The following is a 57,671-nucleotide window of genomic DNA, read 5'->3' on the forward strand; positions in this document are numbered from 1 at the left end:
AGCTTTCTTCTAATTCATTAAGATCTATTCCATCTTCAGTCATAGGAACTCCTATAACATCTAATCCATGAACTTTCATAATTTTAATAGCTGTATTATGTGTTGGATTTTCGCAAATAATTTTATCACCTTTATTTGTATAAGCAGTTAGAAGCATTTCAAGCCCTTCTGTAAATCCATTAGTAATTATAATATCTTTGCTTGTTGTATCTACTCCCTTTGCCTCCATGTACTTTAAAAAATATTCAATAAGTGGCTTATACCCCTTTGCATATCCATAATTTAATATTTTATGCCCTTCTATTGAAATTCTATTTAGAAATGCTTTTTTAAACTCTTCCATATCAAATAATTCACCATCAGGTGAGATGCTTTTGAAAGATATTAAGTTTTTCTCCCAAGGTATTTCACTTTTTACAATATCTAATTTTTCTGCAAGTTTCCCATAATCATTAGCTCTCTGACTCCAAGCGACTTTCCATCCATCTTCATTTACTGATTTAACCTGCGAAACAAAGGTCCCCCTTCCTTTTACTGTATATAAAATACCTTCCTCTTCAAGATTTTCATATGCAGTTATTACAGAGTTTCTACTAACACCAAGTAATTTAGAAAGCTCCCTGGTAGCAGGGAGCTTTCCATTTGAAACAAGAAGATTACTAGCAATCATGTTCTTTATATAATTTTCTATTTGTACATATAACGGTTCTTCATCATTAAAATCAATTTTAGAAAATATCATTAACTTTCAACTCCTAAAATAGTGAATACTCTATTATCTTATCTAATAGGTCACTAAATTCTAATCCTCGCACCTTTGCACTTTTAGGAATAAGACTTTGAGTTGTCATTCCTGGAAGAGTATTTACTTCTAATAAATAAGGTACTTCATCTCTTATTATCATATCAATTCGTGCATAACTATTGCAACCCAAAATATCCCAAGCTTTCTTTGATATATTATTAATTTTCTCTTGTAGCTTTTCTTCTAGTAAAACTACTTCTTCTTTTGCTCCATTTTCCTCATATTTAGATTTATAATCAAAGAATTCACCATTTTGTGATTTTATCATAACCGTAGGAAAAACTTCTCCATTTAATACAAATGAAGTTATCTCTTCGCCATTTATATACTCTTCTATCATTACTTCATTATCATACTTTAATCCTTCTCTTACTGCTTCTTCTACTTCATTTTCATTTCTAATAAAGAAAGTAGCAACACTTGAACCACCTTTATTAGGTTTAATAAATACAGGATACTGTAATTCTTTTATTTTTTTATAATCTATTTCTTCAACAGATTTAACTATAATCCATTTTGCAGTATCAACATCAACAGTTTTTACTAGACTTTTAGTTAATCCTTTATTCATACATATAGCACTTGGCAACACCTTACATCCACTATATGGTATTCCCATAGTTTCAAGAGCACCTTGGATAGTTCCATCTTCTCCAAATTTTCCATGTAGAGCAATAAAAGCAAAATCAATTCCCTTTATTTTTTCTATAACCTCTTGCTTTGAATTTATTGTTATAGGAATTATTTTTTCATATTTATCTTTATTTAAATGTTTTATTACTTGTTCCCCTGATTTCAAACTTATTTCTCTTTCTGATGATACTCCACCCATTATTACCCCAATTTTCATCAATATCACTCCTAATTTTTAATCTTTACTTTATTTTATTAATTATATATAAAATAAAAAAGCACCACATTAACACTAAATTCATTAACCTGTGGTACTTTTTTATGATTATATTCAACTTTCAACTATGATAATTATGCTATTTTCATTTTCTGAATTTTCAAATCTGCTTTCTTCATATAATTAACAGCTATAAATACTGTTACCAATTCACTTGCTGGAACAGTTAACCATATTCCAATATCCCCCAAAATTATAGGTAGAATTATTATAAATATTAATATTAAAATTACTCCTCTTAATACGGATATAATAGCTGATGTCTTTGCATCCTCAAGTGCTGTAAAGTAAGCTGATGTCAAAATATTTAACCCATTAAAAACAAAAGCAACAGAATATAATTTAGTAGCTTCTGCAGTAATTCTAATTAATTCCGCATCACCTTTACTAAACATTTTAATAAGAGTTTCTCCTCCAAATATCATAAGTATAGTACTTGAAATTCCAATTATGATTATTGTTGATATTGCTATTTTTAAAATTTTATTTATTCGATCTTTATTATTTGCACCATAATTAAAACTAATTATAGGGCTAATCCCATTACATATTCCTGAAAATATAGCTATGACTAAAGAAGCTATATAGAGAATTATTGAAAAAGCAGATACACCCATTTCTCCAATTCTAATCATTAATACAATATTAAATATAAAAGTTGAAAAAGCAACTGCAAACTGTGTTATACCTTCTGATGATCCATTATAAAATATTCTTACTATTTTCTTAAAATCAAATTCAACTTTGCAAAATTTTAATATAGAGTCCTTTTTTAAATAGTGACTTAAAGCAAATAAAAATCCAATTGTAAATGCAATTCCTGATGCTATGCCTGCACCAACTAATCCTAAACCAAACTTCACTATAAATATATAATCTAATAGTATATTTAGTAGTGAACTAATAATATCTGCTATCATAGCATGATTTGGTTTTCCCATAACTCTAAGTCCACTACTTAAATAAGAACTCCCTACAAATGTAGTCAAAAATAAACATAATGCTCGTAAATATTGTACAACTAATGGCACCAAATCATCACTAGCCCCCAAAATTTTTGCTATAGTCGGTGCAAAAATAATGGTAAACACCGATAAAAATAATGTTATCACTGTTAGTGTGTAAAATGCTAAGCTAAAAGTCTTTCTTGCTTCTTTTTTATTTTCTTTACCAAGCTCAATACTAGTAATAGTCCCTCCCCCAATAGCAACCATTATCCCAATTGCCATTGCTACTCCGAAGAACGGCATTGCTATATTAACTGCTGACAATCCTTTAGAACCTACTACATTTCCAACAAATATGCCATCTACAACTATATATACTGAAAATACTATCATAGCAATAACCGATGGTATTGAATATTTTATAAATAGCTTCCCTATATTTTCTTTTCCTAATGATAAATCCATAGTACTCACTTCCTTTCCTAAAAAATAATAAACCTTAGAGTAACTCCAAGGTCAATATATTTTTATTTAATAGGAATCCATATTTCAATGTAATCAGTAGTTTTATCATTCTTATTTTCAAAAGTTATAAATCTTGCTACACTATCGCCTATAATTTCTATATTATTACCATCTATATATTTTTTAAGATACATTATACTTTCCTCTGTAATATCAATATTAATTTTAAATATACTATGAATACATTTATCATATTTGAAACATTTATAATCTATCAAGTTTCCTATATAGTCACTCTTATAAACTATTCCGCTAATAGCATAAACTATATTATTTTCAACTTTATTTATCTTAAAAAACTCCTTTTTTATTACAGATGAAAATGTAACTTCATTTAAGTATTCATAACTATTAAACTTATCCATTATCTTATAAGTCTTTAAATCCATTCCATCTGCTAGTTCTTCATAGAATATAATAGGTGAATTAACAATTTCTATTTTATTTAATAATTTTATAGTCTTCTCTATATCATATTTAAAGTTACTAACAGTTTTCTTTAACTTTTTTAGCTCTAAAATTTTATTATCTATATCAGACTCTTTATCTTGAAGAACTTTTTTTAATTGTTCAAGAGTACAGTTATTAATAATATCTTTAATTTCTTTTATAGATATATTAATTTCTCTAAAAGCAATAACATAGCTTAATTTAATAATATCTTCTATTGTATAATAACGATAACCATTTTTCCCTATGATTGAAGGCTTTAAAATATTATCTTTATCATAATATCTTAATGTATCTCTTGAAACTCCTAAATATTCTGATACTTCCCCTATTAAAAATCTATTTTTCACTTCTTTATTTCTCCATCTTGTTTATTTATTATAACTCTTAAAATTTATACTAATATATTAATTTATTATTGTCTATTTTTAAAACATCTCTTCTCATATATAATTTAAATTCACCTTAACACATTCAAAAATCAAAATAAATTATAAATAGCAATTACCATCATAAAATTATTCTCTACTTTATTTATAATAAAAGTGTTTTTGGAAAAATATACTTAATATATATTGACTTACTTTTCTTTTTATTAGATAATAATAATTATTAGTTAATAATAAAATTATAGGAGGATATTTATGAGTAATATAATTAATGGGTCTTGGAATGATTTTAGAGAGTTGATTTTAGTTGATAAAGTTGAAGTTTGTCCTACAATAATTTCTTTTTATTTTAAAGCAAAAGATGGTGGTAAACTTGTTAAACCAAAAGCAGGACAATTTTTACCCTTTAAAATAAAAACAGATAATCCTAAATATAAAGATATAATGAGAACTTATAGTCTTTCAATGTTTCCTAATGATGATACCTATAGAATAAGTGTAAAGAAAATTGATGGTGGTTTAATCAGTACTTATTTACATGAGAATCTTAATATAGGTGATTCTATTGAAGCTATGATCCCAATGGGTGTATTTACTGTAAAAGATAAAAAGAATGATATTGTTTTAATTTCTGGTGGAATAGGTGTTACCCCTCTTTTAGCAATGCTATATGAAGAATCTTCAACTAGGAATAATATTCATTTTATTCAAGCCGTTCAAAACTCTAGTTTGCATCCATTTAAGAATGATATAGAATCTATTGCTAAAATTAAAGGTATTAAAAATACTGTATTTTATTCAAACCCTTTAGATAGTGACAAAGAAGGAATAGATTATAACTTTACTGGATATGTTAATAAGAATTATTTAAAAGATAATGTTAACTTAGATTCAGATTTCTATCTTTGCGGTCCTCCTGTATTCATGAAGGCTGTAGAAAGTACTTTGCTTGAACTGGGAGTAGATAGTTCTAAAATTAACTATGAGCTTTTTAGCAAATAATTATTAGAGTTATAGCCTCTAAAGGAGACTATAACTCTTTATTCATAATGTAGCTTTACTGCATTAATATTCTTTTCATAACATTTTTTACATAAGACAATTAACTCATCATTACTACTATTAACATTATTTTCATATACACCGAGGTTGGCTATGTTGCCACATTCTTCACATTTATACTTGGCTTTTTCTAATGCATCTTGACGTTTTAAACTCCATTCTTCTTCATGTATATTATTAACTTCTTTATTATTATTTTTACTATTTCTATAAATAAATATATTGTTTCCTTCACTAAAGGCTTCTTTTATTTTACCTACAATAGATTTTCTAAAACTAAATAATTCACCCTTCTCTTTACCTCTTATTTTTTTATAATCCCTTACTATTCTTATACTTATAATTTTTATTAAGTAAATTCCTAATAATATATAAATTAAATTAAACATAAACATCACCATTTTTTATCTTTGACCATTTATAAAAATTTATTCATTTATCCTTTCACTTTATATTCAGTAAAATGAAGGATTAATTTAATTTTATTCATCATTTATTAAACTTTTTCACTATTTTTCTAAAAAAAATTCCCATTTTCCTTATAAAATCATATTGTATGATTTTATTTTATATGGTAAAATTTATTTAAAATGCAAGTTTTTTAAAAAAAATAATTCATTTTTTCCAAAAAATAAGGGGGCTAATATGAAAAAAAAATTAGGTTTAACAACAAAAATTTTTATTGGACTGATACTTGGAGCAATTTGCGGTATAATTCTTTATGGTATAGTTCCACCTGGAATAATAAGAGATGATATACTAATTAATGGTGTTTTTAAAGTCATAGGAAAAGGATTCTTAAGAGCAATGCAGATGTTAGTTGTGCCACTGGTATTTTGCTCTTTAGTTTGTGGAAGTATGGCAATAGGAGATACTAAAAAATTAGGACGTGTCGGTGTAAAAACTATAGTTTTTTATCTTGTTACAACTGCTATTGCTATTAGTTTAGCTATAGGTGTAGGTAAATTAATTAATCCTGGAATAGGCCTTGATATGAGCAATATTGAAATTGCTGAAACTACAGTAAGTGAAGCAACTTCTGTATCAGATGTTCTTTTAGATATAATTCCAACAAATCCGATTTCGGCATTAGCAAATGGAAATATGTTGCAAATTATATTCTTTTCAATTCTAGTTGGAATCATACTTGCTATGCTTAATGAAAAGGCTAAAACTGTTGCAAATTTCTTTAGTGAATTTAACGAAATAATGATGAAAATGACTATGATAGTGATGAAAGCTGCTCCAGTTGGAGTATTTTGTTTAATAGCTACAACATTCTCTAACATTGGTTGGAGTGCCTTTGCTCCAATGCTAAAATATATATTTGCAGTAATGTTAGCATTAGTATTACAATGCTTAATAACTTATATGTCAATGTTAAAGGTGTTTACAAAATTAAATCCTTTAACATTCTTAAAAAAGTTTTTCCCTGTAATGAGTTTTGCTTTTTCTACATCATCTTCTAATGCAACTATACCTCTTAGCATCGAAACTCTTGATAATGAAATGGGGGTTTCTGAAAAGATATCATCTTTTACAGTTCCATTAGGTGCTACAATAAATATGGATGGTACTGCAATAATGCAAGGGGTCGCAGTTGTATTTATATCTCAAGCTTTTGGAATTGAACTTGGTTTAAATGCTTATCTTACAGTTATATTAACAGCAACACTAGCTTCTATAGGAACTGCAGGAGTACCAGGAGTTGGACTTATTACATTATCAATGGTTCTTAATTCAGTAGGACTTCCTGTAGAAGGTATAGGAATAATCATGGGAATTGATAGAATTCTTGATATGACAAGAACTGCTGTTAATGTTACAGGAGATGCTATTTGTACTACTATTGTTGCAAAACAAGAAGGTGAATTTAATGAAGAGACCTTCTATTCAGATGTAATTGAACTTAATAAAGCAATTTAATATAAAAATAATTACCCACTTGATATAAATTAAAGTGGGTAATTATTTTATAACTATTAATTTAAGTTTGGAAAGTTAAATATATTTTCAATTCCTCTTTTTTCTTTAGGGTTATCTCCATGAATTAACTTTTTCTCCTCTTCTTCACAAATTATAACTCCATCAATTAAACCTTCACTATTTTTATTGTTAATATCATTTTTATTATTCATAAAAATACACCTCTTATAATCTTATTATGTTATTATTATTCCTATATGCTTCTTATTTATAAATTAACAATAAAAAAACTTCTATATTTACTCTATATTAAATTAGAGTAATATATAGAAGCTTAAATTATCTACTAAAACTGTCTTACTATTTTCAATGCAAAAACTGTAGAAATTCTTCTTTTTAGCTTTTCATTCAAAGCTAACTCTATTATTCTATTATCATTCATTTCAAATGTAAAAATGTTTAACCCACTAACTTTAGAATTATAATAAGAAACTTTATTTTTATTATTGGTATTATTAGTACTTTCATAAACTTTTCTTACATCTTCCATTGAAATATTAGCAACTATTTTTCTTTTACTTTCATTATAAATTTTAGTTACAGTAATAGTTTTATTATACAACTCATACTCATATTCAACATAACTTAAATAACTTAAAATAAAAGCTCCTATAGCTAATAATAACATAACAATTGCAATAACTAATGATGATAATAAAAAGAATGCTGATAATACTACTAATATCATAGCTAATCCTTGTAATATCTTAACTCTTCCTTTTCCCTTATCACATTCAATTAATTGCTCAAAAATTTCATCCATATTTCTCCTCCCATTATCCCTAAGTAATATACCATAATTTAATTATATCAAATTTATCACTACATTAATACTTAATATAGATATAATATTAATAACTATTATAGTCCTTTATAATAATTAATTAATTCCTCTTTAGTATTAATTCCCATATTTTGTGGTATTGTTAATTCATTAATATCTTTTCCTTTAAGCTTACCATCTACTATATACTCTTTTTCCAAAAACTTTTGTCCCCATGTTGCTATCTTATCTATTTCAGGTGTATCAACATTTAATATCTCTGCAAATGATTTTAAAATACATAAACCAAATTTTATATCTTCAATAAAATATCTTGAAGATTTATCTGGAATATATCCCCCATCTATTTTAACCATAGGAGAATCAATTCCTATAAATCCAGGAGCTGTATTTATCTTTTCACTTAATTCTTCTGCAGTATTTATATTATATCTTGACTTTATTTTTTCAATATCCCTAGGATCAAAATCACCATTTTCGTTAAATGCATTAAAAATTGCTTCTAACTCCTCATCTAATTTTAATAACTCTGTAGATGCTAAAGTTCCCCACTCCTCATAAAAATATGGATTTCTTTCATAAATATGTTCTCCCTCAACATAATCATGGAATAATTCATATAATCTTGAAGGATGCATAGTAGGATTAGAAGGTGATAATGTTATTGCTAAATATGAATTTAACGGAATACATGGAATATCTATAAAATTACTCATATCTTTAGCAACCTTTTCAGAATATTCTCCTGGTATAACTCTAATTTTCATAAATGGATTTTTTTGCTTTAACAAAACACTTTCGCCATACTTTTCAAGTCTAATAATGGACGGTACTCTTTGAGTTCCAAAGAATATACATCCTTTATCTAAAAGCTTATCTATTAAATACTCTTTTCCACCAAAGCCTGGAATTGCACCAACAACTGCGCCTTTCTTTAAATAAGGAAGTATTGATTCTATTGTCTTTTCCATCATAAATGAAGGATATGTAATTAATATGTAGTCAGCATTACTAACAGCCTCCTCATAACTACTTGTTATACAATGTAAAGTTATATGATGTGTTATATTTTTTTCCTCTTCAATTAAAGCAATAGTATCATTAAATGCTTCTGGTTTAGAAGTATGCAACCAAACCTTATTTTCATGTTTCATTGAAATATATGCAGCTAAATATGTTCCTATATTTCCTGCACCTATAATACAAATATTCATTTTTATCCTCCTACTTTTATTTATCTTAAGTCTTTTATAATTATATATTATCATCTTTTACATTAATAACTTGTATATTTTCTGTAAACTTTTACTTGTTAATTATAATAAAATATAATAATATCCAATATTGGCGTTATATAATTTCACATACAATCATTTTATACTATCACATAATAATATTTTAATTAATTATAATTTATATTTATTATTTAAAATCACACAAGGTAGAAAAAACTCATATCTTGTAATATAACAATAAATATAGGTATATTATATGACTTTATCAACTATACATTTCATTTATATATTTTTTACAATTTTAATACTAATATCGATTTTCAGAAAAAAGGACATAACTATAGTTTGTGTCTTTGGTGTTTTATCAATAGCTCTATATAGCAGTAAATCTATACCACTATCTATAATTTCCGTGTTTAATGGATTCTTATATGCTATAACAGAATTATTGCCTATTATTTTAATAATATCTATCATTACTGCTTTTAGTAAATTATTATCTGTAACTGGCATAAACGAAGCCATAGTATCACCATTATCAAAACTAATAAAAAATAAATATATAGCTTATTGGGTTATTGGAATAACAATGATGATTATTTCTTGGTTTTTCTGGCCTTCTCCTGCTGTTGCATTAATCGGTGCAGTTTTAATTCCAGTTGCAAAAAAAGTTGGACTCCCAAAGCTATCTGCTGCAATGGCTATGAATCTATTTGGACATGGAATAGCATTATCAAGTGATATTATAATTCAAGGCGCCTCTAAATTAACTGCTAACGCTGCTAATATTAGTATTAGCTCTCTTAATTCAACTCTTATTCCCCTAGAAATAGTAATGGGAATTACCACCACTGTAATCGCTTTTTTTATAGTTTTGAGAGATATCAAAAAAAATACTGTTTCTCAAGGTTATTCTGAACAAACAACACAAGAATTTAGTAAATCGGCTTCAAATATAATCAAGCTATCCAAAAAGCAAAAAAACTTATACGCTTTATTAGTTTTTGCCGGATATCTTTTAGATATTATATTAATGATAGTATTTTCTTTAACTGGAGGCGATGCAACCGCTTTAGTCGGCGGTACTACCTTATTTTTGTTGATTATAATTTTTCTTGGAAACTATAAATTTAATAACATGAAAGAAATAACTCCATATATTGTAGATGGTTTTCAATTTGCTTTTAAGGTATTTGGTGCTGTTATCCCAGTAGCAACATTTTTCTATCTTGGTGGAAATGGCTTTGAATCAATTATAGGAGATATATTGCCTGCCAATTCTAATGGTATTATTAACGACCTTGGAATTGCACTTTCTAATGCAGTACCATTAAATAAAGCAATTGCAACAGCAACTGTTTCTAGTGTAGGTCTACTTACCGGTCTTGATGGATCTGGCTTTTCCGGTCTTTCATTAGTAGGTTCATCTGCAATGCTTTTCTCTCAATCAATGTCAATAAATATTTCTGCCTTAGCGTCAATAGGACAAATATGTACAATTTGGATTGGAGGAGGCACATTAATCCCATGGGCATTAATCCCAGTAGCTGCAATCTGTGATGTTTCCCCTTTTGATTTGGCTCGAAAAAATTTATTGCCTGTATCCATCGGACTAATTGTAACAATAATTTTTGCTATAATATTTTTTGTATAAAACTTAATACTTTATCACATGGTTGTATGATTTTTGTACAACCTTTTTCATTATATTAAACCATTTTTTTCTAATTATGTTTTATTATTAAATAACTTTTGTTAAAATTTACTTAACAATTATTGCAATTAATTATTTTATACTTTATAATAAGTTATAAATTACTGTTTTATATTTTTATTTCAAACTTTTTTAACAGTAGTTAATTCTATTTTATGTTTAGGGGGATATTATGAAACTAGAAGTGAAAAATATACGAAAAAGCTTTTCTGGAAATGAAGTACTTCACGGAATTTCTTTTTCTGTTGAAAGTGGTAAGGCATTAGGTCTATTAGGTAGAAATGGTGCTGGTAAAACAACAACTATCAGAATATTGATGGACGTATTTAAATGTGATTCTGGTGAAATATTAATTGATGGTAAACCTTTTATACCTAAAAATCATCAAATTGGATATTTACCAGAAGAAAGGGGGCTGTATCCTAAAAAGAAAGTTACAGAACAAATCATATACCTTGCTTCATTAAGAGGTATAAGTAAAAAAGAAGCTAAAGAAAATACTTTAAAATGGCTTAAAAGACTAGGTATTGAGGAATATGCAAATAGGAAGCTAGACACTTTATCAAAGGGTAATCAACAAAAAGTTCAATTAGCTCAAACTTTAGTTTGTAATCCTGAAATTATAGTTTTAGATGAACCTTTTAGTGGGCTTGATCCTGTAAATGCTCAAATTCTTAAAGATGTAGTAAATGAGTTAATTCAAAATAATAAAATTGTTATTTTTTCTAGCCATCAAATGAGCTATGTAGAAGAATTTTGTGAAGACATAGCTATAATTAATAAAGGTAATATTGCATTAAGCGGTAATTTAAAAGATATAAAAAAGGATTTTGGAAAAAATAGACTTATATTAAGTGCAAGTAACTATTCTCTAGAAGAACTAAAAAAAATATTTGAAGAACAACTTACTAATTTAGTTAGTATTTACGAAGTAAAAAAAGATTTTTTAGTATTAGAACTTTGTGAAAATACTACTAAAAATAACTTATTAAAACATATTTTAACTACTAATATTGATATTGAAAAATTTGCAATATATGAACCTACATTAACTGATATTTTTGTATTAAAGGCTGGTGATGAATAATGAAACAATTTTTAAATGTATTAAGCTTTGAATTAAGTAACTATTTTAAAAACAAGGGATATATGATTACTACAATTCTTTTTTCTATATTATTGATAATAGGATTATCTTTACCTTCATTTTTTAATATGTCTAAACTTATTCCTCAATTAGACCAAAACTCTACAGAAAGTATTGAGTCTGTAGAAGAAATCTCTGAAGAAGATAAAAAAAGCTTTGTAATAATAGATAATAATAATATTTTTGAAAATTTAGATATTCTTGAATCAGCTTTCTTAAACTCTAAATGGACAAAGGTTACTAGTTTAGATGAAGCCGAAGAATTAATTAAATTAGAAAATGTAGAAGCTGGTTTTTCAGTTGATAGCTTAACTAAATATTCATATTTAGTTAATAATTCAGGATTTACAGATACAAACCAAATGATTTTTGAAAATCTATTATCAAGCTTAGGCCAACAAGTTTATGCAAATGAACATAACTTAAATATAAATGATTTACAATCTGTCATACATCCCTCATTTGATTCTGATGTTACTATCCTTGGAAAAGACAGTGCTAATAACTTCTTTTATGTATACATCTTTATTTTTGCAATGTATATGATGATTTTATTATATGGACAACTTATTGCAGTTGCTGTAACATCTGAAAAAAGCAATAGAGCCATTGAAGTCTTAGTTACAAGTGCAAATAGCAATAGCCTTATTTTTGGTAAAGTAATAGCTGCAGCTTTAGCTAGTTTTATTCAAGTTGGAGTAATTCTTGCTTCTGGAATGATAACTTATTCCCTAAATAGTAAAGCATGGAACGGCCTTTTAGATGGCATATTTAAAATTCCATCAAATATATTATTAACTTTTATTATATTTGGTGGTTTAGGATACTTCTTCTATTCATTTATATTTGGAGCTTTAGGAGCATTAGTTTCTAAAACAGAAGATATAAGTTCTAGTATTGGACCTATAACAATGATTTTCGTTATTGTATTCTTTATAAGTATGTTTGGATTATCAAATAGTGATAGCTTACTTATCAAAATTGCATCATTTATTCCTTTTAGTTCTTCAATGACCATGCTAATAAGAGTTGCAATGGGAACTGTATCTAATTTTGAAATTGTAATTTCATTTATTATTTTACTAGCTTCAACTATCTTAACAGCTCTTGCATCTGCTAAGATTTATAGATTAGGTACTTTAATGTATGGTAATCCAATTAAGCTTAGAAATGCTTTAAAATGGTTTAAAAAAGAAAAAATTTCTTAAAATATAAGGAGCATGATTAATTTACATGCTCCTTAATAATAAAACTTACTAATTAAATAGACCCTTTATTTTATCAATTAATGACTTATCACTTTTATCTGATTTATTCTCTGTATTCTTAGTGCTTGAATCATCTGTTGTCTTATCAATATCTGAACTTTCAATAGCATCACTTCTCATTATAAATTTAACAGATCCTTTCATATCACTTGTTAATCCTGAATAAACACCATAATCCTTTGCCATTTGCACTAATTCATCCTTTGCTTGACTAAATCCATCGATACTATCTAAAGCTTCACTTCCTAAATCATTGATTTTGTCTAATCCCTCATTCTTTAGCTTATCAACACCTTCATATAATGATTGTGTTCCACTTTTTAATTGTTCTGTTCCATTTAAAATCTTTTCTGAGTTATTTTTTAATGTTCCTGTACCTTCTGCTAATGTCTTACCTCCAGTTGCTAAGGCACTTACCCCTTGACTTAATGTTTTTCCTCCACTAACTAACTCCTTTGTTCCATCATACAGTGCACCTAATGCTGAATCTATCTTCTTTGAATTTGTATTTAATTCATTAGCTCCATTTGATAATTGATTACTTCCTATTGCTAAATCACTTACTCCATCAGCTAACGTCTTACCTCCACTTGATAATTGATTTGTTCCATCATATATTGATCCTATTCCGGAATTTATCAACTTTGAATTGGTGCTTAATTCATTAGCTCCATCTAACAATGTATTACTTCCTTCACTTAAAGCTGTTGTACCATCTAATAAAACTCCTGTACCTGCCGCTAATTTTTGACTTCCATTAGATAAATCTCCCATGGCAGAATTTATAAGTTTAGAATTATCATTTAATGAATTAGCCCCATTTAACAATGTATTGCTTCCACTCTTTAAATTACCTACACCACTTTGCAAGCTTGATGTTCCTGCTAATAAAGACTTACTACCATCATATGCTGAGCTTATTCCATTACTTATAGCTTGTGCTGCTGCATTTAAAGAATCCCCATTTGATGATAATTGCGATAATCCAACTTTAACTTCTGCAGATCCACTAGCTAAATTTCTTAAACCATTTTCTAGCTCATTTGCTCCACTTGCTCCTGATTGAAGTGCAGAAGATAAATTTGTTAATCCTTCGGTTTGACCATCTGCAATTGCTTTAATTTTAGCGCTATATTCTCTAAGCTCTTTTGCTTGAGTAGGATCTATTTTTTCAATTGATGTAGCCATTGTATAAATCGACTCTGCAATTTGCTTTAAGCTACTTGTAGTATCTTGAAGCTTTCCAATTCCATCTCCAGCTCCTTGCAATCCATTATTTAATTCTGTCATACCACTTAATGCAGATGATATACCACTATCTATTGAATCATAATTTTCATTTAAACTACTTACGCCTCCTACATACTCATTAACTTTAGAAGTAAATTCTTCTTGTGAAGACTTTAAAGTTCCAAGTCCACTACTCAATTCTGTAGCACCTTCATTTAAACTTTTTGATCCCTCTTCTAAATTAGATACTCCTTCATCTAAATTTTTAGCTCCATCAGCTAAACTTGATACTCCCAAATCAAATTCTGTGTATTTTCCTTGTAATTCACTTACACCTGAATTTAATGCAACTGCTCCATTATTCAATGTTGGTACACTATCATTTAATGTATTAATCCCCTCATTTAAAGCACTTGCACCTGTTGCTAATGATGATATTCCAGCATCAAATTGTGTATATTTATCCTTTAACTCACCTGCTCCACTATTTAATGTATTAACTCCACTTAATAATGTTGGTACACTACCACTTAAAGTATTAATTCCACTATTTAAAGTGCTTGCACCACTTGCTAATGATGATACTCCTTCATCAAATTTATCATAATTCTCTTTAATTTGACCTGCTCCACTATTTAATGAATTTACTCCACTTAGTAATGTTGGAACACTTCCATTTAAAGTATTTAATCCATTTCTAAGTTCAATAGCTCCACTATTTAATGTTCCTACTCCTGCATTAAATATAGAATAATTACTTGCTAATTCTGTTTGTCCATCTAATAATTCCTTAGATCCACTTAATAAATCTTCTCCACCTTTTTGTAGATCATTTAATGATGTCCTTAAATCATCCAAACTATCAATACCTTCAATTTCATCTATATCTTCACTTGATGTAGTAGCTAAAACCATTATCGCTGGTATCTCAAAATTATTAGTTTCACCTGTAATTTCAAATGAATCAGATAAATCAATACTACTGCTACCTAATAAGTCATCTAATACATCTCCCAAATCTAAAGATTCTTTTAATCCTGGTATTGTTACAAATGTTACTAAGGAATTATTCCCATCATTAATAACCTTACCAGAACTAACTTCCACATTACTAAAGTTACTATTAGATAAAGTAAGTTCTGCTGCAGTTAACAATGGTAAATAAATATTTCTCTTTTCATTATTTATAAATACTGTCTTACTTTGATTATTAGTTATATTAACAGAAATCTTAAACTTACCACTTTCCCCCAAAACCTCATTTGGATCAACCTTCTTACCATTAAACTCATAATTAACTGATATTGTTATTGGTAATTGATTATTACTTTTACCCTGATAATAAAGTTCATTAGAATCAATATTCCAACTTAATTCATCTCCATTTTTAGTTGGTTCTTCATCACCTTTTACATTCTTAACATCACTTAATGTAGACTTATCTGTAAATTGCCCTAAATTTTCACTTCCTTTAATCCAATCACTAACAATTTGCTCTGTCGGATTTCCATTTTCATCTAATATAACATAAACAGTTTCATCCTTTTTTATATCTTGAGCGAAAACTACTGAATTTGATGTAACTGTTATTAATGCAACTAAACATGCTAATTTTTTTGATAACCCTTTTCTCATATCTCTTTTCCCCCTTCAACACACTCTACAAAAGACTTACTTGTCTTAACTATTAATTTTTCACAAAGCAATAATATTCCTGGCAATATAAATAGAATTACAACCATACTTATAATTGCGCCCCTAGCCATTAATGTACATAATGAGCTTATCATTTCCATATCTGATATAATTCCAACCCCTGCTGTTGCCCCAAAGAAAGTTAAAGCACTAGTTACAATTGATCTTGATGAACTTTGAAGTGCTATTGTCATTGCTTTTTTCTTATCCGAATTTAATGCTAACTCTTCTTTAAATCTAGAAGTTAATAATATCGCATAATCTACAGTTGCTCCTAATTGAATAGTTCCTATGACTATTGATGATATAAATGGAATGCTTGTACCCATATAGAACGGAATACCCAAATTTATAAAAATAGCTAATTCAATTGCTAAAACTAATAATATAGGTATTATTGCTGATTTAAACACAAATAGTATTATTACAAATATAGCTAAAATTGATGCTACACTAACCCGATTAAAATCACTATCTGCTATTGTAATCAAATCTTCTGTTAATGGCGCCTCACCACCAACTAATCCATCTTTATCATACTTTTTAACAATATTGTTTATTTCCTTTAATTGAACTTCTACCTCATCAGATGCTGCCTTATACTCTGAATTAAGCATTATTTCTTCATATCCACCATTTTTTATTTTCTCTAACAAATCACTTGGTATGAAACTTTGAGGAATTCTAGGCCCTAGTAAATCTTCTAAACCTACTACTGAAGTAACCCCATCAACACCTTTTAACTCATCAATCATTGCATCAACCTTATATGCTTCTAAATCATCTCTTACTAAAATTATGTTAGTAGACATCATGTTATATTCTGACTTTAATTTATTATTAGCTACAATAGAAGGTAAATCCTTTGGAAGTGATTCATCTAGGTTATAATAAACCTCCGTATTATTATTTCCTATAATAGCTGGTATCAAGATAATTGCACCAATAATTACAAGAATCTTGTGATGCTTTATCACAAAGGCAGAACTTTTTTCAAACTTAGGTAATAAAGTCTTGTGTTTATATTTGTGAATAAGCTTATCAAATGTTAATATCATTGCTGGCAATACTGTTATAGTGCATATAACACCAAATACAACACCTTTAGCCATTACAAATCCTATGTCTTTTCCAAAACCTAATTCCATAATGCATAACGCTAGGAATCCAGCGACTGTTGTTAAAGAACTACCTGCAATAGATGCTATAGTTTTTTCTATTGCTACCGCCATAGCTTCAGTCTTATCTGGCTGACTTTTACATTCTTCATCATATCTATTTAGTAAGAAAATTGAATAATCCATCGTTACAGCTAATTGTAATACTGCTGACAATGCCTTTGTTATATAAGAAATTTCACCAAATATAATATTTGATCCCATATTATAAGCTACTGCAATTCCTATACTTAACATAAAAATAATAGGAATTATAAAAGATTCCATAGTTAAGCTTAAAATTATTATTGATAAAATTACTGCTATTAAAATATAAATTGGTGTTTCCTTATCTGCTAAATCCTTTGTATCTTTTATTACTCCCCCTATTCCACTTAAAAAGGCTTGTTTGCCTGTTATACTTCTTATTTCCTTTATTGCTTTTTCAGTACTTTCACTTGCATCAGTGTCTTTTAACTTAACAATCATCAATGTTGAGTCATCTGAAAAAAGCATATCTCTTACTAAAGAAGGTAATATTTCCTTAGGAACAGAAATATCAAGTGCATCATCTATCCAAATTACATCTGATACTCCATCCACATTGGATACTTTTTCTTTAAGCTTAGCTACATCTTTATTTTCCATACCTTCAACTATTAACATAGCTAAAGATCCACAATCAAATTCATCCTTCATAATTTTTTGAGCTTCTCTAGTTTCTAGGTCATCAGGTAAATAACTTAAAATATCATAATTAACTTTTGTATTAAAATAACCTATTGCAGAAGGAATTAATAAAATTATTGCAACTATTAAAATTAAAATTCTGCTTTTGGCTATTGCTCGTGAAATTTTTTTCATAATGTTCCCCCCTCATCATTCTCTGATTTAAACTTTATACCCTATAAACTATTTTTTCAATTTTAGTTTTATTACTCTTTTTCTTAATTTAAAATGATTTATTCCATTTATGATGTTTCACAATAATATTCCTTTAATTTCCTTTCTTTTGCTCGCATTTCAACCTTCATCTTTTGTCACTCGTTTATTTGTCTCATTTCTCATCTTTTAATAAAATTCTGTTAATCAAAAGTTTACATCTTGTTAAACTTTTAAGACAAAAAAACTAATACTAATATTAGTAATTCATTTATGAACCACTAACATTAGTATTAGTTTTAATACATCTATATTCCTATATCTTTATTTTTTTCACTGCATCTCTTGTTACTAAAAGCTTTTCTTCCACATCTTTTATATTACTTCGTGCTATCCCTAAGAATAGCATATCTATGATGGCCAATTGTGAAATTCTTGAAGTCATAGCACCTTCTCTTAATGATTTTTCAACAAAAGGTACATGCAATGTTACATCAGAATATTCTTCTAAGCTATTATTTATACTTGCTTTTGTAATTACAATTAAAGGTATATTATTTTTCTTTGCATTTTCAGCACATAATATTACTTCTTTTGTATCTCCTGAATATGAAATAGCAACTGCAACATCTCCTTCTTCCATCAAAGCTGAAGAAGTAATTTGAAGGTGTGTATCAGAATGAGCAATACACCTTTTATTTATTCTGCTCATCTTATAATATAAATCTAATCCAACTAAATTTGACACCCCTACACTGAAAACATAAATATTTTTAGCTTTACTTAATAAATCAATAGCGTTATCTAATTCACATTCACTTATTAAATTTACAGTTTCATCTATTATTGTATGAATTGATTGCTTAACTCCACTAATAATACTTTTAGTACTTAAATCTCTATCTAAATACTCAAACTCCTCTTTATTTTTACTATTAGATAAACTAATAGATAGTTTTATCTTCATTTCATTTAAACTACTAAAACCTAATTTTTTAGAAAATCTTACTACTGTTGGTGCTGAAGTATTAGTTGCATCCCCTATTTCCTTTGCAGACATCTCAATAATATCATTATTATCATTAAGAAGATAATCAGCTATACGCTTTTCTCTTTCTGTAAAGCTTTCATAGTTTTGTCTTATATACTGCAATAAATTCATATTCTCACGTCCTATTTATTGTTAATAATATTAAAGTAAAATTTTTTACCTCCCTTTATATATTTTAATAAATAAAAATCATTCTGTAAAACAGATGCTACAACATTTGTTCTTCTATCGCTTGATTGATTTACCTTTAAAATTTGCAATTCACCCATATATCTTTTATATTCAATATTATCAATAGTAATATCTCCATATTTTTTATCAATGGTATTCATAGGATTTATAATATCATTATTTAATATTAATCTACTTTCAGCTGCTCTTATAGCATCTCTAGCTTCATCTGTTCTTGCCGAAAATGTTTCACCTAAAATTCTTTCTACAACCTTATCTCTTATCTTAAGCTCAATCTCTAATTCTATTGCTTCTTCATTTAAATCAGCTAAATCCTCAAGCTCTTTTATACTTGGTAAAGAATCGCCTATAAATACTGATTCATTATTTAAAGCAAATAAATGATTTGCCGCTTTCCTTACATCTAATCCCCTATGATCTTCTAATGTTGGTAATCCATCCATAAGAGGACTTCTTTTTCTGTTATTTGATTGAACAAATGCACAAGTTTTAATTCCTCTTTTATTAAGAATTTTATTCTTTTCTAACATACATTCCTCTGAAATACCTGTCCCTTTTCTAGGATAAAAATTATGAAGTGCATCTATATTTTTATAGTCTGGATTATATTTATCTAATTCTAAAAGAAAATCTTCAGTTACAGTTGATGCATTAAGCTGTATTTTAATATTACAATTATTCTTACTCATTCTAGATATCTCTTTTGGAGTATATCCAAAATCTATTCTAATAGTTTTAACCCCATAATTTCTTAATCCTTCTAAGTCCATATTTTCTAACTCCAAAAATTTGAATGTATTTGGAGAAATATCACTTATTATATCCATTTCATAACCTTTAGCTATATTAAAAAATTCATTAACCTCTTTTTTTAATATTTCATAATTTGCTTCTGGTATGTGTAAAGATGTAAATATTCTTGTAAAACCTAATTTTTTTGCTTCACTTAACAATTTTATATTTTCTTCCATAGTGTTATCTAATCCAAAATAAACTGAAATACCTAAACTCATAATAATCCCTCCTAATTTAACTAAGTATAATTTAAGGGTGATATGTTTATCGATATCATATCACCCTTTTAATATAATTCTATTCTACTGGATCTTCAAATCCTAATATACTTGTAAAGAAATATCCTGCTGCATATGATGCTAAAACTCCTATTAAGAATACTAATATTTTTCCATCAGCAATTAATAAAGCTAATGGTAATCCTGAAACACCTAACGCAACAGCACCAACTTTAAATAAAGCCATCACAGCTCCACCTATAGCTGCACCAAGACAAGCCCCTAAGAAAGGTTTACCTAATGGTAATGTTACACCATAAATAAGTGGTTCTCCTATTCCTAAAAAACCTGGTATTAATCCATTTTTCGCCGTTTTCTTTAATCTTTCATTTTTAGTTTTTCTTATAACAGCTAAAGTAGCTCCAACTTGAGCCATACCAGCAGCTGCTAATGCAGGTAATAATATTGTATATCCAACATTCGCAATTAAATCAGCATGAATTGGTGTTAATGCTTGATGCATTCCAGTCATAACAAGAGGTAAGAATAATCCTCCCGATATAGCACCTGATAACACTGAAACTATTGTATTATCAGAAGCTATCGTATTTGAAACTAATATTCCCATAGCATCTGATATTGCTCCACCTACGGGTTGTAATATAAATAAAGCTGCTAAGACTGATATTGTTAATGTTATTAACGGAGTAACAAATAAATCTAAAACATCTGGTATAAATTTTCTACATTGCTTTTCTATAAATACAGCTAATGCAACAACAAGAATAACTGAAATAATTCCTCCACGCCCTGGTGTTAATGCTTTACCAAATAAAGTTATATTAGCTAATGTTGCTGATGATATCACTCCACCTAATGCTCCACCTATCATTGGCATTTGAGAACCAAATTCTTTAGATGCATTTACACCTACTAAAATTGGTAAAATTGAAAATACTGCATTACCTATTAACCCTATTATCTGAGCTGCATTAGTTGTCTTATATGCATCTCCAAAATAAACTCCAGCTATATTATTTACAGCAAGTACTAGTCCACATGCCACGAATAATGGTATTAAAGGAATAAATATATTTCCTAATTTTTTAAGTATATTTTTAAATTTTGTATCATTTTTTTCTTTTAGTTTAGCCTTTGTAGCTTTAACAGCTTCTTCTCCTATAGCTATCTTTACTCCTACTATTTTTTTCACTTCTTCTGTTATCTTATTAACCTTACCTGGTCCATAAATAACTTGTAATTGACCTTTTGCTTCGACCACTCCTAAAGTTCCCTCTGCCTTCTTAATCTCAGCAATCTTAGCCTTTGATAAATCAACTAACTCTAATCTACAACGAGTCATACAATTTTCAACTGCTTTAATATTTTCCTTTCCTCCTACAAGTTCAACCAATTTCTTAGCTATTTCTTGGTTTGTAATAGTTCCTTGCTTTGTCATCTTCTCTCCCCCTATATACTTTAAATAGTTTCCATTGCCTTAGCAATATAACCTTTATTTTGTGTCAATTTTTCTTTTGCCTCATTTATGTCTAATCCTGTCAGTATCATTAATATTGACAGTTTAACATCATAATTTGTTTCTTTTAATACTTTTTCTGCTACTTCCCTATCTACCCCTGTAGCTTCACAAACTATTTTTTTTGCTCTTTCAACTAACTTTTTATTTGTAGCTCTAACATCTACCATTAAATTTCCATATACTTTTCCTAGCTTAATCATAGTTCCAGTTGATAGCATGTTTAATACTAACTTTTGTGCAGTTCCAGCTTTCATTCTCGTTGAACCAGTAACTACCTCTGCACCTACTACTGGAGCTATTGATACCTTTGAAACTTTTGCTACTTCTGAATTTGCATTGCACGTTATTGATACTGTTAATGCTCCTATTTTGTTTGCATATTCTAATCCACCGATAACATAAGGTGTTCTTCCTGATGCAGCTAGTCCAACTATTGTATCATTTTCAGTTATATTCTTTGATTTTAAATCTTCAATTGCTAATTCCTTAGAGTCTTCTGCGCCTTCTTTTGCCCTAAATATTGCCTCAGTTCCACCAGCTATAATTCCTTGAACTAATTCTTCAGATACACCATATGTAGGTGGACATTCTGAAGCATCTAATATACCAAGTCTTCCTGATGTTCCAGCTCCTATATAAATCAATCTTCCACCTTTTTGCATTCCACTTACTATTCCATCAATAGCTTCTGCAATTTTCACTAATTCTTTCTCAACTGCTAAAGCAACCTTCTTATCTTCATTATTAATAATCTTTACCATATCTAATGTTGACACCTTATCGATATTTAAAGAACTACTATTTCTACTTTCTGTTGTTAAATTTTCTAATTTTATTGTATTCATATCTTAAATCCTCCCCACTAAACTTGATTACGTTTACATCTTGTACATTTATATTACCACTTTTGAAATTTTATTTCAAGTATTTTGTTATTTTTTATTATTTTATTTCATAGTTACGAAAACATTTGATTTTTCCCAACTAAAAACACCTTAAGATTTAAAAATCTATAAGGTGTTTTCTCACTTTCATTATTCTTATTAATACTGCACATATAATAGCTATATCCCCTTAAAATCAATAACCACATGTGTATAACTTAATTATATTCTAATATTGAGTCCAAATTAATTTTACTTCTTAATGACTTTTTTCTTCCATAAGTTAAAAAATAAGATGAAATAATTGATACTAACGGAACAGATAATATTATGGCTATACTTCCAGATACCCCTTGCATTATCTCTATACCTATTTCATACATATTGATAATTTGATTATGCTTTAGAGCATAAGCATAATTTAAAATTAATGTATTTATTGAGCCTCCAGTAAAAGCTAATATTAATGTATTGGACATAGTTCCCATCATATCTCTTCCAACATTTATTCCTGACTTAAAAAGTTCCACTCTTCCAATATTTTTATTATGGTTATATATTTCTGTAAGTGTTGAAGAAATTGACATGCTTACATCCATAACAGCTCCTAATGATGCAATAAGTATTGCTGAAAATAATATACCTCCAACCTTTAGCTCTGTATTATTTGCTACAAATACTAATTCTTCAACCTCAGAAACATTATAACCAGATATTTTTGCCACATAACCAAAGCCAGCTGCACATATACCAGCTATTATTACCCCTATTATGGTACCTATCATTGCCGAAATTGATTTTTTAGTTATTCCATCTATAAGATACAAAGAAACAATTGTTATTAATATTATTACTATTACCGCTGATAAAAATGGAGAATATCCTTTATATAACATAGGTAAAAACAAGTAAATTATACATATAAACGTAAAAACTAATCCTATTGCTGACTTAAATCCTTTTTTGCCCCCAATAATCCAAAGCATAAGTAAAAATAATCCTACAAATATATAAATAATATTAGATCTATCATAGCTATAAACTGCTGCTGAAGCGTTATCTTCATATTTGCTTATACTTGCAATAACTTTCATTCCAACAGTACAATCTGCCCCATATAAATATCCTGCAAAGCTTGTTCCTTCTATTAATTGCCCTTTTAATTTTCCACTTAATACCTTTAACATTACCTTTTGATAACCAATTCTAGAACCATCCTCTTGGATATTATCTTCTACTATTTCATTAACCACAGCTTTTACATAACTTGTTCCTGAACTATTTACTAACTCTACCCTTTCAATGTTATTAAAAAAGTATAAAAATATAAAAAATATTATTAAAAAACAAAATGTAATAACTTTACTATTTATATTTTTCTTCCTCCTTAATAAACCTGCTACCATGATATTCCTCCATTTAAGTAGAGTTTATCCCAAAATATTTTAAATACTATTTTGATTATTTTGAGATAACCCCCTATTTTTTATTTCACTTTATCTTTTATATTATTTAACAATACTTTTTCTTTTCTTTAATCCTAAAGCAGCTAATCCAACAACAGCTAATGATAAAATACTATAAACTAATACATTAGATAAATCTCCAGTTTTCACAGCTGTATTAGGTTTCTTCGTTGGAGTTGATGTATTATTACTTGATCCATTATTAGTATTTCCACTGCCATTATTATAATTGTCATTATTTCCATTATTAGTATCTGTAGATGAATTCTTAACTATTACTTTAGATTCAAATGTTGCAATTTCTGTTTTTAATGTTGTTAAGGCTTCGTCTATAACTGCTTGGCTTGAATTATCTGAATAACATGCTTCTTTAGCAGTATTAATTGCCACTAATAAACCCTCCTTAGCCTCCTCAGGATATTGACCTTCTTCTGTTCCAATCACAGCATTTTCTACTAACTTTTCTGCAAGAATAATTTCATTTTCTAATTCTGATACATCCCCTCTTAAAACTAATTGATCTATTGCTGCTTTTAAATTACCATAAGCATCTGTAACGATTTCTTCATTTATATTTGACTCTTCTGCAATTTTTTGTGCATTTTGAAGTGTTGCTTCAAAAGCTTCCCAAGTTGATGAAGTATAATTATCCTTTTCTTCAACTTTTGCTTCTGCATCTTCAATTATTTCTACTAAGTTTCCATACTTAACTGATTTTACAAGCGTAACTGTTTCATCAATTTTCTCCATTGTATCTGTTCTATATGTGCTTATTGATAAGCTTACATCATCAATATTAATAGTGCTAAAAGTTGGAGCATATTCTTGCCATCTATTTGCAATATATGCTTGTTGTCTTGCTAAATTATTATAATATTTACTACCTGTAGATGAACCTGCAGTAATATATAATATCCCATCAGGATTAGAAATATTATTACCTCGTACACTTAAATCATTAACAACAGCATCTTTATCTTCTATAGTTGATAAATATGACAAATATTCTTCATCATTTGAAAGTATTCCACTTTTATATTCTTCTTCTGCAATTTCATCAAATTTATCTTCATCCATTAATGATAACCCTTCACTTAATTTACCACCTTTTAATATTTGAGTTCTTGCATAAGCATGATCATGTCCAGTTAATACTATATCAACATTATTTTCTTCAAATATTGGCACTAATTTATATCTTAATTCTGCAATAGCAGGCTCATTTGAATGCTCTGCTGAACCATAAATATCTTGATGTAAAGTAACCACTCTCCAAGTAGCATCTTCATTTACTGCAATTGCTTCCTTCATTAATGCTTCATGTTCAGCAGTATTAGTATTATTAGTATTCAACATAATAAATAATGTGTTACCATACCTATAATAATAATCTCCATTAATTCCACTACCTAAACTACTCATTGCTCCTAATGAACTTGCATTTGGATTATTAAAATGATATGAATAGTTACCACTTACAGCATCATGATTTCCTAAAGATGTAGCAACTGGTAGTGAGCTTAATGCATCAGCACTTAAATACCCAGCATATTCTACTTCATTTCCTGTATATTCTAAGGCTTCTGTTTGATTTGCTTTTTTGTTTCGTGATTGTATTTGATCACCAGCAGATAAAATAAAGCTAGCATTTGGCATTAAACTTAAAGCTTTATTAATTGTATTATTCCAGTTAAAAGTATCATTTCTTGTAGCATTATCCTGACCTTGTTCTGTAGTTTCACCAGTTGCAATATTACCTGCTGATGATCCTATTTGCGGATCCCCTACTAAAATAAAACCAAATTTGTTAGTACTTTGAGTTTTAAATTCTATGGCTTCGCTCCAATTATCATTAGTTCCATAACTATAATAATATTTGGAATTTTCCTCCAATACCGTTACTGTTACTTTATTTGAAACATAACCTGGTACTGCACTACTTTGATTTCCTTCAAAAATTTTTGCATCACTCATATCATAATTTTTACTTACCTTAACAATCGGATTTTCTTCTCCAATTACCGAATACCAAGCAAAATTTAATTGTGTTGCATCAGCTCCTGGTGTTAATGATAGTTGTGTCCAATCTGTTTTTATTATTTCCCATCTTTCGCACCATTCATCCCATGCTTCTCCCTTAGTTGCTTCTGTCCATTTGTCATCATCTGCTGCAAATACATTATAACTGTTTGTTGTAACCACCATCATTGCAACTATTATTGCTGACATTATTTTTTTAGTTCTTTTTATCATTTTAAAATCCCCCTTGTAATTACTTACAAAATGAATTATATATTAACTTTTTTATGAAATATCATTTTTTAACATTTATTAACTTTATATTGCTACTTTTTACATATCTTAAAATTACTTAACTTTTATTTAACTTATAAAAAGCAACTCATTACAATATATTTTTAATAATCCTAAAAATATATTTATAATAAAGTTGCTTTTTATTATTCAATTATTCACTTTTTTATTTTTATATCTGCAATTAATGGATAATGATCTGATGGATAACTTCCATTGTCGTTATATTTTACAATATCTACATCTACAATTTCTAAATCTTCACTTACAAATATATAATCTATATGAATTCCATTTTCTTTACCTTTAAATTTACTCATAGTAGACTTTTTATACAGTTCCCTTTTAACTTCTTGAACAGCTACAAACCTATCTGTATTATACTCACCAGCCGTAAATTTTTTAATAATTTTACTGTCTGGAGTTGCATTAAAATCTCCCATAACTATCACAGGAAGTTTTTCCTCTTTGCGATTTTTATCAATAAACTGTGACAATTTTTTAAGTCCAAAATCCCTTGCTTGAGGTAAAAAACAATCTAGATGAGTATTATAAACCCTTACTTTATCTCCATTTTCAAGTTCAACCACCGCAGTAGTACATATTCTAGGATATAATGAATACCAAAGCTGACTTCCTACCTTATCTGGACTTTTAGATAACCAAAATGTATTATGCTTGATTATTTTATTTTTATTTTTTACAAATAAATTATTTCTTTCTGAAAAATACTTTTTACTTCTTGCACTTCCTACTATTGTATAACTTTTAAAGTTATCTATTATATCATCAAACATTTTATTTGTTACTTCCTGGACTCCTATAATATCACAATCATATTTATCAATAACTTCATATACTATATGTTTTCTCTTATCCCATCTATTCTTAAAATCTAAAATAAAATCACTTCTTAAGTTAAAGGACATTACTCTCATATCTTAATTCCCTTTCTATATTTTCGCTATTATAATTATACGCCCTATAATATTTTCTTCAAGATATTAACTTTGTATTAATGACTTGTGAAATTATTTACATAATGTATAATAATACTATAATAGATTATTATACTAAATTTAACCTAAATATTATAATATATTTTATTTATACAATATAATGGAGGAGTTTATATGGGGAAGAATTTAAACAAAACAAATCTTATTTTAATTCTTATTATTGCAGTTTCTTTAATATCTTCAGTATTTTTAGGACTACAATTAGCAATTTTACTATGTTTATCATTATTATTAATTTATTTAATAATAACAAAAGGGTATTTTATTAAAGTTTATAAGGGTATGAAAGCATATAAATTAGAAGATTATGAAACAGCCTTAGAATGCTATAGGGATGCGGCTATGTCAAACTACTGTAATGGTCCTATAATTTCTAATTATTTAATTTGTGAATTAAAATATGGAAAAGCTTCTTTAGCTAGAGAATATATTAACGAAAACCTAAAACATAAAAATATAAAACCACGTGAATCATTAAATCTTGAAATAACAAAGGCTATAGTTTTATGGAAAACAAATTCTCAAGAAGAAGGTATTACACTATTAAAAAACTTAATAAAAGATAATAAAAATACTTATATTTATGAAACTTTAACATCATTACTTATAGGTTCTGGAAAATTTACTGAGGCTGAAAAATACATAACTGAAGCCATGGATTTCAATTCTGACAATAACATTATTAAATCAAATTATGCAGAAATCTGCTTTAAGCTTGAAAAGTTTGATGAAGCAAAAAAAGAGTTTGATTATTTAATAAAAGAAAATGTTAACTTTATTGAACCTTATTATTATTCTGCTTTAATCGAAAGAAAAAGTGGAAATTGCGATCAAGCATTTGAACTTCTAAGAACTGCAGAAGGATTAAATGAATCTCTTGTTAGTTTAGTTAGTCATAAAGATATTGATCAAGCTCTTAATTCAGTATTAATTAAATCATTTAATCAATAAAAATAAAACTATCTTGGAAATCATTTTTCAAGATAGTTTTATTTTTATATTAAAAGAGCCATAGATTTAAATCTATGACTCTTAAGAAACAATACGATATAATTATCTTCTATTATTTTGTTGTTTCTTAGCTTTTCTACAAGCAGCACATCTTGTTGGTTCATTTTCGAACCCTTTCTCCTTGTAGAATTCTTGTTCTCCTTCAGTGAAAACAAATTCATTTCCGCAGTCTCTGCATGTTAAAGTTTTGTCTGTCATTTATAATTCCTCCATATATGAAAGGTCTAAACAAAAATAACAACAAAATAATAAAATTTGGTTACTGTTTATATACCCTTCTTGTCTTTACATTATAATAGTATACACACCTTTCAAAATTCTATACATTTTTTATTTATATTTATCAGTTTCTACAGGTAACCCCTTTTTACTTAGCTTATCTTCTACTATTTCCTTTATTATAGAATAGAATATTGCAAATAATGGAACTCCAATTATCATTCCTACAAATCCCATGAATTTTGCAGCTACTAATAATGAGAATAATATCCAAAAGGCAGAGATTCCAATAGAATCTCCAAGAATCTTAGGTCCTATTATATTACCATCAATTTGTTGAATAACAATTATTATAACAATAAACCATAATGCTTGTATTGGTGAAACAAAAAGAATTATTATTGCTGCTGGAATCCCACCAATAAATGGTCCAAAGAATGGTATTATATTAGTTACACCAATTATAACTGAAATTAATAATACATATGGCATTTTAAAAATTGTTAATATAATAAATGTTAATACCCCTATGATAGCTGAATCTAAAATTTTCCCACCAATAAACCTACTAAAAGTCGTATTACTTTTAGTTGCTAATTTTAAAACAAATTTTGCTCTTTCTTCTGAAAATAGTGCATAAGTAATCTTTTTACCTAAAGCCATGAACTTTTCTTTATCTATTAAAATATAAATTGATATAATTATACCAATAATTATATTTAAAATGCTTGATGTTGCTCCTACAATAAAATTACCAACTACAGGAAGTAAATTACTCACTATAGTTATAATATAATTAATTGCTTCTCCTAATTTGCTAGTAATTAAATCTACATACTCTGGTTGTAAATTAATATTTCCTACAACTTCATTAGTAAGTTTAGTCACATCATTTAAATATTGCGGTATATTATTTACAAGTCCAACTATACTATCAATTAATTGTGGAAGTACAAATTGAATAAATAAGTAACTTATTATTGTAGCTGTTATATATGTAAATAATATTCCAATTCCCCTTTTACCATTTTTCTTTAAATTTTTAAACCATTTATATGATAAAACATATTCTTCATAAAACTTTAAAATAAAGTTTAATATATAAGCTAATGCCCCTCCTATAATAAATGGTTGTAATGTACCTATGAAATCACTTATAACTAACTTTATCTCATTAATTTGCGATATTCCTAAATATAAAAGAATACTACCACAAATAACCAAAAAAGCATATATTGAAATTGTTGCATATTTATTATTCCAATTAATTTTCATTTCTTATCCTCCCTACTAAAATAGTAATATTATTTTACCATACTTTATTAGCATTATTTATTAATATTTTCTAAATATATTACATAATAATATAATAATTATGTTTAAAAAAACAGTAACATTAAAAATGCTACTGATTTTTTATTATTTACTTATTTCATTTTTATGATGATTATACACATATACAGGTATTCCTAAAAGCATAAGTATGAAGCCCCACATTACTGTTTCAGCACCTGAGCCATATATAGTCCATAATACATATATAAATGCTAATAATGGTAATATAGATTTTTTAATAAATATTTTAAAACTAAATTCTTTATTTTCTTTAAATGTTAACATCATTTCTGCTGAAACACTTAATATATATACAGGTAAATATGAAAGTGTTGCTAATATTGTTATAAATGTAAATGCATCAACCATACCTTTTTGGAAATTCATCACTAATAATATATTAACTAAAACAGATCCAAATATAAGTGAATTTATAGGTGTTCCTGTTTTCTCATTTATCTTTCCAAAAAATTTAGGGAATACACCATCAACCCCAGCAGCATAAGAAACTCTTGCTGTAGCTAATAACCATCCAATAATAGTTCCTAAAATACAAACAACAACTGCAATAGTTAGAATTTTCCCAACTCCGTTTCCTAATGAATTGGTTAATATATCAGTAAGTGGCGCAGTACTATTTGCTAATGTTTTATTATCCATTGCTCCCATACTTGCTATACTTATTGCTAAATATATTACTGACGCAATTATTAAACCATAAATAGTACTTTTTCTTATATTTTTTTCTGGATTTTTAATTTCTCCTGCTGCAACAGTAGCACTTTCTAATCCTATAAATGCCCATAATGTTGATGTTGCAGCTAATGGTACCGTACTTAACCCTTTTCCTTCTGGGAATAAAGGAAGTATATTAACATTATCAAAGTTTAAAAATGCTACAATAATAAAAAGTGCAAAAAATCCGATTTTAAATACAGTTACAAATGATTGAAGCTTTCCAGCAATTTTTACACTTAAAATATTAACTATTGTAAATATCCATAAAATTGCACTAGAAAATATTATTGAAATCATTGGATTGCTTAATGCAGGAATAACTGCTGATGCATAGCTAGTTATTGCTACAATAATAGCTGCATTTCCTATCCATGACCCATTCCAGTATAACCACGCACTTAAAAAGCCTGCAAAATCTCCAAAAGCTTCCTTAGTATATTGATATGCTCCTCCAGTAGAAGGATACTTAGTTCCAAGATTAGCAAATGAAATTGCAATTAATATTGATCCAATAGTTGTTATTATCCATGCAATTATAGTTGCCCCAGGTCCTGATACTTGTGCTAATGTTGAAGGTAACATAAATACTCCTGAACCTATCATATTACCACACACAAGCATTGTAGCCATAAAAAGACTAATTTCTTTTTTTAAACTTCTTTCTTCCATTTTTCCTCCTTAGTTATAGGATTCAATTTTACTTGTAATCCATATTTATCTATCTAAAAGCTCTTAATTAAATATTATTTTTTAAATCTTGTTGCATAGCCACATCTCTTACAGAGATCTTCCACTGCTACTCTTCTAGAAAATCCATTGTATATATCAGATGCCCTTTTGCCTTCTAAAATACTTACAAATGGTTCTTTAAAAACATTTCCCAATTCAATAGTTCCCTCACTATCTAGGCAACAAGGAACAACTGTACCATCAACTAATATTCCTACTTGATTTCTAAGTCCATGACAAAATACTTCTTCACCAATAGAATTTATACTAATATCTGGCCAGTTAAATTTTTCAGCCATATTTAAATATACTTTATCCTTTAACTTAATTTTATGCGTTTCCTGTAACTTCTCCGCTAATGAAAAATCTAAATTAAGATTTTTCTCTAATAAATTTAATATTTCTAAATTTAATTTATTAGCACCCTTCAATTCTTCATTATCCATGTTCCAAAGTCTTATTGCACATATAATATCACTTTTTTCCCTAGCTTCATTAATAAAATCAGTAACTCTATTAATATATTCATATAATTCTACATTGCTTTCATTTGCTTCAAAGCTATGTAATGAAATATTTACTTGTCTCAATGATTTTGCATTAATAAGCTTTTCTGAATTTTTATTAAGTAATGTTCCATTGGTAGTTAAATTAACCATTAGCTCATTTTTATGGCATTCTTCAAAAAATCCTTCTATATTTTCATTTAATAAAGGTTCTCCCATTAAATGAAAATATACGTGATTTGTATATGGCTTTATTTCATTAATTATATAGTTAAATTCTTCCCTATTCATAAATTTATATTTTCTATTTGTCTTTGGGCAAAAATTACAACTTAAATTACATACATTAGTAATTTCTATATATATTTTCTTAAACTTTCTCATTTACTAATCTCCTACTCACTAATGAGGTTATATCATAATTTGAAAGATACTACCTTTCTTGCTTAACTGGTAACACTATAATAAACTTACTTCCTTGTCCTGGTATACTTTTTACGTAAATATCACCATTATGAAGATCAATTATCTTCTTGGTAATAGTTAATCCTAATCCACTTCCCTTTTTAACTTCAGATGATGGATCAATAACTTGATTAAATCTATTAAATATTAAATCATGATATTTTTTATCAATTCCAATTCCAGTATCTGATATTTCTATTCTAACACTATCTCCTAAATCAATAATTACTACCTTTATTACTCCACCTGGCTCTGTAAATTTATATGCATTACCAACTATATTAACTATACATCTTTCAATTTCGCTCTTATCAGCTTCTATTATTTTTTCTTCTATCTCAGGATCTACTATTAACTCGATATCCTTTGCCCCAATATATTCTTTCATTGATAAGGCTGCTTCTTCAACAACATAAACAATATCTATTTCTTCAATATTTATATTATAACTACCATGCTCAATCTTTGAAGAATCTATTAAGTCATTTATTATTTTTAATAATCTTTTGGTATTATTTTTAATAATGCTCATATAATGATCAAGCTTTTCTCTTCCTATACCCTCTTCATTTTTATTTAATTCTTTTATTAATTGCTCAGTTGAATAAATAACATTTAGTGGAGTTCTTAATTCATGTGATAAATTAATTAAATAACTATTCTTTCTTTTTTCTAAATCAATTATCCTATTAAATAACTCTGAATTTCTATCCATTTCTTCGCTTAATTCTTTTGTTCTTAATTCAACTAAATTATCTAATTTTTTAACTTTATTTATACTATTAATAACAAATGCAACTATTATGCCTATATAAAGTAAAATAGCATATTTACTTGCCCAAAATGGATACTTTATATAAAAGTGAATACTTGATTCTTCTGTAATTAATCCATTATTACTTCTTGCTTTTACTTTAAAAATATAATCTCCTGGTGATAAATTACTTAAAGTAATTGAATTACCATCCATTTCAAACCATTCATCACCATTCTCATCTAAGCAATAATAATATTGTATACCACTAACATTTTTGTAATTAGGTAAAAAGTATTCTATAAAAATATTATTTTCATAATACTCTAATTTATTAATATCTTTAATGTTTCTTTTAACTCCGTTAACTTTTACTTCGTCTAATATTAAACTATATATTTTATTATTACTTTTTATATCTTTAGGTGAAATAATATTAAATCCATTTATTCCACCAAATAATAAATCTCCATTGCTACTCTTTAAATAAGCATTTCCATTAAATTCATTACTTTGTAAACCATCAGTAACATCTAAATTAATAATCACTCCACTTTTTGAATCTATTTTAGAAATCCCCATATTAGTACTACACCATATGGCTCCATTAAAGTCTGTTAATATACCATATATGGTATTATTAGCAAGACCATATTTTGTTGTATATCTTAAAAATTTATCCCCTGATTTATTAAGTATATTTAACCCAAAACTAGTTCCAATCAATATATTTCCATAGTTGTCCTCTGAAATAACCCTAATAGAATTATTACTTAAAGAATTTTTATTACCTTTTATATTTTTATACACAGTTACTGTATTATCTACTGGATTTAATCTTATTAAGCCACCTTGCCTAAACATTCCAATCCAATACTCTCCAGAGCTATCTTTAAAAATATCTCCTATATAATTGTCACTATAACTATACTTTTTTATGATATAATTTAAATCTATTGATTCCTTTGTCTCTAAGTTTAAAATATATAATCCTTCTTTCGTTCCAACCCACAAGTACCCGTCATCATATAATAATCTTTTAACAGTTTTATCACCAGAAACAATAAAATCACTATAATTCTTATAAGTTTTACTACTCTTATTTATTATGGTAATACCTTTATCTGTAGCTATATATATTTCTTCTTTATTTCCATCTATATCATAAATATCATCTGTTTTAAAAATATTCATAGTTTCCGAGCTAATATTAATTATTTTATCTTTATTTCCATTTAAAACGTCTATCCCTTTATACTTACTACCTATCCAAAGATATCCTTCATCATCTTCATATAAAGCTGTTATCATATTGTTACTTATAGTTGAATTATCAAATGGATCATTTTTATAATGTTGAATCTCACTCTCTGGATTAAAAATACTAATCCCTGCATATGTTCCTATCCACATTAATCCAGTTTGGTCTTGAATTAAAGAAAAAATATTATCATCTACAATAGAATTTCTATCATAGATTTTATTCTTATATGTAATAAAAGTATCACTCTCTTCATCTAATTTAGATAAACCCAAATCTGTACCAATCCACATTTGACCATTATCATCTCTTAAAAAGCTTTTTATAAAACTTCCACCTAAAGAAGTTTTATCATCATTATGTACATATCTTTTTATTTCGTTAGTCTTAATATTAATGCTATATGCTCCTGCATTTCTAGTACCAACCCATATATACCCATTTTTATCGTAATATACTTTATATATTTCATTAATCGTCTTTTCATTCTCATTCTCATTTTCACTACTCAATAAAAATACATCTACTTTACCGGAAGTTATATTAATCTTATTTACCCCAGTATTTGTTCCAAGCCATATGTTTCCGTCTTCATCTTCAGTTATACTCTCAATATATGTATTTGAAATTTCACTTCTATATATCTCTTCAAAACAGTCTTTTTCTTCATTATAAATATTTAATCCATCTGCAGTTGCTGCTAATATTTTATTATCTTTAGTTATTAATATACTATTTACATTTGCATTAGTTAGATTACCATTATCACTTTTATCTAAATAATTAATTATAGATTGTCCATTATTTCTTATTCTACTTAATCCATCTGCTGTTGCTACCCAAATATCTCCATCTTCATCTTCTTTAATATCTAATATATAATTATTATTGATACTATTATTATTCTCTTCAACTCTATATACATTAAATTGATATCCATTATATCTACATAAACCATCGTTAGTTCCTATCCAAATATATCCTTTGCTATCTTGAAAAAGTGCTTCAACAGTTCCTTGGATAAGACCATCTTCTATTGTAATATTTTTAAAATTTATTTGTTCTTTAGCATAAACATTATATCCTTTCTCAACTCCTAAAATGGCGATCGCTAATAAGGTAATATAAATAACTCTAACTATATTATTTTTCATTTATTTCTTTTCCTTTGTGTAAATTGTAGAACTTAATAAATAAATCTTATATTCAATAAAGCTTAAATATAAGATTTATTTATTAAAACCTTCAAATAATTTTATCATTCTATAATTATAATTACAACTTGAATAATTACAAATTAGAATTTATCTTTTTCGCTTTTATTTTACTTTCTTTTCATTTTTTCTTAATATTTTATACTTTTTCCACAATAATACTACTTTTTTTTGTTAAAATAAGGTTATAATTGAAATCAAATATATAAATAGTGAAATATTCTTGGAGGAGTAATGGAAAATTTTTTAAATACTTTAAACGAAAAAATACTTATTATAGATTATACCGGTAAAATTTTATTTTTAAACAAATCTCTTCTTATACAGCTTGGTTATAAACCTAATGAGATAATTAATAAAAACATTTTATCTTTAACATTCACCAAGGACATTAATGCTTTTTTACTAAAAGATACACCATTAAAAAACTTATATATTATTTCTAAAAATTCTTTTCCAATTGAATTTAATATCAATACCTCTAGAGGTTTATATAAAAATACTGATAGCATATTTATTAAGCTTGAAAATTATACTGATAATATCACTTGTGATAATCATAAAAATTTTATATTTAATAATAAAGATAATATAAAAAAATTTGAAAGAATAGATAAATCATTAACACTAAAAAATAATTATGAAATAGATATAGCCAAAAGCAATGTACAATTAAATAGTATTAATAATTTATTAAAACAAAATCTAGATTGTACTAATGAATTTACTTTCTTTAATGAACTTAGTGATGCTATTTTAGAATCATTAAATTGTGATGAATTTCATGCTTGGATATACTTTAATGAATCATTAATTCCTTATTGTAGTTCTTCTTACGATGAACTTACAAAGAATTTTCAGTCAATTCAATTAACACATTACCAATATGAAACCCTTATTAAACCTTTTACAGGATGGGGATTATATGATATAGATTCTTTAGCTTCAAATAAACTTCATAAATATTATAGAAAAACTATAAAGCAAATATGTGTACAACCCATTTTCTATAATAATAAATTTTTAGGATTAATTTATATAGGATATAAAGATAAATTTACTCCTGTAGTTAATCGTAATGACTTTATATCTACACTTTGTAATCACTTTGGTATGTCAATGCATAATTATCTTTTATCTAATAATCTAAAAATAGAATTACATAAACGCCTTAAAACTGAAAAAGAGCTTTCTTTTTTATTAAGAACAGCAACAGATTTAACAGCAACTATAGCTTCTAACGGAGACTTCTTAAAAATTAATGAAGGTTGGATTAAACTCTTAGGATATACTAAAGAAGAATTACTATCTATGAATTTATTAACTCTAACACATAGTAATGATAAATATAAACTTCATGATTTATTTAGTGGCAACTTAGACTCTATATCAACTATTACCGATTTATGTATTAGGTTAATTACTAAAAACAACTGTATAAAATGGCTTAATTGGAATTGTTCCTATATTAATTCAGATAATGTTATTATGTTCACTGGAAAAGATATTACCGATAAAAAAGAATTAGAAATTGAAAAAAAACTTATGGAAGAGTCATTACATGTAGAAAATATTAAAAATGAATTTTTTGCTAATATATCTCATGAATTTAAAACACCACTTAATATAATTTTAGCTAGCTTGCAAGTAATTAATCATAATATCTTTAATAAAAATATTAAATTCTCTAAAGATTTCAACTTAAAAAAATATACAAATTCAATCAAACAAAATTCTTACAGACTTCTAAGACTTGCTAATAATTTAATTGATATTACCAAAATAGATAGTGGTTATTATGAAATACAGCCTAAAAATTGTAACATAGTTTCTATAATTGAAGATATAACAATATCTGTAGCACAGTATATGAAAGATAAAGGCATAGATTTAATTTTCGATACCTCTTTTGAAGAAATAATTATCTCATGCGATCCTGATAAGATTGAAAGAATTATGTTAAATCTTCTTTCTAATGCAGTTAAATATACTAAATCACCTGGAATAATAAATGTATTTATTGATAAAACTGAAGATACTGTTATTATTTCTGTTAAAGATACTGGTATTGGAATCCCTAAAGAAAATATATCTATTATTTTTGAAAGATTTATACAAGTTGATGATACTTTAACTAGGAAATGTGAAGGAAGTGGAATAGGCTTATCCCTTGTACAATCGCTTGTTCAAATGCATGGTGGCAAAATTGCTGTTTACAGTACTAAAGATATTGGTTCCGAATTTACCTTTACTTTACCACTTCAAACTATTAATAATTCAGATATTATTTATAATATAAACGAAGATAGCCATAGTAAATTAGATAAATGCAATATTGAATTTTCTGATATATATAGTCTTTACTAAACTGTATAATAAGATAAACATTACACGTAACTTTTAATTAGTATAGTTGTTTTTGTAATAAAAAATAAATGGATTATTTTAATAATGTTCCATTTTTTTCTTTATTACTATAGTAAACAATAGGTTTGTTTTCTACTATACTATATATTATAAACAATAAATTTTATGGAGGTTAAAATGAACAAACCAATTATTGGTATTGTAGGTTCTTTATATACAGAGTGTAATCTTTCATTTGCAGGGAATTATTTTGATTATAATAATAATAACTATTCAAAATGTATTGCAAAAGCTAATGGAATCCCCATATATCTTCCTATTATTGGAGATAAAGATGTTTTAGAGGATCAATTATCACTTTGTAATGGTATTTTATTACCTGGTGGTGCTGATATCAATCCACTCTTATACAATACTTCTCCAGAAACTCACCTTGGAAAATGTAATGATTTTATAGATTGGTATCAAATTTCCATAACAAAAAAAGCTTTATCTCTAAACATACCGATATTAGGAATATGCAGAGGTATACAAGTATTAAATGTAGCAGCAGGTGGTACACTCTATCAAGATATATCACATACTGTTCCTAATGCAATACTTCATAATCAAAATAGTCATTTATCAAATATCTGTCATCCAATATCAATTAAAGAAAATAGCAAAATCCATAATATCTTAGGCGATAAATACATTGTAAATAGTGCTCACCATCAAGCTATTAAAGATCTTGGTAATAATCTTATCGCCTCTTCAACTGCTCCAGATGGAATTATTGAATCTATTGAAATGGAAGGCAAAAATTTTGTAGTAGGAGTTCAATGGCATCCTGAAATGCTTTCATTAAAAGATTCTGTCATGCTTCAATTATTTGAAGACTTTATTTCTAGTTGTATGTAGATTTTTTTTATAAATAAAAATAACAGAATCCACTTGGTACTCTGTTATTTTTTATTTATATTATTAATATCCCTGATAAATTGCTACAGCTCTAACTAAACTAGCTTCACTTTGAACCTTTAAAGGTTGTGCAAACAATTGAATTTCTTCATTATATAAAAGCTTATTTAAATTAGTTAGATTTTCTAAAAGGAATATATCATTTTCAAACAATACATTATGAATTTCATAATTATCCCTATCTGGCGAAGGCATATCCATTCCTAACATCTTAATTTTCTTTTTTATTAAAAGTTCGGCTAACTCCCTACTTACTACTGGATGCTCAGTATAATACTCTTCTTTTCCATAAAAATTATCCCAACCAGTAAATAATAGAACTATATCATTTTCTTTAATATTTATATAATACTCATCCTTAACATCTATAATTTTCTCACCACGAACATCCAGTAATGCTACATTACCTATAAACCTTTCAATTGGATAATCTGATATATAACTTTTATTTTCTTGCATATGTAGCGGTGCATCAATATGTGTTCCTGCATGCATTTCTGTAGCTATAGAAAAGCTATTATATCCATTTTCTATATAATCCTTTTCCTTTATTAAATTAACCTCTTTATCTCCCGGATAAACAGGCATTTCATTTTTTATTTCATGTGATAAATCAATGTACTTCATTTCTTCCCCACTTCTCCCTTTGATTGTAATAACCCCTTCTTTTGTTTATATTAACATATTTTACATTTAATTACAATAAACTTTCATTATTTCCTTATGTTTATATTTTAAACAAAAAGTCAGTTTTTATACTAACTTTAAATAAACACTTTAATTTGTTCCCGTAGTTCCAAATCCTCCACGATCACAATTACCAAAAGATTCAACCTCATCAAATTGAATTTCTGGCATTACTTCCATTATTCTAAACTGCCCTATTTTATCTCCAGTTCTTATCCATGTTCCATTATCGTGTTTTGCTTGTAAACAGTATACCGGCATATGCCATTGATCATTATCTCCAATATATGTGTCATCAACAACACCAACAGAATTAGTTTGTATTATACCCCAAGTTTTAAATGTTGAGCTTCTCGGTGCTAAATGTCCTTCCCATCCTTGTGGTAATTCTAAAGCAAATCCTAGTGGTACCATTGCTCTTTCATTTAGCGGCACAAATATATCCTTACTTGCATAAACATCTATCCAATTACCCTTACTAATTTTCTTTAATTTTGTTGCACCTTCAAAATATTTTATTCTTATTTTCATCTCTCGTATCTTCCTTTCATTTCTTATATGTAATTCTAACATAAAAAAGGATTGCAAGAAAAGTATAATATCTTTAAACTAATATCATACTAATCTACAATCCTTCTGTATTTTCTTTAATGATGTTTTATTTTATTTATGACTATAATACTTTCTTCTCTTAATTCATCATTAATAGTCACTTCATTCCATTGAATATATGTTGGCTTTTCAAAATACTTCCTATTTACAATTTCAATTACCCTATAACTTCCTTCTGCTAAATTATCAAAGATAACAACTCCATTCTTATCAGTATACTTTGAACTTATCATCTTTGGAGATAATCCGTTTAAAGCATATAAATTTATCTTAGCATCTGAAATATTACTTCCCTTTCTATCTCCCAATTTTGATATAACAGTAATCTTTCCAACTATTCTCTTTTCTTTCTTTCTTGCTTTTGTATAATTGCTATTATTTATAATCTTGTCTTCATTTTCTACTAGCCTTTCTTTTATATTATCATCTTCTAGTACTTTTTGATTAGCATAATTACTATTATCATTTACTTCCTTATTATCATTTACTTCTTCGTTATCATCTATAAAAGTTGCACCTTGAAGTTCTAAACTAAATCCATTATCAAGATTATAAGTTTTTACTTTCTTTTTATCCTTTTCTGAAATTATTGGTTTATCTACATTTTCTTTACAACTATTATCATTAGTAGCTTGATCAACTTCAACATCAGTTGCTTTAACATCAGTTGGGTCAACATCTATTATTGTTCCACTAGAATTTGATAATTTACCATTTCCTACGTTTGAGTCATTATCTATTGACTTATATTCATTTTCTAATTCGCTATCAAAATCATCTTCTATTCTTATACGCATAAAAACCTCCTAAAACCATATATTTACATAATACGCATTAAGAGGCCATTTTGTGCTTAAAAATTAAATTTTTTATATCATTTCTTTTATAATTTCAAATTTTTCTGGTTTGCTAAAATAATATCCTTGTGCAATATCACACTTCATTTTATCTAAGTATCCCAATTGTTCCTTAGTTTCTACACCTTCAGCAACTACTTTTAAATCTAAGCTGTGTGAAAGCTTTATTATACTTTCTGCTATATACTCACTTTTTTCGTCAACACCAATACCGTCTACAAAGCTTTTATCAATTTTCAATACATCTATTGGTAATCTTTTTAAATAACTTAATGATGAATATCCAGTTCCAAAATCATCAAGAGCAATGGATACACCTAATTTCTTTAAATTTAATAAAAGTTCTATATTTCTTGATACTGATTGCATAATAACCCCTTCAGTAATTTCGAACTCTATATATTCGGGAGGTATGTTATATTTATTAAGTAAAGCTGAAACAAAGTCTATAAATCCCTCTTCTCTCAATTGAATATCAGATATATTAATAGCTATATGAAATTTATTATCACTTGACTCATATAATTCTCTACATTTTTTAAAGCTTTCTTCAATAATATATTTTCCTAGCTCAACAATAAATCCCGTATTCTCAGCAATTGGAATAAATTCAGCAGGAGACACAAACCCTAACTCTTGGCTTACCCATCTTACTAATGCTTCAAATCCATTTACTTTTTCACCTTTAATAGATATTTTAGGTTGAAAAACCATAAATATTTCTTTCTTTTCTATGGAAGTTCTCAATGCTTTTTCAATATCGTATTGTCTCCTTAATAAAGTTAAAATATCAACATCAAAAAATCTAAATCTATTTTTTCCTTCTTCTTTAGCTTTATGCATTGCCATATCTGCTGTTTTTAATAGTATATCTAAATTATCTGCATCTCTTGGATACATACTAACCCCTAAACTTATAGAGCAATATATACTTTTATTATTAACTTCAATTGGCTTTCTTACACTAACCAACAATTTATTTAATAACTCTCTAATTTCATTTTCATCATGTACTCTAGAAAAAGCAATTACAAATTCATCTCCTCCAAATCTAGCAAATGTATGTCTTCCATCTAATTCTTTATTTACCCTTTCAGAAAGCTTTAAAAGTATCTCATCACCAACTTCATGACCATAAGTATCATTAATACTTTTAAAGTTATCTATATCATAAAAAATTAATCCTAACTTTGTACCACAACTAAGATTATCGTTTATTAACTCTTTAAATATTTCTGTAAACATCTTTCTGTTAGGAATTCCTGTTATATCATCATAATAATTCATAAAATGAATCTTTTGTTCAGCCTTTTTTTCATTGCTAACATCCGTTATTACTCCAGATAAACTATAAACCTTATCTTTTATAGTACCCTTTCCTGTATAATCAATATGAATTAACTGTCCATCTTTTGCCTTTATCCTATACTTAATATTTGATTCTAAGCACATTCTATTTAAACATATATTATTAAAATAATTTCTTACTCTATCACATTCCGAATCATCTACATATCTATACCACTCTTCTAATGTAATATTTTCTTTCTTTATTCCAAGTTCATTCTTTATCTTTCCTGAAATAAACAAACTATTTTTATCATCATCCCACTTCCAAATAGCTCCATTCATTGCTTCAATAGATAAAGCATAACCTTCTCTACACTTAATACACTCAGTATTTTTTACTTTTATTCTTATTAAACACTCTTCAATAATAAGTATTAAAACAGCCATTACCATTATCATTATAACTTCTATTGAATTTATCAAATTATACTGTACTAAAAGAAATATAGTTATTCCCATAAATAATATAAAAAATTTATTATATTTATATACTTTTTTATTACTTTTAATATTTAGGTTCATAATGACCTCCAAAATATATATTTATAAACTAATTTTATCATATACTTACAAAAATATATATATTTCTACTAAATTTATTAATATATTGTATATTTTTCTTATTAAAATAAATTAGCACTAAATAATATTTCTATTACTTAGTGCTATAATTAATATTTTTAATTGTTTTCTTTTTTTAATTTTGTAAATATTACATTAAGTAAAACACCTATAATTGCTGCAAAACTTAATCCTGATATACTTACTGTTTCAGTTATTTGTATTCCTATTGCTTTTTCTAAAAAATTTCCTGAAAGACCTATAATTAATATTGCTACCATTACAATGATATTACAAATATTAAATTCAACTTTTTCTCTTTTAATTGTTTTAACTCCAACAATTGCTATCATTGAAAATAACATTAAACTTATTCCACCCATTACTGGCTGTGGTATTGTTCTTATTGCTGCACCAAACTTTGCAACAAAACTTAATAATATTGCAAAAATAGCTGTTAATCTTAATATTGCTGGGTTATAATTTTTTGTTATTGCAAGTACTCCTGTATTTTCACCATATGTTGTATTTGCTGGCCCTCCTAAAAATCCTGCTGCTAAAGTCGCAAGCCCATCTCCTAGTAATGTTCTATTTAAGCCTGGATCTTCTATAAAGTTTTTACCTACAACTTCTCCATTTGTAGTAATATCACCTACATGTTCCATTACTACAGCTAAAACTACTGGTGCTATTATTGCAATCGCACCAATATCAAATTTAGGTAATGTAAAACTTGGTACAGCCACTAAACTTGCACTTTGAATTTCTGCTGTAGATACTAATCCTAACATTAAACTAATTACATATCCTACTACTACAGCTATTAAAATAGATACTTGAGATAAGAATCCTTTACTAAACTTTTTAATTAATAATGCTATTCCTAATGTTATGCATGCTATTATTACACTTACTACAGCATCATTTCCTTCTGAAGCTATAGACATTATTCCAGTCATATCTAGAGCTGTTGGAATTAAATTTAAACCAATTACTATTATCATTGGTCCTACTACTTGAGCTGGTAATACTTTTTTAATATTCTTTAATCCTATCTTTTTTATTAAAAAAGATACTGCTACATAAATCAATCCAACTACAATAATACCACCTTGAGCATATCTTAAATCGCCATTATATTTTTCTGAAACTGCTACTATTACTGGAATGAAAGCAAATGATGATCCTAAAAATACCGGAACCTTTCCCTTTGTACATAAATGGAATATTAATGTTCCAATCCCAGCTGAAAATAATGCTACTGATGGATCTAATCCTGTTAATATAGGTACTAATACTGTTGCCCCAAACATTGCTATTAGATGCTGCATTGCAAGAATAACCTTCATTACTCCATCCTTAACACTTCTCTTTTCTTTTAATAATTCACCTGTATATTGTGCCATAAAACACCCTCCCTATTTTCTTTTAAGGAGAATTTTAAATTCCCCCTTTTCAGCCTCACTGGACTGTTATTAAAGGCAAAAAAAATGCTTCTTACATTCAGTAAGAAGCTATAGTAACCCTATTAAAATAATTAATACTACAAACTTTTGAAACTTACCGAACTCTCTGATTCGACTTAAAGCTTTTTTTGTTATTATATACTCTTTTAAATAAAATATCAAGAAATATATTTTTAAAAATTGTACATACTAAAAATGAGTTAAATCTAAAGGTACTTATTAATCTTATAGTGAAAAGAGTGATTTTTATATGATGAAAAAATTATCGAATTTAACTTTATTTATTCTTATAGCATTACTTCTCTTTCCCCAAATAACCACATATTGTGATGATGACAATAAAGAATTTAATAAGAAAAAGGTTGTTTATTTAACATTTGATGATGCTCCTGGCGGAGAAGTAACTATAAAAACTTTAGACGTATTAAAGGAAGAAAATGTTCCAGCAACCTTCTTCATAATAGGTAATCAAATAAAAGGTCAAGAAGATATAATACTTAGAATGAAAGAGGAAGGTCATAGTATTGGTCTACATAGCTTTACTCATGAAAGAAATAAACTTTATAGTAGTTGTGATGGTTTCATTTCTGAAATGAAACGAGTTCAAAATGCCCTTTATGATGTTACTGGCGAAAATTACTGCATTTTAAGATTCCCTTATGGAACAAATAATAGTACCTATAGAATATCTAATGAAATGGTAAATGCAGTTCATTCTAATGGATTTAAAATATATGATTGGACTCAGGACACTTTAGACGGAGCAAATCCAAACTCCTCTCCAGATACTATCTTAAATAGATCTATATCTACAAAAGACAGTGTTGTAGTCTTAATGCACAATGCTTATGCAAATAAAAATACCGCTATAGCAATTAAAGGTATAATTAAATATTATAAAAGCCAAGGTTATACCTTTGAAAAAATAACTGTGGATACTCCTGAAATTTATCATGTACTAAAAAAATAATATATAAAAAGCTCATGTTAATTATTATATTTTAACATGAGCTTTTTAAATTATGTTAAGCTTCTATGCTTATTTGTTTTTTCAAGCCTCTTATTACTATTAATGAAAATAGTAATACAAGTACTATTCCTTTTACTATACTTGTTCCACTAATACTCCACCATACTCCATTTATCCCTAAAATCTCTGGTCTAAATAAAATTATAGCCAAAGGTACTCTTAACCCAGTAAAAATAATACCTATTATTGATGGAATAACAGTTCTTCCTACTCCATAAAATGCTCCTGATGTTGTTATTTCCAAGCACATAAATAATTGTGAATACCCTAAAATCTTCAAATAATCAATTCCTTGTGCTATTGCTTCACTTTCATTTATAAATATTGAAAAAATACTTCTACCAAAGAACACCAATAATATTGTAGTAAATATTCCCAATAAACAAGAAATAAATAGTGTAACCTTATATCCTTTTAATACCCTATTCCATTTCTTAGCTCCATAGTTTTGTCCAATAAATGCAGTTAATGAACTTGCAAATCCACCAGCAGTCATCCATGAAATAGATTCTATTTGTGATCCAACTTTTTGAACTGCTATTGAAACTGGTCCTGCACTAGCTACGATTCTGCCAAGCAACATTGAGAAAAATGTAAATAAACAATTTTGGATTGCTGTTGGCCCTCCAAACATACATATATTTTTTATATACTTTAAAGTAATAAATTTTTTATTACTAAAACTAAAATTATATCCATTTTTAATAAATGTATATATAAATATAAGAGTAACTAGAAGTTGTGATAGTACTGTTGCTAAAGCTGCACCTACTACCCCTAATGGTTTAATTCCAGCAAACCCAAATATTAAAACTGGATCTAAAATTATATTCATAACTAATCCTATAGTGTTTACTATAAATGGTGTTTTACTATTTCCCGAAGCAGTAAATATTCCTGTAAATTGTGGATTTAAAAAAGCACATATCATTCCTAATGCAATAATAATTAAATATTCTAAAGACATCTTTATTATATTTGCGTCTCCTAAATTAAAAAAACCTATAAGTTCATTCCTAAATAAAATTAAAATAACTCCATATATAATTGACATTAAAACACATAATGTTATGCTACTATATACATATGAATTCCTCTCTTTTTCATTATTTTTACCAATGGCTTGTGACACACCAACTTCTGCACCAGTCTTACTTATTAAAACTAATGAATTTCCAAACCAAGCAAAAAAGCCAGCAGTTCCAACTGCTGCAACTGCTGCACTTCCTGCTTTACCAATCCATATCATATCTACTAAACTATATGCCATTTGAATAAACGATGTCCCCAATATTGGTAAAGATAAAGCTATTAATGTTTTTATTATATTCCCTGAAACTAGATCAACTTTTCTCTTCATGTATCTTTCTCCTTCTATATTTTTTCACAATAAAATAGAAGCAATAAAAATTTTACCACTCCTATTTTTTTAACTAGTAATTATCTAATTATTTTTCTAATAAATTTACCACTTTTTCAAAAGATTCAGGTTTACTGTAAAAATAACCTTGAACAATATCACATAAAATTGATTTTAAATAATCAACTTGCTCCTCAAGTTCTACGCCTTCAGCTACAACTTCTATGCCTAACTTATGAGATAACTGTATTATATTTTCTACAATCCACCTACTTTTATGATTTTCTATCATATCAATAACAAAACTTCTATCAATTTTTAATGCATCAATTGGAAGTTTAGTTAAATAATTTAATGATGAATACCCTGTTCCAAAATCATCTAATGCTATTGTGGAACCAAGTTTTTTAAGCTCATATAATGATCTTAATGTATCTTCATAGGATTTAATTAATATTCCTTCAGTTATTTCAAATTCAATATATCTACCATCAATCTTATAAATATCACATAAATATTTTACATAAGTTATTAACTTTTGATTTCGTAATTGTACATCAGATAAATTCACTGCAATTTTAAAATTTGAATATCCTGACTTTAACAACAAATCAACTTTCTTAAAAACTTCCCTCAAAACAAAATTTCCTAAGTGTACTATCATTCCATTATTTTCGGCAACAGGAATAAATTCATTTGGAGGAACGTTACCAATCTCCTTATTATTCCATCTAATTAATGCTTCAAATCCATTTACTCTCTCATGAGCTAAAATTACCTTTGGTTGAAATACAACATACATTTCTTCATTTTCAATTGCACTCATCAGATTATTTTGTATTTTATATGCTCTATCCATTGCTTGTGCAATACTATCATTAAAAAATTGATACTGATTCTTTCCCTTTGTTTTTGCCTCATACATTGCTGCATCTGCATTTTTTATTAACTCATCAAATCTATATCCATCATCTGGATAAATTGCTATCCCTATGCTTGTTGTAACATGTACTTGTTTTCCTTCTATGTTATACGATTTATTAAAAACATCTATAATAGATTGTGCCTTAGTTTCTATCTCTGTTAATGTTGTAGCATTATGTAAAAATATTAAAAATTCATCGCCTTCAAGTCTACAAATATAATCATCACTAATAATTTTATTTTTAAGCTCTCTAGCAACTGATTTTAAATATTTATCTCCATATGTAACTCCAAAAGTATCATTTATATATTTAAAATTATCTAATCCTAATATAATTAATGCACTTTTGTTATTAGAATTTTTATTTATCCCTAAATAAAAATCTATTTTATCTTTTAAATAAATTCTTTTATGCAATCCTGTAACTTCATCTAAATAAGGTGTATTTTCTAATGGTGCTACTTCATCTTCATTCGAATCAATTACTTTACTAACGTATCCCTCATATCCTATAACTTCTTCTTCAACTATTACTTTATTTAAATGAATTTTAATCCAGTTATCCATTTCAAGACAAGGACTTTTTAGCTGTAACTTAAAATCTTTTTTAGCTAAATTACACTCATTAAATAAACAAAGAAATTTTTCAACATGATTTTCATGAATATAATCACAAAATTCATCTATTGAAATATTAAGATTGTTACATTTAATATCAAATATACTTTTTAAATTGCCGCGCAAACTAACTTTTTTATTTTTTATATCTATAAAAATAATAGCCCCATACAGTCCCTCAAACTCTGAGCAGACATTTTCATTTGCGTTTTTCTTCCCCTTGCCTATATTCATATTACTACCCCTATTTCGAATTTTGTAGTAAATATACTACTATTCGTTACTTGTACTCTCTTTATTCTTCTTATCATTAATCAATGTAGTAACTAATGCTGTTGATGCAGCGATAACTACTGCAATTTTCCCTATTTTTTTCAATTTCATATACATTACCTCTTTTTAATTATCTAACTATTTATTAATATCATTACTGAAAAAACTATTTGAATTGATTTATATCTGTATGATATTTATATCCGATAGTTTCAAGTCTCTTTTCGATACATTCTTTTTCAATCCCAATATCTTCACAATACTGATCTAAACTTGAATAATAATCTCTTAACTTCATATTAACCATACTTACTAGTATATTAGGATCCATTTTTATTAATGTTTCTTTATCCATTTTTACCTCCATAATCTATATATGTTATTTTAATTACACATTATCCAAATTTTCCCCATACTTATATTTTATATAAAAATAAGCTAAAGTACATACCTTTTTAGTACTTTAGCTTATTTTTTTATTTATATTTACTTTATATAAAATATATTTTATTTTCCATTTCCAACAGGATTTACTTCTGGTACTTTTGCTGCTCTTGGTTTTTGGGGCCCTTTAAAGTGATCATTTTCCCAAGTGGCCTCTTGACCTTTCTTAGCCATAACAACACCTCCACTAAATATTATATATTTAGTATTAGCAACCTATCCTGTTTTATTCCGCTTTATTGATTTATTTCTTTGGATTTTCTGGGTCTAAAAACGAATACTTTTCTCCATCCTTTTCCCATCCTAAAATAGAATTCATATTAACGTTTGCCGCAGCCTTAAATATAGATTTATCAACATCATTAAAGTTTTTCTTCAACTCAGCTATCATATCCTTAATTTCATGTCTCTTATTACCAATCTTTTCTGCAGCAACCATACAAGCACAATTAAGTGGCCATAATCCAGTATACTTAATAAATCTTATTATTGCTTCTTCCTCTACATAATAAAGTGGTCTTATAAGTTCAATACCTTCAAAGTTATCAGCCTTTAATTTAGGTAACATTGTTTTAAAGTTTCCTGCATAAAGAACATTTAACATAGTTGTTTCAATTACGTCATTATAGTGATGCCCTAATGCAAGCTTATTGCATCCTAATTCTCTAGCCTTATTATATAATGATCCTCTTCTCATTCTTGCACAAAGATAACATGGATAATCTTTTGCTTTTTCATCAATTATTTCGAAGATTTTTGATTCATAAATATGTACTGGAATATTTAAATGCTCGCAGTTTTCTATTAATAAATCTTTTATTTGTGGATGATATCCTGGATCCATTGCTATAAACTCTACATCAAAATTTACTTGACCATGTTTTTTTAATTCTTGAAATAACTTTGCCATTAATAGCGAGTCTTTCCCACCTGAAATAGCAACTGCTATTTTGTCACCTTCTTCTATTAATTGATAATCCTTAACTGCTTTTATAAATTTAGACCATATTGGTTTTCTATACCTTTTAACAATACTTCTTTCTATTTCCTCAAGAGTCTTTTTAGCTTCTTCTGGTACTATTCTTGCGCACCCATTACCTGCTATACCACTCATCTTTATCACCTCGTATTTTTAATAACAAAATTTATTTTACTTAAATTATATAATAAAAGCAACTATTTACAATAGTTTATGTCATGTAAAATAAAGGTTGCATCAATTATGATACAACCTTTATTAAATTAACAAAATTTAATTTAAAATTACATTTATCTGTAATTAATTTCTCCTAGCTCTGGTACATGATCAAACTCAATTTTAGAACCTTTGTATGTAAATTCTACACCATCAATCCATTCTCCAGTATATTCAGTTTGTAATAAGTTTCTTATTAAAGTGTATTCAGTTATCTCTCCACCCGTTGATCCTGCAAAGAAATTGTTATACCAACTTATTCCTTCATAATCTGAAAATTGTACATCTCCAGCATTATTACCCATTTCATCTAAATTAAATACAGCAATCTTCTTTCCATCTATGTCTTTAATTTCAGTAAGAGATATTGGTAAATTATCAAAAGCTTTTTCACTTAATACACTTGCAATTTTTGATAGTTTATTCTCTAACGATTCATTTTTATTAATTTCAACTTCACCTAAATTAATTTCTGCTCCTTGTTCTGCATCTTTAGAGTATAATTTAAATACTTCTACTTTAGATTTATCCTCAGAATTTTCTTCTGTATTGCTTATTTGTTCATTATTTTCTTCCTCATCTTCAACTACTGTTTCATCATTTGCACCATCGTTATTTGAATTTGAGTCTTCAACTACAACATCATCATTTTTGCTTCCAGAAGCATTTGTACCTGTACATCCATAAACTGATGCTCCCATAACAAATATCATTGCTACTGCAATTATTTTTTTTAACCTTATGCTTCTCATATCTCTTCCTCCAATTATATTATTTGAAGTTGAACCCAACATCCTTAGCTTCATGAGAGTCAGATCCATAAACCATTTGTATATTATTTTTTATTGCTAAATCATACAAATCTCCACTTGGATATTTTTCTCCACAATACTGCTTTCTTAATCCGGCTGTATTACAGTCCAATTCATAATTTCTTAATTTAACTTCATTAATTATTTCTTCAAATAATTTATCATTTTTATAGTTAATAGGATATAGCTTATTAAATATCCTGATTAATGTAGGATGCCCAATCCTTTTAGGCTTGTAATTTCCTAAATTACTTTTTATTCCCTTCAATAATGTATTATAATATAAATTATATATTTTTTCTACACTTCCCAACTTATTTAATAACTCTTCAAATGACTCAATACAATCAAATGCATAATATTTTTCATCATACATTCCTATATGAACAGAGATAATCGCATCATCTAAATACTTTCCATATTCATTAAGCATATTTGTTGTAAACTCTTCATAACCTTCTAAATAATCTACTTCTAATCCAACATTTATTTTAATTTTATCTTTATATTTTTCTTTATAATAACTTGCTTCTTTTAAATATTTTTTCATTTCCTCTATATTAGGAGCAGCCGAGCTTAAAAACTCCTTATCTATTCCATATAAAACTAAACCTTCTGGCATAGTCATGTGCTCTGTAAATGTAATTTCTTCTATTCCTAATTCTATTGCCTTTGTTAAATACTCCTCAAAACTATCATTACTTCCATGTGGACAATAATGACTGTGTACATGTCCATCTCTCTTACTATTCAACTTATTTCCTCCCAATTATTTTATTAATCAATTCATAAGCATTTTATTAAAAACCCCTAAAATAATTGTATTTATATTATCCTTTTTAGCTTTATCTAAAATATTAGTTATTTTAGAGCTTGGCTGATAAACTATTAAATCAACCTTTTCCTCTTCAAAATTCTCTATAATATTTCCACCATTTAATTTTATATTTCTAATAGTTTTCATTTTAATAGCTTCATTATTTATAAGCAATAATATATTTTTTCTCAAAATATATATCACTTCATTTATATTTTCATTAGTATTTATATTTAATATGTCTTCATCAATATCATTTTCTACATTACTTATTTTACCTTCTAAAATATCTTTAAAATCATTTGTAGTAATTATTTCACACCCCAAAACTTTTGCTTTTCTAAGCTTGCTACCTGCTTTCTCACCAACAATTAAAAGATCACATTTTTTCGTTACTACAGTATCAACATTAGCCCCTGCCTGTCTTGCAAGCCTCATCAGTTCTCCTCTTACTAAAAAACCTCTACCTGTAAAAACAACATTTTTACCACCTAATATCTCTCTTGCTGAATTAAAATCTATTTTTTTGTAGTCTATTCTATCCTGCATCTTTTATCATCCCTTAATCTAAATCCTAACTTCATTTTTCTTTAGCACTAATTTTCATTTAACTTATATTATATCATTTTATTAAACTAAAGAATACTAACATATTTATTAAAAATCACTATATATATATTATGAAATCAAATTTTATATTATTTATTATCAATTTTTAAACCTATTATTTTTATTGATTGGAGGAATTTTAATTGAATGAAAAATTAAAAACTGACATTAACTCCTTAATTACTTTTCTAGAGCAACATAATAATGTAAATATTAATGCAGTAATGGGGTTAGATGGATTTGTTGATCAAATCCTTCATGTTGTTAAAACAAGAACTGATGCAAATAACTATATTAGAATGGAAACATTAAGTGAATTCGGCGATTTTATCAGTAAAGCTGCTGGATTAAGCTCAAATGTTGAATTTATTCCTCTTCAAAGCAAACTTGGTGGTAATGGGCCTATTATGAGCAATGCTTTGTCTACCTATGGCTTAAATATAAATTATATAGGTGCCCTTGGTGAAGATTCTATTAATCCCGTTTTTATTGAAATGTCTAAGAAATGTAATATAATTTCTATTTCAAATCCTGGCCTTACAGATGCAGTTGAATTTTTAGACGGAAAACTTATGATTGGCAAACGTGAATGCTTAAAAGATGTTAATTGGAATAAGATCAAAGAAAAAGTTGGAGTAGAAAAGTTAACCTCCATTATTGATAGTTCAACCTTAGTAGGATTAGAAAACTGGACTATGCTTCCTTATATGGCTCAAATTTGGAAAGGTTTAATTAATGAAGTACTTCCTAATCTAAATAAAAAAGATAATAAATATATCTTCTTTGATTTAGCAGATCCTGAAAATAGATTAAAATCTGATGTTTTAGAAGCCTTATCATTATTAAAAGAATTTTCATCTAAATTTAATGTTATTTTAGGATTGAATGAAAAAGAAGCCTATGAAATTGGAGAAATCTTTGGAGTAACTTCACAAGAAAATAAAATTCCTTTAAAAAATCTTATAATAGAGCTTTATAAAAGATTAAGTATCAATACACTAGTAATTCATCCTGTAAAGGAAGCATGTGCAGTATGTAATGGGAAATACTATTATACTCCTGGGCCTTACGAACCAAATCCAAAATTAACTACAGGTGCTGGAGATAATTTTAATGCCGGCTTCTGCTTTGGACAAGTCTTAGGACTTTCTACTCAACTTTCACTAGTTTTAGGAACTGCAACATCTGGTTATTATGTAAGAAATGCTAAGAGTCCAACCTTAAAAGATATTATCACTTTTTTAAATTACTGGGAAAACTCATTAAATTAATATATTTTCAACAAAAAATTATGTCAACTTTTTTGGCCTAATCATATTATATATTATAACAACAAATGAGGAGGAATATTTTTATGAGTACTAGATATAATAGATGTAGATATTCTAATTACCAAAGTGATGACAATTCAGAAAATACTGTAGATGATCATGTTCATGAATTTGAAGGTTCAACAATGTTTGCTGAAGAATGCGATGATAAACACAACCATCGTTTTGCTGGAGTTACTGGTGAAGCTATAAAATATGGTAAATCACATGTTCATAAGCTATCTACTAATACAGACTTTGTAGATCACCATCATAAAATTTGTGATACTACAGGTCCTGCAATATATGTAGGTAATGGCAAACATGTTCATCTAGTAAAAGGCTATACTACAACTGTTGATGGACATCGTCATGAATATATCTTTGCTACTTTAATAGAAGCACCTACTGTAGATGAAAGCAATTCTGATTGCTAAGTAGTATTTTTATCTTAATAATCTAATCTTTATCTTTATAAAGAAAATAACAAATAAATAGTACAAATAAATAGTAGAGGAATAAATACCTCTACTGTTCTTTTTATTATCTAATAATACCTTTTTTAATATTATCTAACAAGGAAATCATAAAACAATTTTCTCTCTATTCGAATATCTTGTTCAAAATTAAAGAAATCGTCTTTATCATATTTTTCTTTTATTAATTTTAATAACTCTGAATTTTCCCCGTAATATTCCTCTTCATAACTTTTTGATTGACTATTTATCTCCTCACATGGGAAATTAATAAATCCACCATCTGTTATGGATTTTATGTACTCTAACTTTTCTACAAACCATTTTCTATTTACTGGTGCAAACCTCGGTTCTTCCCACACTGATTGGAATCCTAAGATAAATTGTGCATCTCTATGATAGAAAGCTGTACTATCACTTTTAACTTCTTTTATTACTCCACCTAATCCATAAAAAGTTATTGCTGTATAAGTAGCTCCTTCCGCTCTTTCATCAATTAATTCTAAAAGTTTAGTAATTTCTTCTCTAGTATAATCCTTATAAACAAATCTACCAGCACTTTTATATCTTTCAAATTCTGGATGACTATCTTGAATTATTTTATTTGCTTCAAAAATATCTATATAATCAAGTTTATAACTTCCTTGAGATACAATATCTTTAATCGGCTTTAGTATTTCATTTGTCAGCTTTTTATCTCCATATACTAATCCAACTATTTTAACACCTTTGCCTCTATCACTTGAATTATAACAAGCTAACTTAAAATTAGCCCTTTTATCCATTACCTTATAAATCTCTTGCCATTTTTCAAGCAAATTAACATTTTCTTCAAAATCTATATGTGTAAAATCTATATTAACTAATGTAACCATATCAATTTTAGGTGGTAAATTATAAGTCATAGAAGTAACTACACCAAAATTACCTCCACCACAACCTCTTAATGCCCAAAACAAATCTTCATTTACTTCCTTATTACAAACTATAGTTTGGCCATTGCAATCTATTAATTCAACTTCAACTAATCTATCACATCCAAGTCCTAAAAGCCTTGCCGAGTATCCCCAGCCTCCACCTAAAGTAAATCCAACTGCACTTACTGTAGGGCATCCCCCACCTGGAAATGGATATCCTTTTCTACCAGTAGCTTCATACAACTCTCTATTTCTTACTCCAGCTTGTACCTTTACTCTTTCATTTTCTTCATCCATGTATATTTTATTCATTTTACTTACATCAATTACTACTACATCATTTCCGTTAGAATATCCTTCATAATGGTGGCGTCCATTTCTTATTCTTATTGAAAGTGAATTAGCCTTTGCAAATATAATTGCATTTTTGATATCATCTTCTGTTTTACAATATACAATTATTAGTGGATACTTCTCTATCGCCCTGTTCCATGCTTTTCTTTCTTCTTCATATTCAAAATCTTCCCTAGTAATAATTTCACCAGTTAATCTTCCATAATCGTAGTTAATCATTATTTCACCTCAATATTGTTTATTAAATAATGTTTTTTATCTCTCTTTTTACTTATAATTGTATCAATAATTTTCTTATTATTAAATAGGCATATATAATTGTTGGTAATCAAACTTTATTTTTACCACACAATTGTAGTTTTATTTTTTGAATTCCTACAAGGTAGCTTGAATTCAAAAAACTTTAGATTTTTTCCTCTTGGTGAAAACCTATCACAAACTATATGTAATATATATCCCATTGTAAAGCCCAATGTTAAATAAATATTTCCTATAAAGTAAACGCAACCACAGAATAGAAATGTTCCCAACCATTTATGAGTAAACATTCTATGCGGTGATAATTTCCCTAGTATTGTTACTATACAAAACATAATAGCTCCAAAATAATTACTAAAATTACTTTGTAAAAATAGAATAATATCATTTACATTTAGCATAATTCCTAACATATATCCTATAAATATTGCTATTATTAAAAAGGTTAATATTTTATTAAATACCTGTCTTACTTTTGAATTATGAGAATCTATATCTGGCATATATGAACCTATAAACCCTCCTATTATTAATGGTATTAAATAAATTACACTATCAAATGTTTTTGTTATTAAGAAACCAACTCCCATTGTTGCTGTTGCAGTAGTCCCTACAATCATATGTTCTTTTCCACTCATTAATTTTCCATCCTTTGTACAAAATATACTATCGCATCATTTAATTTTACTACAAATTTACTCAAAGTGAAAGTATGTTCTTGCCATTCCTCTATTTACCAATCTAAATATTTATGTATAAAAAAAGCATCAAATTAATGATGCCCTTTCATTATATATTTAATTGTTACCATGATGAGAACATCCATCATGATTACATGTATGAGTGCTATCAAATTCTTTTAATACACCATTCTTAAGTGAATTAATATTATCTGATATTGTTCCTTCAATAGCTTTATATACTTTTATTCCCATTGAATTTAACTTAATAATTGCCCCTTTTCCTATTCCTCCTACAACTACAGCATCAACTACCTCTCCTGATAATGCTTTAATAGGATTACACTTTCCATGTTCATGCCCTAAATCACCATTACTAATTGATTTAACTACATTACTTTCCCCGTCCCATACAACAAATTCTGGAGCACTTCCAAAGTGATTATATGGCATACTATTTAATCCTTCGTTAGAGTTAACTGGAAAACATACTTTCATTTTTACTCCTCCTTAATTTTGTTTTTACAACAACCCTTCATGGATTTGCACCCACGCTTACACCTAGCAGTATTTGCCTCTTCAATATTAAAATTGTACTCATTTGAAATTAAATCAGTATTTTTATGAATAAGAAGATTTATAAAACCTATAGCTTCTTCTAATACTTTCTCATTTAATTCATACATAACATAGTATCCTTGTTTATATGCAATTATTATATTAGCTTCTTTTAAAATCTTAATATGCTGAGATACTGCAGCTTCAGAAATTTCTAAATGCTTAGCAATTCCCTTTGCACAAATATTTCTATTTGATAATAAAATCAGAATTTTTACT

General features: G+C 27.2%; 49 protein-coding genes (2 of these 49 cut by a window edge). 11 read left to right on the plus strand and 38 right to left on the minus strand.

From position 1 onward, the window contains the following. The 4 genes from pdxR to TY07_RS17135 form a co-directional block, all read right to left on the minus strand. Window positions 1–742: the 5' portion of a MocR-like pyridoxine biosynthesis transcription factor PdxR gene (gene pdxR / locus TY07_RS02590; protein WP_042394925.1), read on the minus strand. Its footprint begins 704 nt before the window's first position; the window shows 742 of its 1,446 coding nt (coding positions 1–742); the start codon lies at window positions 740–742; the stop codon falls past the left edge of the window. A 13-nt stretch (window positions 743–755) separates the two neighbouring features. After that, complete coding sequence (locus TY07_RS02595) at window positions 756–1,655, minus strand: D-alanine--D-alanine ligase (protein WP_042394927.1); 900 nt, start codon at window positions 1,653–1,655, stop codon at window positions 756–758. Window positions 1,656–1,789: 134 nt separating this feature from the next. Next, window positions 1,790–3,127 carry an MATE family efflux transporter gene (locus TY07_RS02600; protein ID WP_042394929.1) on the minus strand — a complete coding sequence of 446 codons (1,338 nt, stop codon included), beginning with the start codon at window positions 3,125–3,127 and terminating at the stop codon, window positions 1,790–1,792. Between the two features lie 62 nt (window positions 3,128–3,189). Then, window positions 3,190–3,987, minus strand: coding sequence for a MerR family transcriptional regulator (locus TY07_RS17135; RefSeq protein WP_052330583.1), 798 nt, complete (start codon window positions 3,985–3,987; stop codon window positions 3,190–3,192). A gap of 294 nt (window positions 3,988–4,281) precedes the next feature. Between TY07_RS17135 and TY07_RS02610 the strand changes: the two genes are divergently transcribed. Continuing rightward, on the plus strand, window positions 4,282–5,028 hold the full coding sequence (locus tag TY07_RS02610) for an FAD-binding oxidoreductase (RefSeq protein WP_042394931.1): 747 nt from the start codon (window positions 4,282–4,284) through the stop codon (window positions 5,026–5,028). A 38-nt stretch (window positions 5,029–5,066) separates the two neighbouring features. Here the strand turns inward: TY07_RS02610 and TY07_RS02615 are convergent, their stop codons facing one another. Continuing rightward, window positions 5,067–5,477, minus strand: a complete 411-nt coding sequence (locus TY07_RS02615) for a hypothetical protein (protein WP_042394932.1) — start codon at window positions 5,475–5,477, stop codon at window positions 5,067–5,069. 256 nt (window positions 5,478–5,733) lie between these two features. Here TY07_RS02615 and TY07_RS02620 point away from each other — a divergent pair, with 256 nt between their 5' ends. Continuing rightward, a complete protein-coding gene (locus TY07_RS02620; RefSeq protein WP_042394935.1) occupies window positions 5,734–7,014 on the plus strand; it encodes a dicarboxylate/amino acid:cation symporter in 1,281 nt (426 codons plus the stop codon). A 56-nt stretch (window positions 7,015–7,070) separates the two neighbouring features. Here the strand turns inward: TY07_RS02620 and TY07_RS17960 are convergent, their stop codons facing one another. From TY07_RS17960 to TY07_RS02630, 3 genes are all read right to left on the minus strand, one after another. Continuing rightward, window positions 7,071–7,226, minus strand: a complete 156-nt coding sequence (locus TY07_RS17960) for a hypothetical protein (RefSeq protein WP_156327858.1) — start codon at window positions 7,224–7,226, stop codon at window positions 7,071–7,073. 134 nt (window positions 7,227–7,360) lie between these two features. Beyond that, a complete protein-coding gene (locus tag TY07_RS02625; RefSeq protein ID WP_042394938.1) occupies window positions 7,361–7,837 on the minus strand; it encodes a hypothetical protein in 477 nt (158 codons plus the stop codon). 98 nt (window positions 7,838–7,935) lie between these two features. Further along, window positions 7,936–9,072 carry an NAD/NADP octopine/nopaline dehydrogenase family protein gene (locus TY07_RS02630; protein WP_042394942.1) on the minus strand — a complete coding sequence of 379 codons (1,137 nt, stop codon included), beginning with the start codon at window positions 9,070–9,072 and terminating at the stop codon, window positions 7,936–7,938. A gap of 277 nt (window positions 9,073–9,349) precedes the next feature. On the opposite strand from TY07_RS02630, the gene TY07_RS02635 reads away from it, so the two are divergent. From TY07_RS02635 to TY07_RS02645, 3 genes are all read left to right on the plus strand, one after another. Beyond that, a complete protein-coding gene (locus TY07_RS02635) occupies window positions 9,350–10,747 on the plus strand; it encodes a TRAP transporter large permease subunit (protein ID WP_042394943.1) in 1,398 nt (465 codons plus the stop codon). A 232-nt stretch (window positions 10,748–10,979) separates the two neighbouring features. Continuing rightward, a complete protein-coding gene (locus TY07_RS02640; protein WP_042394944.1) occupies window positions 10,980–11,894 on the plus strand; it encodes an ABC transporter ATP-binding protein in 915 nt (304 codons plus the stop codon). After that, window positions 11,894–13,162, plus strand: a complete 1,269-nt coding sequence (locus tag TY07_RS02645; protein ID WP_042394946.1) for an ABC transporter permease — start codon at window positions 11,894–11,896, stop codon at window positions 13,160–13,162. The genes TY07_RS02640 and TY07_RS02645 overlap by 1 nt, the downstream gene beginning before the upstream one ends. A 48-nt stretch (window positions 13,163–13,210) precedes the next feature. On the opposite strand, the gene TY07_RS02650 is transcribed toward TY07_RS02645, so the two are convergent. From TY07_RS02650 to TY07_RS02690, 9 genes are all read right to left on the minus strand, one after another. After that, window positions 13,211–16,087 (minus strand): YhgE/Pip domain-containing protein, encoded by a 2,877-nt coding sequence (locus TY07_RS02650; protein ID WP_042394949.1) that lies wholly within the window; start codon window positions 16,085–16,087, stop codon window positions 13,211–13,213. Further along, window positions 16,084–18,168 carry an efflux RND transporter permease subunit gene (locus tag TY07_RS02655; protein WP_042394952.1) on the minus strand — a complete coding sequence of 695 codons (2,085 nt, stop codon included), beginning with the start codon at window positions 18,166–18,168 and terminating at the stop codon, window positions 16,084–16,086. The genes TY07_RS02650 and TY07_RS02655 overlap by 4 nt, the downstream gene beginning before the upstream one ends. A 334-nt stretch (window positions 18,169–18,502) precedes the next feature. Continuing rightward, on the minus strand, window positions 18,503–19,348 hold the full coding sequence (locus TY07_RS02660) for a MurR/RpiR family transcriptional regulator (RefSeq protein ID WP_042394954.1): 846 nt from the start codon (window positions 19,346–19,348) through the stop codon (window positions 18,503–18,505). Between the two features lie 11 nt (window positions 19,349–19,359). Further along, window positions 19,360–20,442 carry a MupG family TIM beta-alpha barrel fold protein gene (locus tag TY07_RS02665; RefSeq protein ID WP_042394957.1) on the minus strand — a complete coding sequence of 361 codons (1,083 nt, stop codon included), beginning with the start codon at window positions 20,440–20,442 and terminating at the stop codon, window positions 19,360–19,362. Window positions 20,443–20,521: 79 nt separating this feature from the next. Continuing rightward, on the minus strand, window positions 20,522–21,883 hold the full coding sequence (locus TY07_RS02670) for a PTS transporter subunit EIIC (protein ID WP_042395198.1): 1,362 nt from the start codon (window positions 21,881–21,883) through the stop codon (window positions 20,522–20,524). Between the two features lie 38 nt (window positions 21,884–21,921). After that, window positions 21,922–22,827 (minus strand): N-acetylmuramic acid 6-phosphate etherase, encoded by a 906-nt coding sequence (murQ, locus tag TY07_RS02675; protein ID WP_042394960.1) that lies wholly within the window; start codon window positions 22,825–22,827, stop codon window positions 21,922–21,924. A gap of 257 nt (window positions 22,828–23,084) precedes the next feature. Continuing rightward, on the minus strand, window positions 23,085–24,272 hold the full coding sequence (locus TY07_RS02680) for a YibE/F family protein (protein ID WP_042394963.1): 1,188 nt from the start codon (window positions 24,270–24,272) through the stop codon (window positions 23,085–23,087). A 102-nt stretch (window positions 24,273–24,374) separates the two neighbouring features. Further along, complete coding sequence (locus tag TY07_RS02685; RefSeq protein WP_042394965.1) at window positions 24,375–26,585, minus strand: purple acid phosphatase family protein; 2,211 nt, start codon at window positions 26,583–26,585, stop codon at window positions 24,375–24,377. A gap of 218 nt (window positions 26,586–26,803) precedes the next feature. Next, window positions 26,804–27,583, minus strand: coding sequence for an endonuclease/exonuclease/phosphatase family protein (locus tag TY07_RS02690; RefSeq protein ID WP_042394967.1), 780 nt, complete (start codon window positions 27,581–27,583; stop codon window positions 26,804–26,806). Window positions 27,584–27,778: 195 nt separating this feature from the next. Here TY07_RS02690 and TY07_RS02695 point away from each other — a divergent pair, with 195 nt between their 5' ends. Continuing rightward, a complete protein-coding gene (locus TY07_RS02695) occupies window positions 27,779–28,615 on the plus strand; it encodes a tetratricopeptide repeat protein (RefSeq protein ID WP_042394970.1) in 837 nt (278 codons plus the stop codon). 102 nt (window positions 28,616–28,717) lie between these two features. On the opposite strand, the gene TY07_RS02700 is transcribed toward TY07_RS02695, so the two are convergent. From TY07_RS02700 to TY07_RS02720, 5 genes are all read right to left on the minus strand, one after another. Next, window positions 28,718–28,873: a zinc-ribbon domain-containing protein gene (locus TY07_RS02700; protein ID WP_042394973.1), complete on the minus strand. Its 156-nt coding sequence runs from the start codon at window positions 28,871–28,873 to the stop codon at window positions 28,718–28,720. 132 nt (window positions 28,874–29,005) lie between these two features. After that, complete coding sequence (locus TY07_RS02705; protein WP_042394976.1) at window positions 29,006–30,169, minus strand: AI-2E family transporter; 1,164 nt, start codon at window positions 30,167–30,169, stop codon at window positions 29,006–29,008. Between the two features lie 144 nt (window positions 30,170–30,313). Continuing rightward, window positions 30,314–31,636 carry an APC family permease gene (locus tag TY07_RS02710; protein WP_042394978.1) on the minus strand — a complete coding sequence of 441 codons (1,323 nt, stop codon included), beginning with the start codon at window positions 31,634–31,636 and terminating at the stop codon, window positions 30,314–30,316. Between the two features lie 74 nt (window positions 31,637–31,710). Then, a complete protein-coding gene (locus TY07_RS02715; protein ID WP_042394980.1) occupies window positions 31,711–32,586 on the minus strand; it encodes a radical SAM/SPASM domain-containing protein in 876 nt (291 codons plus the stop codon). A 49-nt stretch (window positions 32,587–32,635) separates the two neighbouring features. Next, window positions 32,636–35,836: a ligand-binding sensor domain-containing protein gene (locus TY07_RS02720; RefSeq protein ID WP_042394982.1), complete on the minus strand. Its 3,201-nt coding sequence runs from the start codon at window positions 35,834–35,836 to the stop codon at window positions 32,636–32,638. A 294-nt stretch (window positions 35,837–36,130) separates the two neighbouring features. Here TY07_RS02720 and TY07_RS17140 point away from each other — a divergent pair, with 294 nt between their 5' ends. Further along, entirely contained in the window at window positions 36,131–38,263 is a 2,133-nt protein-coding gene (locus TY07_RS17140) for an ATP-binding protein (protein WP_052330584.1), read from the plus strand. A gap of 177 nt (window positions 38,264–38,440) precedes the next feature. Continuing rightward, on the plus strand, window positions 38,441–39,163 hold the full coding sequence (locus TY07_RS02730) for a gamma-glutamyl-gamma-aminobutyrate hydrolase family protein (RefSeq protein ID WP_042394984.1): 723 nt from the start codon (window positions 38,441–38,443) through the stop codon (window positions 39,161–39,163). Between the two features lie 63 nt (window positions 39,164–39,226). Here TY07_RS02730 and TY07_RS02735 read toward each other — a convergent pair whose 3' ends face one another. From TY07_RS02735 to TY07_RS02755, 5 genes are all read right to left on the minus strand, one after another. Continuing rightward, window positions 39,227–39,850 (minus strand): cyclase family protein, encoded by a 624-nt coding sequence (locus TY07_RS02735; protein ID WP_042394987.1) that lies wholly within the window; start codon window positions 39,848–39,850, stop codon window positions 39,227–39,229. Between the two features lie 150 nt (window positions 39,851–40,000). Continuing rightward, a complete protein-coding gene (locus TY07_RS02740; RefSeq protein ID WP_042394990.1) occupies window positions 40,001–40,441 on the minus strand; it encodes a dUTP diphosphatase in 441 nt (146 codons plus the stop codon). A 116-nt stretch (window positions 40,442–40,557) separates the two neighbouring features. Further along, window positions 40,558–41,319 carry a prealbumin-like fold domain-containing protein gene (locus tag TY07_RS17775; RefSeq protein WP_078061278.1) on the minus strand — a complete coding sequence of 254 codons (762 nt, stop codon included), beginning with the start codon at window positions 41,317–41,319 and terminating at the stop codon, window positions 40,558–40,560. A 72-nt stretch (window positions 41,320–41,391) separates the two neighbouring features. Next, window positions 41,392–43,251: a sensor domain-containing protein gene (locus tag TY07_RS02750; protein ID WP_078061279.1), complete on the minus strand. Its 1,860-nt coding sequence runs from the start codon at window positions 43,249–43,251 to the stop codon at window positions 41,392–41,394. Window positions 43,252–43,409: 158 nt separating this feature from the next. Beyond that, window positions 43,410–44,696 carry a uracil-xanthine permease family protein gene (locus TY07_RS02755; RefSeq protein WP_042394993.1) on the minus strand — a complete coding sequence of 429 codons (1,287 nt, stop codon included), beginning with the start codon at window positions 44,694–44,696 and terminating at the stop codon, window positions 43,410–43,412. Between the two features lie 310 nt (window positions 44,697–45,006). Between TY07_RS02755 and TY07_RS02760 the strand changes: the two genes are divergently transcribed. After that, the gene (locus TY07_RS02760; RefSeq protein WP_042394996.1) at window positions 45,007–45,726 is read left to right on the plus strand and encodes a polysaccharide deacetylase family protein; all 720 of its coding nucleotides are present in this window, start codon (window positions 45,007–45,009) and stop codon (window positions 45,724–45,726) included. Window positions 45,727–45,781: 55 nt separating this feature from the next. On the opposite strand, the gene TY07_RS02765 is transcribed toward TY07_RS02760, so the two are convergent. From TY07_RS02765 to TY07_RS02795, 7 genes are all read right to left on the minus strand, one after another. Next, entirely contained in the window at window positions 45,782–47,146 is a 1,365-nt protein-coding gene (locus tag TY07_RS02765; protein ID WP_042394999.1) for an MATE family efflux transporter, read from the minus strand. Window positions 47,147–47,234: 88 nt separating this feature from the next. Continuing rightward, complete coding sequence (locus TY07_RS02770) at window positions 47,235–48,923, minus strand: putative bifunctional diguanylate cyclase/phosphodiesterase (protein ID WP_052330585.1); 1,689 nt, start codon at window positions 48,921–48,923, stop codon at window positions 47,235–47,237. 205 nt (window positions 48,924–49,128) lie between these two features. Continuing rightward, window positions 49,129–49,317, minus strand: coding sequence for a DUF4250 domain-containing protein (locus tag TY07_RS02775; protein WP_042395001.1), 189 nt, complete (start codon window positions 49,315–49,317; stop codon window positions 49,129–49,131). A 333-nt stretch (window positions 49,318–49,650) separates the two neighbouring features. After that, window positions 49,651–50,520, minus strand: coding sequence for a tRNA 2-thiocytidine biosynthesis TtcA family protein (locus tag TY07_RS02780; protein WP_042395003.1), 870 nt, complete (start codon window positions 50,518–50,520; stop codon window positions 49,651–49,653). Between the two features lie 155 nt (window positions 50,521–50,675). Next, window positions 50,676–51,353, minus strand: a complete 678-nt coding sequence (locus TY07_RS02785) for a hypothetical protein (RefSeq protein ID WP_042395213.1) — start codon at window positions 51,351–51,353, stop codon at window positions 50,676–50,678. Window positions 51,354–51,372: 19 nt separating this feature from the next. After that, a complete protein-coding gene (gene hisJ, locus TY07_RS02790) occupies window positions 51,373–52,167 on the minus strand; it encodes a histidinol-phosphatase HisJ (protein WP_042395006.1) in 795 nt (264 codons plus the stop codon). Between the two features lie 27 nt (window positions 52,168–52,194). Further along, complete coding sequence (locus TY07_RS02795; RefSeq protein WP_042395009.1) at window positions 52,195–52,779, minus strand: BRCT domain-containing protein; 585 nt, start codon at window positions 52,777–52,779, stop codon at window positions 52,195–52,197. A 203-nt stretch (window positions 52,780–52,982) separates the two neighbouring features. Here TY07_RS02795 and TY07_RS02800 point away from each other — a divergent pair, with 203 nt between their 5' ends. Continuing rightward, a complete protein-coding gene (locus tag TY07_RS02800; protein ID WP_052330587.1) occupies window positions 52,983–54,110 on the plus strand; it encodes a hypothetical protein in 1,128 nt (375 codons plus the stop codon). Between the two features lie 83 nt (window positions 54,111–54,193). After that, on the plus strand, window positions 54,194–54,586 hold the full coding sequence (locus TY07_RS02805; RefSeq protein ID WP_042395012.1) for a YmaF family protein: 393 nt from the start codon (window positions 54,194–54,196) through the stop codon (window positions 54,584–54,586). 131 nt (window positions 54,587–54,717) lie between these two features. Here the strand turns inward: TY07_RS02805 and TY07_RS02810 are convergent, their stop codons facing one another. The 4 genes from TY07_RS02810 to TY07_RS02825 all read right to left on the minus strand — a co-directional run. Next, entirely contained in the window at window positions 54,718–56,115 is a 1,398-nt protein-coding gene (locus TY07_RS02810) for an FAD-binding oxidoreductase (RefSeq protein ID WP_042395014.1), read from the minus strand. Between the two features lie 122 nt (window positions 56,116–56,237). Further along, window positions 56,238–56,792, minus strand: coding sequence for a metal-dependent hydrolase (locus TY07_RS02815; RefSeq protein ID WP_042395017.1), 555 nt, complete (start codon window positions 56,790–56,792; stop codon window positions 56,238–56,240). Between the two features lie 159 nt (window positions 56,793–56,951). Continuing rightward, window positions 56,952–57,332 carry a NifB/NifX family molybdenum-iron cluster-binding protein gene (locus tag TY07_RS02820; RefSeq protein ID WP_042395020.1) on the minus strand — a complete coding sequence of 127 codons (381 nt, stop codon included), beginning with the start codon at window positions 57,330–57,332 and terminating at the stop codon, window positions 56,952–56,954. 2 nt (window positions 57,333–57,334) lie between these two features. After that, window positions 57,335–57,671, minus strand: the 3' portion of a protein-coding gene (locus TY07_RS02825) for an ArsR/SmtB family transcription factor (RefSeq protein ID WP_042395022.1). The gene runs 47 nt beyond the window's last position; only the last 337 of its 384 coding nucleotides appear in the window; the start codon falls outside the window, past its right edge; it ends in the stop codon at window positions 57,335–57,337.

The organism is Clostridium saudiense, assembly GCF_000577815.1.
Classification (GTDB): domain Bacteria; phylum Bacillota; class Clostridia; order Clostridiales; family Clostridiaceae; genus Clostridium; species Clostridium saudiense.

Coding starts and splice junctions, on each gene's coding strand:
- TY07_RS02650 (WP_042394949.1), bottom strand. CDS start 16,087: ATGAGAAAAGGGTTATCAAAAAAATTAGCATGTTTAGTTGCATTAATA.
- TY07_RS02740 (WP_042394990.1), bottom strand. CDS start 40,441: ATGAAAATAAGAATAAAATATTTTGAAGGTGCAACAAAATTAAAGAAA.
- TY07_RS02655 (WP_042394952.1), bottom strand. CDS start 18,168: ATGAAAAAAATTTCACGAGCAATAGCCAAAAGCAGAATTTTAATTTTA.
- TY07_RS02690 (WP_042394967.1), bottom strand. CDS start 27,583: ATGAGAGTAATGTCCTTTAACTTAAGAAGTGATTTTATTTTAGATTTT.
- TY07_RS02625 (WP_042394938.1), bottom strand. CDS start 7,837: ATGGATGAAATTTTTGAGCAATTAATTGAATGTGATAAGGGAAAAGGA.
- TY07_RS02730 (WP_042394984.1), top strand. CDS start 38,441: ATGAACAAACCAATTATTGGTATTGTAGGTTCTTTATATACAGAGTGT.
- TY07_RS02680 (WP_042394963.1), bottom strand. CDS start 24,272: ATGGTAGCAGGTTTATTAAGGAGGAAGAAAAATATAAATAGTAAAGTT.
- TY07_RS02770 (WP_052330585.1), bottom strand. CDS start 48,923: ATGAATATAGGCAAGGGGAAGAAAAACGCAAATGAAAATGTCTGCTCA.
- TY07_RS02820 (WP_042395020.1), bottom strand. CDS start 57,332: ATGAAAGTATGTTTTCCAGTTAACTCTAACGAAGGATTAAATAGTATG.
- murQ (WP_042394960.1), bottom strand. CDS start 22,827: ATGAATACAATAAAATTAGAAAATTTAACAACAGAAAGTAGAAATAGT.
- TY07_RS02595 (WP_042394927.1), bottom strand. CDS start 1,655: ATGAAAATTGGGGTAATAATGGGTGGAGTATCATCAGAAAGAGAAATA.
- TY07_RS02735 (WP_042394987.1), bottom strand. CDS start 39,850: ATGAAGTACATTGATTTATCACATGAAATAAAAAATGAAATGCCTGTT.
- TY07_RS02765 (WP_042394999.1), bottom strand. CDS start 47,146: ATGAAGAGAAAAGTTGATCTAGTTTCAGGGAATATAATAAAAACATTA.
- TY07_RS17775 (WP_078061278.1), bottom strand. CDS start 41,319: ATGCGTATAAGAATAGAAGATGATTTTGATAGCGAATTAGAAAATGAA.
- TY07_RS02705 (WP_042394976.1), bottom strand. CDS start 30,169: ATGAAAATTAATTGGAATAATAAATATGCAACAATTTCAATATATGCT.
- TY07_RS02785 (WP_042395213.1), bottom strand. CDS start 51,353: ATGAGAAGCATAAGGTTAAAAAAAATAATTGCAGTAGCAATGATATTT.
- TY07_RS02630 (WP_042394942.1), bottom strand. CDS start 9,072: ATGAATATTTGTATTATAGGTGCAGGAAATATAGGAACATATTTAGCT.
- TY07_RS02600 (WP_042394929.1), bottom strand. CDS start 3,127: ATGGATTTATCATTAGGAAAAGAAAATATAGGGAAGCTATTTATAAAA.
- TY07_RS02805 (WP_042395012.1), top strand. CDS start 54,194: ATGAGTACTAGATATAATAGATGTAGATATTCTAATTACCAAAGTGAT.
- TY07_RS02810 (WP_042395014.1), bottom strand. CDS start 56,115: ATGATTAACTACGATTATGGAAGATTAACTGGTGAAATTATTACTAGG.
- TY07_RS02715 (WP_042394980.1), bottom strand. CDS start 32,586: ATGAGAAAGTTTAAGAAAATATATATAGAAATTACTAATGTATGTAAT.
- TY07_RS02695 (WP_042394970.1), top strand. CDS start 27,779: ATGGGGAAGAATTTAAACAAAACAAATCTTATTTTAATTCTTATTATT.
- TY07_RS02645 (WP_042394946.1), top strand. CDS start 11,894: ATGAAACAATTTTTAAATGTATTAAGCTTTGAATTAAGTAACTATTTT.
- TY07_RS02760 (WP_042394996.1), top strand. CDS start 45,007: ATGATGAAAAAATTATCGAATTTAACTTTATTTATTCTTATAGCATTA.
- TY07_RS02755 (WP_042394993.1), bottom strand. CDS start 44,696: ATGGCACAATATACAGGTGAATTATTAAAAGAAAAGAGAAGTGTTAAG.
- TY07_RS02720 (WP_042394982.1), bottom strand. CDS start 35,836: ATGAAAAATAATATAGTTAGAGTTATTTATATTACCTTATTAGCGATC.
- TY07_RS02685 (WP_042394965.1), bottom strand. CDS start 26,585: ATGATAAAAAGAACTAAAAAAATAATGTCAGCAATAATAGTTGCAATG.
- TY07_RS02795 (WP_042395009.1), bottom strand. CDS start 52,779: ATGCAGGATAGAATAGACTACAAAAAAATAGATTTTAATTCAGCAAGA.
- TY07_RS02635 (WP_042394943.1), top strand. CDS start 9,350: ATGACTTTATCAACTATACATTTCATTTATATATTTTTTACAATTTTA.
- TY07_RS02700 (WP_042394973.1), bottom strand. CDS start 28,873: ATGACAGACAAAACTTTAACATGCAGAGACTGCGGAAATGAATTTGTT.
- TY07_RS17140 (WP_052330584.1), top strand. CDS start 36,131: ATGGAAAATTTTTTAAATACTTTAAACGAAAAAATACTTATTATAGAT.
- TY07_RS02660 (WP_042394954.1), bottom strand. CDS start 19,348: ATGAATTTATTGCAGTATATAAGACAAAACTATGAAAGCTTTACAGAA.
- TY07_RS02815 (WP_042395017.1), bottom strand. CDS start 56,792: ATGAGTGGAAAAGAACATATGATTGTAGGGACTACTGCAACAGCAACA.
- TY07_RS02620 (WP_042394935.1), top strand. CDS start 5,734: ATGAAAAAAAAATTAGGTTTAACAACAAAAATTTTTATTGGACTGATA.
- TY07_RS02610 (WP_042394931.1), top strand. CDS start 4,282: ATGAGTAATATAATTAATGGGTCTTGGAATGATTTTAGAGAGTTGATT.
- TY07_RS02665 (WP_042394957.1), bottom strand. CDS start 20,442: ATGAGTTTAGGTATTTCAGTTTATTTTGGATTAGATAACACTATGGAA.
- TY07_RS02640 (WP_042394944.1), top strand. CDS start 10,980: ATGAAACTAGAAGTGAAAAATATACGAAAAAGCTTTTCTGGAAATGAA.
- TY07_RS02775 (WP_042395001.1), bottom strand. CDS start 49,317: ATGGATAAAGAAACATTAATAAAAATGGATCCTAATATACTAGTAAGT.
- TY07_RS02780 (WP_042395003.1), bottom strand. CDS start 50,520: ATGAGTGGTATAGCAGGTAATGGGTGCGCAAGAATAGTACCAGAAGAA.
- TY07_RS17960 (WP_156327858.1), bottom strand. CDS start 7,226: ATGAATAATAAAAATGATATTAACAATAAAAATAGTGAAGGTTTAATT.
- TY07_RS02615 (WP_042394932.1), bottom strand. CDS start 5,477: ATGTTTAATTTAATTTATATATTATTAGGAATTTACTTAATAAAAATT.
- TY07_RS02710 (WP_042394978.1), bottom strand. CDS start 31,636: ATGGAAGAAAGAAGTTTAAAAAAAGAAATTAGTCTTTTTATGGCTACA.
- TY07_RS02750 (WP_078061279.1), bottom strand. CDS start 43,251: ATGAACCTAAATATTAAAAGTAATAAAAAAGTATATAAATATAATAAA.